Source organism: Rheinheimera baltica, assembly GCF_030731985.1.
Lineage (GTDB): Bacteria > Pseudomonadota > Gammaproteobacteria > Enterobacterales > Alteromonadaceae > Alishewanella > Alishewanella baltica.
Genome location: NZ_JAPJDY010000001.1, coordinates 173,714 through 231,384 on the forward strand (window position 1 = coordinate 173,714; position 57,671 = coordinate 231,384).

Consider the following 57,671-nt stretch of genomic DNA (forward strand, 5'->3'; position numbering starts at 1 on the left):
GATTGGCGCAGCTTGGTAGCGCACTTGGTTTGGGTCCAAGGGGTCGCAGGTTCAAATCCTGCATCACCGACCATTTTAAAAATGGTAAGTTATACACGTGGTTTGGGTACTTTTAATCCACGGGTAGCAGGCTAAAATACTGCGTATAAGACCATTAATTTTATAGCTTGGTAGGGCTTTCGATTTTGCGCCCGTAGCTCAGCTGGATAGAGCAACGCCCTTCTAAGGCGTGGGTCATAGGTTCGAATCCTATCGGGCGCGCCATAACAAGCGCAAAACAGTTTCAGTGGTGGTTGTAGCTCAGTTGGTAGAGCCCCGGATTGTGATTCCGGTTGTCGTGGGTTCGAACCCCATCATCCACCCCATCTCTTTACGTTGTACAGTCGGTGATTGGCGCAGCTTGGTAGCGCACTTGGTTTGGGTCCAAGGGGTCGCAGGTTCAAATCCTGCATCACCGACCATTTTCCCTAAATCCCTCATCTATAATCAAACTAATTTTTCCTTACGGCTTGTATTGAACTATCTGTCCAATTTGCTATAGCAAAACTATTTATACTGCTAAATAATGCAGCTAAATTCTTGTTCCCATAAACCGTTATCTTAATGTATGCTCACTGTAGCCTGTGTTTTAAGGATGATTTTATGGTTGTTGCAGAGACTCCTCGTTTACGGATCCGACACCTTACGGCGGCCGATGTGACGTTTACCTGTCGATTGTTGAACGAGCCTTCCTTCATTGAAAATATTGCTGATCGTGGTGTAAGAAACGAGTTGGATGCTATGCATTATCTCGCTGAAGGACCGATAAAGAGCTATCGCCAACATGGTTATGGTTTGTTTTTAGTTGAGGAATGTATCAGCGGAATACCGCTGGGGTTTTGTGGTCTATTACGTCGTGATGCTTTGCAGGAAACCGATATTGGTTTTGCTTTTATGCCGCAGTTTTGTGGCCAAGGCTATGCCTTTGAAGCCGCATCTGCTGTGATACATTTTGGCTATAGTACGTTGAAATTAAAACGCATTGTTGGTTTGACTCATGCAGGAAACACGGCGTCAATTAAATTGTTGAACCGGCTTGGTTTGCAGTTTGAGAAAATGGTGAAACTTACCCCATCAGAAGACTATATTCAGTTGTATGCTTAGTGCATTAAAATGTAATTAAATTACATTTTAATGCACTTTTGTTGCCCCTTTTAAATGTATATATGGTATTCACTATATTTATAATCTATTTAAAACAATAGTTTAACTTTGATTTGTAGTTTGTGTTTGTGTTGGTTTTTGTAGGTTGGGTGGTGCCGGGTTACAGATTTTGTTATTATAGCGACTGCAATAACCATTGGAGGAGTTATGATTAACCCATCCTGGCGTCGGGTCGTGCTGAAAGTTGGCAGCGCCCTAATTGCGCCAGAACATCAGGGGTGTAGTGAGCAGTTTTTGCGTCCCATCGCCGAATTTATTCGGCAGTGCCGACTACAGGGTCTTGAAGTGATCCTGGTTTCTTCTGGTAGCGTTGCTGCCGGTCGCCATCATTTTAACTTTCAACATCAACGTGTACCTATTGCGCTTAAACGTGCCATGGCAGCGGTTGGGCAAAATGAGTTAATGAATTTCTGGAGTCGTTGTTTTGATTTTCCGTGCGCACAGGTTTTGCTAACGCATGGTGATTTAAGTGACAGGGTCCGCCATGTCAATATTCAGAACACGTTACGTCGTTTACTTGATCATAACGTACTGCCAATCGTGAATGAGAATGACACCATTGCCACCGATGAGCTTAAAGTGGGTGACAATGATAATTTAGCCGCGATGGTAGCAACGGTAGCTAATGCTGATGCCTTGATCATTTGCTCTGATGTTGCTGGCCTCTATACCGCAGATCCGAATAAAGACCCCAATGCTACGTTAATCCCAGCTGTTAAGCGTATTAGCGCTGACATTTATGCTTTGGCTGGTGGTGCTTCTTCTGCTATGGGCACAGGTGGCATGCGAACCAAAATTGAAGCGGCAGAAAAAGCCGCAGCTCATGGCATTGATACCATGATCATTGATGGTCATCAGGAATTTAGTTTTCAGTGTATTTTAGCGGGTAAAAACCCAGGCACAATTTTTTATGGTCAAGCTAAGCCTTTATCGGCTAAAAAACATTGGGTGCGTCATACGTTAAGGGCTAAGGGTGAAATCTGGGTAGATGATGGCTGTATTGAGGCACTATGCCAGCATGGCGCCTCGCTATTGTGCAGCGGCATAGTTAGTATTAATGGTGAGTTTGATTCAGGTGATGCTGTTTTAGTGCGCTGTGCTGTTGGCAAACGAAAAGTTGCTAAAGGGGTTAGCCGTTTTAGTGCCAGCGAGCTGTTTTCCATTAAAGGACAACAAAGCCGGGATATAGAGTCATGTCTTGGATATTGTCCAACCGGCAGTGATGCTGTGATCCATCGTAGTGAAATGATGTTACTGGAGAGATTATGAGTACCGAAGTTGCGGCCAGTATTGCCGCCAAAGCGTCGCGTGCAGCTAAAGCAGTGGCGAATTTAACCACAGAACAGAAAAATGCAGTGCTGCAAAGCATGGCAAATCAGTTGCGCTTAGCAAGTGCAACTATTCTGACAGCGAATAAAGATGAAGTGGCTGCAGCCAGTGCAAACGGCACCAGTGCGGCCATGTTAGACCGGTTAACGCTAACCCCAGAACGTATAGAGGTCATGGCTAAAGCCATAGAGCAAATTATTGCATTGCCAGACCCTGTAGGTGCCACGCGACAGATTGAACAACGGCCTAATGGCATAAATATTCAAAAGCGTCGTATCGCGCTTGGCGTTATTTGTATGATTTATGAAGCAAGACCCAACGTTACAGCTGACGCGGGTGCTTTGTGTTTTAAATCTGGCAATGCGGTTATTCTGCGATGTGGGCGCGAAGCCATTCAAACCAGTTTAGCCATTGCAGCTGCCATGCAACAGGCGCTGCGTGAGCATAACTTGCCTGACGAAGTGGTGAGTATCGTACCGGATCCGGATCGTGATCTGATGTTGGCACTGTTAAAGCAAGACCAGTATATCGACTTGGTGATCCCACGGGGCGGGGAAGGGCTTATTCGTTTTGTGACGGAGCATAGCCGTATCCCGGTAATCCAGCATTATAAAGGGGTATGCCATTTATATGTCGATCAGTCAGCAGACTTAAACATGGCATTGGGCTTATTACTAAACGGTAAAGTGCAACGCCCAGGCGTGTGTAATGCGTTAGAAGGTTTATTGGTTAACCAGCATATCGCGGCTGATTTTCTGCCGATGGTGGCAAGCGCTTTGGCACAACACGATGTTATTGTGCATGCATGTAAACAAAGTCTTGGTTATTTCAATCAGGCACAAGCTATTGCTGATAATGAGTTTGGTCAGGAATACCTGGCTCCTGAGATTGCTATTCGGGTGGTCGATGACATGGACGGAGCAATAGCGCACATTGACCAGTTTGGTAGTCAGCATACTGAAGTTATTTGTACTGCCGATAGTACTAATGCAGATCGCTTTATTCGTGAGGTAGACTCAGCTGTGGTGATGCATAATACCTCATCACGCTTTTCTGACGGTGGCGAGCTGGGTTTAGGTGCTGAAATTGGTATATCAACCAGTAAGTTGCATGCATATGGCCCTATGGGGCTTGAAGCGTTAACAACGGAAAAGTATGTTGTTACCGGCAATGGGCAAACTCGAAGCTAATACATTTTGAGCATAATAGAACGACACGCAGCCTGAAATAATTCCTCTTCAGGCTGCGTTTTTTTATGTTGTTTGCGTCGGTTAAAAAGCGCTTTTGCTAAGGGCTCGACGTCGGACATTTACCCCGCTATAATGCCGCGTCCTATTTTATAACAGGTCTGGTTCAGTGCTGCGTTTTGATACCAGATCACACTAGTAAGGCGTTAATTACGCGCCCGTTTTTGAATTTGAGGTAACAAGATGCAAGTTTCTGTGGAAACCACTCAGGGTTTAGAGCGCCAGTTAACGATTACAGTTCCGGCCGACAAAATTGATTCGGAAGTTAAAAACCGTTTACGTGATCTGGCCAAGCGTCAGCGTATCGACGGTTTTCGTCCAGGTAAAGCACCAGTATCTATTATCCAGAAGCGTTATGGTTTAGCTGTATTGCAAGAAGTTGCAGGCGAGCAAATGCAGCGTCATTTTTACGATGCCATTATCGCTAACAAACTAACGCCAGCAGGTTCACCAACTTTTGCACCAGGCCAACTGGAGCAAGGTAAAGATCTGGAATTTAAAGCGACTTTTGAAGTTTACCCAGAAGTAGAAGTTAAAAATCTGGATAAAATAGAAGTTAATAAGCCAGTTGTTGAAATTGCTGATGCTGACTTAGACAAAATGCTGGACACTTTGCGTAAGCAACACGCCAAGTGGGAAGAGAAAAAAGGCAAAGCAGTGTCTGGTGACCGTGTGGTTGTCGACTTTGTTGGTTCAATCGACGGTGAAGAGTTTGAAGGCGGTAAAGCCACTAACTTCACACTGGAATTAGGCCAGGGCCGAATGATCCCAGGCTTTGAAGACGGTATTATCGGTAAGAAAGCCGGTGAAGAAACCACGGTTGACGTTACTTTCCCAGCAGAATACCACGCTGAAAACCTTAAAGGTAAAGCAGCTAGCTTCGCTGTAACAATCAGCAAGGTAGAAGAGCAAGTATTGCCTGAACTAAATGATGAGTTCGCAACATTGTTTGGTCTTGAAACGGCTTCTGTTGATGCGCTTAAAGTTGAAGTACGCAAAAACATGGAGCGCGAGCTTAACCAAAACATCAAAGCAAAAGTTAAAGAGCAGGTAATCAAAGGATTACTGGCAAATAACGACGTTGATGTACCTAAAGCCTTAATTGAAGGTGAAGTGGACGTTTTACGTAAACAAGCTTTACAGCGTTTTGGTAATAATGTTGATCCTAAGCAATTACCTGAACTGCCAGCATCACTGTTTGAAGAGCAAGCAAAAGACCGCGTTAAAGTAGGTTTGTTGCTGGGTGAAGTAATTAAAACAAGTGAACTGAAAGTAGATGACAAGAAAGTACAGGCGTTAATCGAATCTGTAGCTTCTGCATACGAAGATCCACAAGAAGTGGTGCAGTACTACAACAGCAATAAAGAACTGTTACAGAGCATGCGTAATGTTGCACTGGAAGAACAGGCGATAGAAGTTGTTTTGGCCAGCGCTAAAGTGACTGACCAAAAAGCGGCTTTCGATGAAATAATGAACCCACAAGCCACCAACTAAGATTGACTTATTTGGGCTTGACGGCTTTAATGGCTCGGACACTAGTTCGGGCCATTTTATTTTCTGCAACAGTAAAATCCAGCCATTTAAAGGGAACCCTATAATATGTCTATGCCGCAACATCTTAATGACATAGTAAACGCTTTGGTACCAATCGTTATTGAGCAAACCGCAAAAGGTGAGCGTTCTTTTGATATCTATTCACGCTTGCTCAAGGATCGCATCATATTTCTAACTGGTCAGGTTGAAGATCACATGGCAAACCTGATTGTGGCGCAATTATTATTCTTAGAATCAGAAAATCCTGAGAAAGACATCTATATTTATATAAACTCACCAGGCGGATCCGTCACTGCCGGCTTATCAATTTATGACACTATGCGTTATATCAAGTCGGATATATCTACCATTTGTGTCGGACAGGCTGCCAGTATGGGCGCGTTTTTATTGTCCGGTGGTACTAAAGGTAAACGCTACTGTCTACCTAATGCCCGCGTAATGATCCACCAACCCTTAGGTGGTTTTCAAGGTCAGGCAACAGATTTTGAAATTCATGCCCGTGAAATATTAGGCATAAAAGAGAAATTAAACCGTCTGATGGCAGAGCATAGCGGTAAAAGTTACGAGCAAGTCTGTAAGGATACTGAGCGTGATAATTTCTTAAGTGCACAGCAAGCCTTGGAATATGGCCTTGTAGATGCCATATTTACTAACAGAGACGCGAAGTAATCATTTTTTGGCAACCAGACACCATCTGGTTGCACCGTAGTGAAAGAGGTAGTTACATGTCTGATCACCGCACTGACGGCGATAAGAACGGTAAATTGTTGTACTGTTCTTTTTGTGGCAAATCACAGCATGAAGTGCGTAAGTTGATTGCAGGCCCACAGGTATATATTTGTGATGAATGCGTTGATTTATGCAATGACATTATCCGCGAGGAAATAAAAGATATTTCCCCTAAGCGCGATGCCGATACCTTACCGGTACCCCGTGAAATCCGCACTCATCTGGATGACTATGTTATTGGTCAGGACCATGCCAAAAAAGTATTAGCAGTTGCAGTGTACAATCATTACAAACGCTTACGTAGCGCACAGCACAAGCAAGACGTTGAGTTGAGTAAAAGTAATATCTTGTTGATTGGCCCAACCGGAAGTGGAAAAACGCTGCTGGCTGAGACCCTGGCAAGATTGCTGGACGTACCGTTTACGATGGCTGATGCGACTACGCTGACAGAAGCCGGTTATGTTGGCGAAGACGTAGAAAATATCATTCAGAAATTGCTGCAAAAGTGCGATTACGACGTTGAAAAAGCTCAGCGTGGTATTGTCTACATTGATGAAATCGACAAAATTTCTCGCAAAAGTGACAACCCTTCTATTACCCGTGATGTTTCAGGTGAAGGGGTGCAGCAGGCTTTGTTGAAACTTATTGAAGGAACCATTGCCTCTGTTCCGCCACAAGGTGGGCGTAAACATCCACAACAAGAATTCTTGCAGGTGGATACCTCCAAGATCTTGTTTATCTGTGGTGGTGCTTTTGCCGGCTTAGATAAAGTTATAGAACAGCGTTGCGCCAAAGGAGCCGGCATTGGTTTTGGTGCAACGGTGCGTAGTAAAGAAAGTAGCCGCAGTCTCAGTGAGTCTTTCCGTGATGTTGAACCAGAAGATTTGGTTAAATATGGTCTAATACCGGAATTTATTGGTAGGTTACCGGTTGTTGCAACATTAACTGAACTTGACTTAGCTGCCTTGGTGCAAATTTTAAGTGAACCGAAAAACGCTCTGGTTAAACAGTTTGCAGCTTTATTCGCCATGGAAGATGTTGAACTAGAGTTTCGTGAAGATGCGTTAAGAGCCATCGCACAGAAAGCCATGGAACGTAAAACAGGCGCGCGTGGCCTACGTTCTATTGTTGAAGGTGTGTTACTTGATACGATGTACGACTTACCTTCGATGCAGGATGTGGCAAAAGTTGTAATCGATGAGACGGTGATCCGTGGTGAAAGTGACCCGATACTTATCTATCAAAGCAGCGAGCCTGTAGCTGCAGAATCCCACTAATGTTGAAGTAAAACGAGTTTTTTTGATAAAAAGGAGCTGATTCAGCTCCTTTTTCGTATATAGAATTGAAGTTTTAAAAATGAACCCCATATACTGAAACATATTCGCGCCTGCAGTAACTAATTTCGAGAGAGTATCAATGACATCAGAAAACGCTGAACGTTTGCATATGCCCGTGCTGGCACTGCGCGACGTTGTCGTCTATCCCCATATGGTTATTCCACTATTTGTCGGGCGGGCAAAGTCCATTAAGTGCTTAGATGCAGCAATGGAAAATGATAAACAAATCTTTTTGGTCGCTCAAAAAGATGCCACGCTGGACGACCCTACTGCAGCAGACTTATATCAGGTAGGTACCGTTGCGACGATATTGCAATTGCTGAAATTACCCGATGGCACCGTAAAAGTGCTAGTCGAGGGCAGCCGTCGTGCCCGGTTAGCTGAATTTACAGAAACAGATAATGCCTTTGCTGCTTATGTAGAGCTTATTGAAACGGCTGAAGTTGAAAGTAAAGAGCAGGAAGTGTTTTTACGCTCAGCCATTAATCAGTTTGAAGGGTATATCAAGCTTAATAAAAAAATTCCACCAGAAGTGCTGACAGCATTAACCGGTATTGATGAGCCGGCTAGACTGGCTGATACCATGGCTGCACATATGCCGCTTAAGGTTGAAGATAAGCAAAAAGTACTGGAAATTTTTAACGTGACCGAGCGGCTTGAATACCTGATGGCAATGATGGAGAGTGAAATTGACATTCTTCAGGTCGAGCGCCGTATTCGTAGCCGCGTTAAAAAGCAGATGGAGAAAAGCCAGCGCGAGTATTACCTAAACGAGCAAATGAAAGCTATCCAGCGCGAGTTAGGTGAGCTGGAAGATACACCAGATGAATTTGAAGCACTGAGCAAAAAAATTGAACAGGCGCAAATGTCAGCTGAAGTGGAAGATAAAGCTAAAGCAGAATTACAAAAGCTTAAGATGATGTCTCCGATGTCAGCAGAAGCAACCGTTGTTCGCAGCTATATTGATTGGTTAGCCAATGTGCCGTGGAAAAAACGCAGTAAAGTTAAAAAGAATTTGGCAGAAGCAGAAAATATTCTGAATGCTGATCATTACGGGTTGGAAAAAGTTAAAGAACGCATCGTTGAATATTTAGCAGTACAACAACGGGTGAATAAGTTAAAAGGCCCAATACTGTGTTTAGTTGGACCACCAGGCGTGGGTAAAACCTCGTTAGGGCAATCCGTTGCTAAAGCGACGGGGCGTAAGTACGTCCGTATGGCACTGGGTGGTGTACGTGATGAAGCAGAAATTCGAGGCCACCGTCGAACCTACATTGGCTCAATGCCAGGTAAAATTATCCAGAAAATGGCAAAAGTGGGTGTACGTAACCCATTATTTCTACTTGATGAAATAGATAAAATGGCGTCAGATTTTCGTGGTGATCCTGCAGCGGCGCTTCTAGAAGTATTAGACCCTGAGCAAAATACCGCTTTCAGTGATCATTATCTTGAAGTCGATTATGACCTATCTGATGTAATGTTTTTTGCTACATCTAACAGTTTAAATATCCCGGCGGCATTGCTCGATAGAATGGAAGTTATTCGCCTGGCAGGATATACCGAAGATGAAAAACTTAATATCGCCAAACAACATCTTATTACCAAGCAAATTGGCCGAAATGGCTTAAAAGCCAGCGAGTTAGTTATAGAAGATAGTGCCATCATCGGCATTATTCGCTATTACACCCGTGAGGCTGGTGTGCGTAGTCTTGAACGGGAAATCTCAAAACTATGCCGCAAAGCAGTAAAACAAATTTTGCTGACAAAAGATTTAAAACAAGTTGTCATCAATCAGCAGAATTTAGAAGAGTTTCTGGGTGTGCAGCGCTATGACTATGGTAAAGCCGAAGACAGTAACCGGGTAGGGCAAGTGACTGGTTTAGCATGGACCGAAGTGGGTGGCGATTTACTCACAATTGAAGCCGCATCTGTAGTAGGGAAAGGTAAATTAACCTATACCGGCTCACTAGGTGATGTAATGAAAGAGTCTATTCAAGCCGCAATGACTGTCGTTCGCAGTCGTGCAGAAGGTTTGAGGATAAATGAAGACTTTTATGAGAAACGTGATATCCATGTCCACGTACCAGAAGGTGCTACACCTAAAGATGGTCCAAGCGCCGGTATAGGCATGGTAACGGCATTAGTTTCTAGCTTAACCGGTAACCCTGTGCGGGCAGACGTTGCTATGACAGGTGAAATTACCTTACGCGGAGAAGTGTTGCCTATTGGTGGCTTGAAAGAGAAGCTATTGGCGGCGCATCGTGGCGGTATCAAGCGTGTGCTAATTCCACATGATAATGTGCGTGACCTTAAAGATATTCCGGATAATGTAAAAGGCGATATTGAAATTTGCCCGGTAAAATGGATTGATGAGGTGCTTGAACTGGCACTACAAGAGCCATTAGCACGTGTATCTGTGGTAGAAACGGCAAAATAATCAGCAAATAGCGAAAAAACGGAAAAAAATTCTGTATAGGGGCTTTTCATTCCCGTTGGCTGTGCTAACTTATGGAAAGTTTTAGACCAAGCCCTTGTTATACAAGGGCTGCAGTCAAAGCAAGAATTATTAGTTTTGTCGCTTCTTTTACTTGCAAGCTCCAAAAATGCTTGTTATAACGATGAAGCGCACTGACAAAATTAGTAAAGTGTAGCTGTTGAAAATAATAACAATTGAAGGGGATGATATTGTGAACAAGTCTCAACTTATCGACAAAATTGCTGCTGGTGCAGACATTTCTAAAGCGGCAGCAGGTCGTGCTTTAGATTCGTTCATTGATGCTGTTACTGAAGCTCTTAAGGAAGGCGACTCTGTAGCATTAGTTGGTTTTGGTACATACAGCGTACGTGAGCGTGCAGCCCGTACTGGCCGTAACCCACAAACTGGTGCAACTATTCAAATCGCTTCTGCGAAAATTCCTTCTTTCAAGCCAGGTAAAGCGTTAAAAGACGCCTGTAACTAAGCTGAGGTTCTGTGTTACGGCACAGAGCACAGATGGGAGCAGCGTTTTGACAGCAAAACATTTTAATGTGCGCGAGTTAAGACAGGCAACTGAATACAGTAGCTATCGCGTCCCAAGGCTTCTCTAAAAAAAGCGCATCTGTTAAGATGCGTTTTTTTTTACGGCAACACAGCAGTTGTTTTGTTGTCTTCCAGCCGCTAGTAAGTGAATAAAGAGATTGCGCTAAGATGTTAGAGAAAATCAGAGAAGGCTCACAGGGCATTATCGCTAAGTCTATTTTAGGCTTAGTGATCCTGACATTTGCCCTGGCAGGTGTGGGGAGTTATTTGAATACACCCGCTGAAACCAATGTCGCTGAAGTCAACGGCGAAAAAATCAGCCGGGAAGCATTCGATCAGGCATTTCAGGCAGAACGTGGACGTATGCAGCAGCAGTTTGGTGAAATGTACGCCGCTATGGCCGCAGACAGCACCTATATGACAAAGTTTCGCAGCGAAGTGCTGGAGAAATTGATAGATGAAACACTGCAAAAGCAACTTGCAGAAAGTTTAGACTTGCGTTTGAGTGACGAGCAAGTGCGTGATGCTATCCGGGATATGCCGGAATTTCAGATAGACGGCCAGTTTAACAATGACCGTTATATTGCCTTATTGCGTCAGGCCGGGTATCAGCCTGAGTCATTTCGGGAAGAAGTTCGCGAGCAATTATCACGTAATCAACTATTACTGGGTTTAATTGGTAGTGAGTTTGCAACCGGTAAAGAAATGCAGTTGCTAATGACATTACAGCAGCAGCAGCGCGACATTAACTATGTCCGTTTTAATGCGGCTGACTTTGCTGATAAGGTCACCTTAACCGAGCAAATGTTGCAAGATTACTACACCATGAACTTGGCGCAGTATGAAACTGAGCAAAAAGTAGCGGTCGAGTATATTGAGTTATCTGCTGCAAACCTGGCTTCTGACGAGCAGGCAACAGATGCCGAGATTGAACAGTATTATCTTGCGAACAAAGCGCGTTATACCAAAGAAGAGCGCCGCCAGGTTGCTCACATTATGCTTGAATCGGAAGATGCGAGTAGTGATGTAGAAGCCAAAGCTGAAGCGCTTTTGGCGCAACTGCAAGCTGGAAGTGATTTTGCTGAGTTAGCAAAAACGGCGTCAGCAGATACGTTTTCTGCAGAGAATGGTGGTGTGCTTGATTGGTTAGCACCAGGTGACATGGATGCAGATTTTGAAAGTGCTGCTTTTGCATTGAATGAGGTTGGTGCATTAAGCCCTGTTGTTAAAAGTGCCTATGGTTACCACATTATTAAGCTGGTTGCATTAGAGCGCGCCCAAGAGAAGTCATTGGCTGAAGTGTCAGCTGAAATTGCACTGCAATTAACACAAGACCGTGCCAGTGCCGCATTTTATGAATTACAACAGCGTTTAGCTGAGGTGAGTTTTGAAGTGCCTGATACGCTGGAAGATGCTGCAGAGGCAACGGGATTAAAAGTGTTGTCGACGCCATTATTTAGTCGGTCTGAAGCTACTGCACCATTGTCTGAACCGTTAGTCCTTAACAAGATGTTTGATGCCGCTTTTATTCAGGAAGGCTTAAACAGCGAGCTTATCGAGCTTAGTAAAGAGCATGCTATTGTGGTTCGTGTTAAAGAGTTTCAACCGGCTCGCACTCAATCTTTAGATGAAGTGAAAGCTGACGTTGAAGCGGCTGTACGTGCAGAGCAAAGCGCGCTGCTTGCTAAGCAGCAAGCTGAGTCGGTACTGGCGACAATAGCTGATAGCACGCTTGCTGTGCAAGCGGAGCAACAATCTTTAGATTTGCAACAATCTTTAGATACGCCGCGTTTTGGCGGCACCTTAGACGCTGAAATTCGCGCAAAAGCCTTTGCTATGGCAAGGCCTGTAGACACGCCAAGTGTTGAGTTAGTGAATTTGGTGAACGGTGATAGTGCTATTGTTTCATTATTAGCGGTAAAAGATGCTGAAGTTACCGTTGCGCCTGAGCCAGCGCAGTTAGAGCGTTTAGCTGAGCAACAAGCTGATCAAGCTTACAAAGCGGTTATTGCATCGTTAAAAGCTAAAGCTGAAATAACGCGTAATTTGCGTGTAGCACAAAGCGGTGATGTGTTATAAGTTAGCGACCAGAAAAAAACCGTGGCTTGCCACGGTTTTTTTTATGCTGTTAGACTGTTGATGAGTTTTCTACTGTAATCATGTTGTGGGTGAGAAAACACCTGTGCCGTGGTGCCATAGTCCAATGTCATTCCCTGATGCAATACCAGTAGATCGTCTGCGATATGTTTTACTAATCGCAGATGGTTAGTGATCAATAGATAAGCTAATCCTGATTTTTGCTGAAGATCGAGTAACAGATTAACAATTTGCGCCCGCAAGGATGGGTCAAGTGCAGTTAACGCTTCGTCAAGAATAAGCAGTTTAGGGTCTAAAATTAACGCCCGGGCCAATGCTACACGTTGCAACTGACCGCCAGAAAACATATGCGGATAGTACTCGCTGTGTTCATCTAACAACCCCAACTGTTTTAATGTCATTCTAATTTTCTGCCGACGTTGATGGCTGTCCAATACCGTACTAAAACGTAATACGTCATCGAGCATTTGGCCAACTTTTTGATGAGGATTTAACGACTTTGCCGCGTCCTGAAAGATAAATCGGATCATGTGATTATACTGGCGGTAATGGCTTATTTTCGCGACGGTCCCTGCCAGTAATATCTCGCCACTATCGGGTTTTTCAATACCCACTAATAATTTAGCCAGGGTGCTTTTACCCGAGCCAGTTTCACCCACTATGGCCAGGGTTTTCCCTTCCGCCAGGCTAAAGCTAACATCATTGAGTGCGCAAATACTGCGTTGGCGAAACAAACCAGCTTGTTTGCGGTATGTTTTATGTAAATTGCGCACTTCCAGCAAAATACTCATTAATCGTTCTTTCCAGTTAATGGGAAATGGCAGCTAAAGTAGTGATTTTGCAGCCGTTCAAGTGAGGGCGTTTTCACACACTCTTTACGCGCATTGGGGCAGCGTGGGCCAAGCCTGCAGCCAATAGGAAGGTGCTGCAGAACAGGAATGCTGCCAGGAAGCGCATAAAGTGGTGTCTTAGGTTGTAAATTAGGTTGAAATTCGGGCACACTTTTTATTAATGCATGCGTGTAGGGATGATAGGGCTGTTTCAATATCGCTGCGGTCTCTCCGGCTTCCACCAGCTGGCCGCAATACAATACGCTGAGGCTTTGTGTGTAGCGCGCAATACTTTCCAGTTCATGACTGATTAGCAGCACGGACATGCCTTTTAGCTGATTAAAACTGGCGAGTAATCGAAATAATTGCGCTTGAGTTGTACTTTCTAATGCGGTAGTTGGTTCGTCGGCAATGAGAAGTTTGGGGTTTTTGGCGATGGCCATGGCAATCATGATTTTCTGGCAAATACCTTCAGACAGCTGGTAAGGCACGCTTTGCAGCACGGATTGATGGTCGCGAATACCCACTTTGTGCAACAAACCTATGGCTTTTCGTCGGCGCAAATAACTGCGTTTCCACCAGGGACCATCGAGCAAGTGATCTGGCACAGCTTCTTCTAGTTGTTCGAGAATGGCTGCAGTAGGGTCCAGGCTTCGGCTGGGCTCCTGATAAATCATAGCAATATCACGGCCGATAATTTTTCGTTGCTCGTCGTATGACAAATTTAACAGGTCTTGTCCACGCCAGCTAAAGCGATCTGCGGTAACCTTCCAACGTTTATTCAGCACACCAACTATGGCTTTAGCAATTAAACTTTTACCAGAGCCTGATTCGCCCACTAAGCCTCGAATTTCACCTTCGCGCAAACTTAGATTTACGCGATCTACGGCGCGCACTAACGCATCTGGTGTTTTCAGTTCTATGGTAAGATTTTTTATATCCAGTAATAGCATTAGTTTTCCCGCCGCTTCTTGGCTGCATTGCGCAAACCATCGCCAACCAGATTAACCGATAACACGGCCAAAAATATCAGCAGCCCGGGGATTGCCACGCTTACAGGTGCAATATAAATAAGGTCGAGTGAGTCTGCAATCATTGCACCCCATTCAGCTGTGGGGGCTTGTGCTCCTAACCCCAGAAAACCCAAAGCGGCAATATCCAACGTTGCGGTAGAAAGTGCCATCGTTGCCATCAGCGTGAGCTTTTCCCAAATATTTGGCAATATTATACGGCTAAATACTTGCCAATTATTGGCTCCGTCCAGGCGATAAGCAATGACATAATCTTGATTAAGCTGTTCTGCTATCGCGTTGCGGATACCATGTACAAATTGAGGTAGCAATGCCAGCATAATAGCCCAGGTGGTGTTTTGTAGCCCTGGGCCTAAAATGGCGACGATAATAATCGCGAGCAGTAATGATGGAATTGTCAGTGCCAGATCAAGTACGTGGTTTAAAATACTGGATTTAAGGCCTTTTGTCATCCCCGCAAGTGTACCTAGGAGTAATCCCATAACCAGAGCCCCCATGACCGTTATCATGGCAATACCAAAGGTATAACGGGCGCCGACGAGTAAGCGGGAGAATAAGTCACGCCCTAAGTCATCAGTTCCAAACGGATATTGCACCAAGCCCTGTTGTGACCAGGATGGCGGCAACAGTAGTAAACTGTCGTTTTGCAAATATGGGTCGTGTGGTGTCAGCACTGCTGATAACAGCACCAGTAAGAAAAACAGGCTAAATATCAGTAGCCCTGCAATGGCGCTGTGTTGTCTGGAAAATTCACGCCATAATTGTTTAAAAGGAGAGCGCGCTAGTTGCTCATCGGGTAGCAAACGAAACTTAGCCATACTAGCGTTTCCTTGCCAGTGGATTAAACAGGGTATGCAAAATCTCTGTAATCATGTTCACGGTAATCACCAGAGTGGAGATAACCAACAGGCCCGCTTGAATGGCGGGGTAGTTTCGCTGGTATATGCTGTCAATCATCCAGCGGCCAATGCCAGGCCATGAAAAGATAACTTCGGTGATCATCGCCAAAGTGATTAGCGTACTAAATTGCAGACCAATCTGGCGAATAACCGGTAACAAGGCATTACGTAGTGCGTGGCGATAAAGCACCTGTGCTCTGCTCAGACCTTTAGCTCTTGCTGTTTTAATATAGCTTTGCTCCCACACTTCAAGCATAGAGTCACGGGTAAAACGAATCATCACTGTTGTAGGGAAGGTTGCTAATACCAGCGTCGGCAGCAGCATATGCCGCAGAGCATTTAACATCGCTTCGTGTTGATGCTGAGTGTCTGATAGCAGAATATCCAACAGCATAAAGCCGGTAACATGGTTAATTTCAAATAATACGCCAATTCTACCTGCGGTAGGCAGCCACCCCAAGCCAAGCGAGAAGATCATTATCAGCAACAGAGCCCACCAGAATATTGGAATAGAATAACCGGTAACGGCGAGGGCAGAAATGATTTTACTCACTGCACCTTCGGGTTTAATTGCTGCGATAATACCAACGGGGATACCAATAAAAAATGAAATTAACAATGCATATGCTGCAAGCTCAAGGGTGGCGGGCAACAATCGTTTAATCTCTTGCAATAACCCTTGCTCGCTAGCGAATGACATTCCCCAATCGCCGCTTATCACGCGGGTTAGATAGCCAAGATATTGTTGAATGTAACCCTGGTCCATGCGGTATTCGGCGCTAAGTTGCTCCAGCTGATTTACCGGGATGTGTCGAAGTCCGGTAAAGTTTTGCAGCGGTTCACCAGGGAATAGGTATCCGAGGCTAAACGCTAAGATGGTCAAAGCGATAAAAACAAAACACAGCAAAAACAGGCGGCGTAGTAAATATAAAATCATTCAACGTCCTTTACCGCATTGGCCAGCGCTATTCCGCCATAAGGGTTAATTTTCACACCTTTAATATCGCTGCTAATGGCTTGAAAGCGTTGTGAGTGGGCAATGCTAAGCAAGGGCATCTGTTCGGCGAGGTATTGTTGTGCTGCCATATAGTAACTACGACGTTGCTTTTGATCTGGTGTCAGTAATGCCTGGCTAATAAGCAGATCAAAATTAGCATCGCACCAATTTGCTCTATTTGAGCCCGTTAAGGCTGCGCTGCAACTTAGCAGTGGCCGGAAAAAATTGTCTGGATCAGCGTTGTCAGCAGACCAACCAATTAGTACTGAGTCATGCTCATAGGCACCCAGCTTACGGCGAAAGCTGTTCCACTCGTAAGAGATAATGCTAGCTCGGACACCAATTTGCGCTAAATCTGCTTGCATTAGTTCTGCCATTTTTAATGCATTTGGATTATACAAACGTTGCACCGGCATGGCCCAGATATCCATGCTAAAGCCATTTGGGTAACCAGCTTCCGCCAGCAATTGTTTAGCCTGCAGCGGATCATACTGTTGTACTGGCAAGTTAGGATTAAACGCCCAAGAGGTAGGTGGTAAAACTGAGTTGGCAGCTGTTGCATGGCCAAAATAGACGGCTTGTAAAATTGCATCGCGGTTAATGGCATGGGCCAGAGCCTGACGTACCTTTACATTGTCAAACGGAGCTTTGGCGGTATTAAATGCCCAAAAACCTATGTTCATACTGGTACTTTCTTGCACACTTACATCTGGGCGCTGACTGATTAAGCCCAGTTCCGATACTCGCGGAAAGGCGACAACATCACATTCATGCGTAAACAGTTTGGCCATCCGGCGGGCATTATTCGGCACAATGTCAAATACTAATTGTTCCGGTTTTGCCAGCTCACGCCAGTAGTTCTTATGGCGGTAATAACGTATCAGTAAGTCTTTTTGATATTCTTTAAACCGAAATGGGCCGGTACCGATAGGTTTGCTATCAATTAGAGCAAGTTCACCTGATGTGACTAGTTGTTGGCCATACTCAGCGGACAATATTGCGGCAAAGTCTGTAGCGAGATTAGACAAAAATGAACTGTCTGGCCGACTTAACTCAAACTTTACTACATTTGGCGCTTCTGCTGTGACGCTGGTCACCAAATCTGCCCAATCAACACTTTGAAAAAAAGGGTAGTTAGCACCGCCTTGTTGGTGAAATGGATGCTGACTGTTCATTATACGGTTAAAAGTGAACACTACATCTTCTGCGTTCAGAGGCCGTGTAGGGGTAAAGTACTCTGTTTGGTGAAACTCGACGTTTGGGTGCAGAGTAAAGTGATACACCTTACCTTCGTTACTCACTTGCCATAGCTGTGCTAAACCGGGTATTAGCTCACCATTTTCTGGATTAATATCCAGCAGCCGATCGTACAACTGCTGGCTGATCGCATCTATAGTAGTACCGGAAGTAACCAGTTGTGGGTTGAATGTTTCAGGTGAGCCTTCAGAGCAATACACTAAACCGCTGCGCACAGTTTGCGGCAGTTGAGGTTGGCAGCCAACAACAGCAATAATTGTGCATAGTAGCATTGGTAATACACTATGGGTTGCTCTCATTGTAATTGTATGGCCCAGTGTAAGTTTCATGTTTGCTGGCTTTCAAGTAGTTGGTATTTTTTCATATAACCACGTAGCTGATGATAGGTCAGGTTTAGGAGTTCAGCCGTTTTTTTCTGGTTGTATTGGCTTGCTGCCAGTGCCTGTTTTATCAAACTAACTTCAAAATCCTGTGACAAGGTTTTAAAATCTTGAATGTTGCTAAAATCAAACTGGTTAAAACCAGTCGTTGGGGCTTGCACAGAGGCTACCACTGAATTGGGTGGTAAGTCAGCAACCATAGCTTGCACCGGTTGCTGTATCCTTTTAATACGTTGTTGTGGGCGATAGGGCGATTCAAACGGATCCAGTAAGATATCATGTACCGGGACATAGGCATTGTTTGTTCGATAGACGCTGCGTTCAACCACGTTTTTTAGCTCTCGTACGTTGCCTGGCCAATGATAATCCAGCAAGATATGCTTGGCTTTTTCACTAAAACCGCTGAAAAGTTCAAACCCAAGTTCGCGCGCCATATTAATCGCAAAATGTTCTGCTAATAGCATAATGTCTTCACGTCTTTCACGCATTGGCGGTAAGGTGATAACGTCAAACGCTAATCTGTCTAGTAAGTCAGCGCGGAACTCTCCCTGTTCGGCCAACAAGGGTAAATCTTCGTTAGTGGCGCAAATCAAACGCACATCGGTTTTAATCGAACGGCTACCGCCAACACGCTCAAACTCGCCATACTCAATTACCCGCAGCAATTTTTCTTGTACCAGCCCAGGGGTGTTGGCTAGTTCGTCAAGGAACAGTGTGCCACCGTGTGCGCGCTCAAAACGTCCTTCATGGCGCTTACTTGCCCCGGTAAATGCGCCAGACTCATGACCAAACAGCTCGCTCTCTAGTAAGTTCTCATTTAGCGAGGCGCAGTTTAAGGTTAAATATTGCTGATCCCAACGTTGGGACAAAAAGTGTAGACGGGCTGCGATGAGTTCTTTACCGGTACCCCGTTCACCGATAATTAACACCGGCTTGTCCAATGGCGCGATTTGTGAGACCTGATCCAGCACATTTAGAAAGCTGTTAGACTGGCCCACCAGATTATCTTGTTTGAATTTTCTGCTCATGGCGTGCTATTAGTTGGTTAAATTGGCTAATTAATAGTGTATTTCATAATAGGTGGTAGCAGAAGCATTAATGGAAAATAAATAAAAATTAATTAAAAACAAATGCTTATATTGTTTTGAAAAGTTGGCAAGGAAACTGAATAGGTTAGCTTGTACTAAATCAGTCAATAACGAGGTAAATATTATGGGTATTTTTTCACGCTTCTCAGACATAGTGAATTCAAATATCAATTCATTGTTAGATAAAGCCGAAGATCCGGAAAAAATGGTGCGCCTGATTATTCAGGAAATGGAAGACACCTTAGTCGAGGTGCGTTCTTCTTCTGCTAAAACCATTGCTGAAAAGAAAGAGCTTCAACGTTTGGTTAACCGTTTGCAGGAAGAAGTGGCTGATTGGCAGGCTAAAGCAGAACTGGCATTAAGTAAAGAGCGGGAAGATTTAGCACGCTCTGCATTGATTGAGCGGCAAAAATCGTCTGATCAGGCTGATGCCGTTGCAGCAGATATTGCTAATCTGGATGAGCATATTGGTAAGTTACAAGATGAAGTTGCTCAGTTGCAAGAGAAACTAGCCGATGCCAAGGCTCGCCAAAAGTCAATGTTGATGCGCCAGAAAACGGTATCTTCGCGGCTTGAAGTTAAAAAGACACTGGATAGCAACCGCATTAACGATGCCATGTATAAGTTTGAGCGTTACGAGCAGAAAATTGATACATTGGAAGCTCAGGTTGAAGCCTATGATTTAGGTAAGAAAACCTTGAAAGACGAGTTTGCTGAACTGGCTGCGCAAGACAAAATTGATAACGAGTTAGCTGAGTTAAAAGCTAAAGTTAATCAAAAAGATAAAAACGCCTGATTTTCAGGTGTTTAGGAGCGAACATGGAATTTTCAGAAGTTATTGGTATCCCGTTTATTTTGTTTATGATTTTTGTGGCGCCAATCTGGGTCATAATGCATTACCGTAGCAAAAATAAAATGGGACAGGGGTTGTCTGACCAAGAGCTTACTCAGTTAAATGACTTGGCGCACCGGGCAGAAAAAATGGCGGATCGTATTAAAACACTTGAAGCTATTTTAGACGCAGAAAGCCCAAAGTGGAGAAATCAACATGACTAAGCCCAAACGTGAACTACTTCGCGACGATGCAAATGGCAAGATAGCCGGCGTTTGCGCCGGTATTGCTGACTACTTTGGCTGGGAGCTTTGGTTGGTAAGAATTATTACCGTATCAGCGTTTTTTCTCGGTGCAGGTGGTTTGGTGTTAGTGCTATATATCGCCGCTTGGGTGGTGCTAGAAAAAAAGTCCAAGGCCGTTGTCAAAGCTTCCACAACGGCTGATTTAAGCCCTGCAACAGAGAAAGCTGTTGAGGTTAAAATTCGCATGTGGCAACGTGGTGAAGCTCCAAAACAAGCGCTACAGCATTTAGCCAATCAGTTTGATAATCTGGAGCTTCGGCTTAGAGGCATGGAAAGCCATGTTACATCAGCGAAATTCCAGCTGAACCGTGAATTTAATAACCTCTAGGGTGGTACACCTTAGCTTATGAAGCTACTCGATAAGATACAGCATCAAGGGCGCGAACTGACCGGACGCGCTCTTGATCGTCATTTACGCTTAGGGGTTACAGGCTTAAGCGGTTCAGGTAAAACTGCGTTTATTACCTCACTCGTGCAACAGTTAACGATGGGTGACCAAAGCGCCAACTTGCCGTTTTTTGATGTGGTGCAATCACAACGTTACCTGGGCGGACGTCTTGCCAAACCGCCGTTGGATGTGCCGCGTTTTCCGCTAGAGCAAAATTTACAGGCACTGCAACAAAGTCCGCCGCAGTGGCCAGCGTCAACCCAAGGCTGGAGCCAATTAAGTCTAACTTTGCGCTACAAAGCGTCAACCGGACTGCGGGCGCATTTGCAGTCGCACAGCGAATTGGCGCTGGATATAATCGACTATCCAGGGGAATGGCTGCTGGATTTACCTTTGCTGGACATGAATTACAAGCAGTGGTGCGAATTTAGTTGGCAGTTATTTAGCAAGCCCCATCGCGTTGATGTAGCCGCACATTTTAATCAGCAATTGGCTGCCATTAGTTTAGATAATGCCACTGAGCTGCAATTGCAAACCTTGACTGACAGTTATAAAGCACTGTTGCAGCAGTTTCATCAAACCCCAGGCGCTTATTTAAATCAACCCGGAAGATTGTTGGTACCCGGTACCTTAGCGGGGGCGCCAATGTTGCAGCTATTTCCGCTGTTGCCACATCAGGTGTCGGCGGATTCCGCGTTAGCTAAAAAGCTAACGCAACACTATGAAAGTTACTGTGCGCATGTTATTAAACCGTTTTATCAAAAGCATTTCTCTGGCTTAGATCGGCAAGTCATTCTCGTTGACTGCTTATCTGCGTTAAACGCCGGATATGCTGCTATGACCGAGTTACAGCAAGCATTGCAGCTTATATTGAAGAGCTTTCACTATGGACCAGCCAGTTTATTAGGCCGGTTATTTAGCCCAAGCATAGATAAAGTGTTATTTGCAGCCAGTAAAGCCGATCACGCAACGCCAGAACAACACAAGGCATTGACGCTGCTATTGCAGCAATTTCTACAGCAACCGTTAAAACATAGTCAGTATCAGGCAGCAAAAACTGAAGCCATGGCTATTGCGGCTATTCGGGCCAGTAGCAGTGGCTTTGTTCAGTCAGATGGGCTACCACAGCCTTGTATTAGTGGTACAAGCCTCGAGCAGAAAGCGGTAACTTTCTTCCCCGGTGATGTGCCTGCTCAGCTACCAACAGCGAAGATGTTTGCTCAGCATCAGTTTGCTTTTATACCACTGCGTCCGCTGCCATGGCAGGACTGTAAACCTTTACCTCATGTGCGAATGGACCATGTATTGCAATACCTACTCGGAGATAAATTACGATGAGTGAGCTAAAGCAAGCCCGCCATTTTGAACCACAGCAATTAACGCCTTTACCAGAGTTAAAAGCAGCGAGTCATTTTGACAATGACGCTTTTGTAGCGGCAGATAATGCGGCACCGGTGGCACTAAAACAGCCTATACGCTGGTGGTGGCGATTAGCCGGGCTGACACTCGTTGCTATTGTAGTGCTGTCTGTCTGGCAATGGTGTCAAACCCTGCTGCTAAGCTGGCAGCAAAACGTGGTGTATGGCATATTCCTAAGTTTAATTACTGCCGCAGTAGGGGTGCTGTGTGTGACGGTATTATGGCGAGAGGTCAAACTTTGGCGACGTCTAGCACGAAATAGACGTTGGCAACACAACGCAGACCGTATTCGCCATAGCGTACAATATGGCGAAGCGGGTGAGCTCTGTAAGGCAGTTGCCGATAGTTTACCAGCATCACCTGCTATTACAGCCGCCAAACAGCAATGGCAAAATGCGCTAACCGACGCACATAGTGATGAAGAGCAATTACAGTTGTTTGAGCGCTTTGTGCTTGCTGAGCTAGATAAGCAGGCGCAGCAACTCATCTATCGGGCGGCTACAGATACCAGTCTTGCCGTGGCTATCAGTCCTTTTGCTTTAGCTGATATGCTAATTGTGCTGTGGCGTAGCAGCCGCCTTGTACGTGAGTTGGCCCAGCTTTACGGTGGCGCCATTGGCCAATTGCGCAGCATGTTGCTGCTCAAACGTTTGCTGGGAGCATTATTGTGGGCAGGTGGCTCAGAGCTGGCATTGGATATGGCATCTGACGTTTTAGGCAGTGAGTTAACCTCGAAACTTTCGGCCCGTGCCGGGCAGGGTATCATCGCAGGATTACTGGTCGCCCGTTTGGGTAACCTGGCGCAACAGCAGCTAAGGCCGTTACCTGCAAGTGAATCCGCTAAAGTGAGTATTAAATCACTCAGTACCAGTTTACTGTCTCGCTTTAAAGCTGCAGTGCAAACTAAAGCTGACAATAAAGGTTAAACTTACAGGGTACCGCCAGACTGCAAGATGTCTGGCGTGCTTCCATTAATTACCAATTCTGTTATTTGTTACTGCGAAATTAACTATAAGTAGCAGTTTAACTATGCATAACAATAATAAAAATGCCGAGACGTTGTGTATTCACGCCGGTAAAGAAAAAAATCAACACGGTACTTTAGCAACACCTTTATATCAAACTTCAACCTATATTTTTGACAATGCTGAGCAGGGGGCCGCGCGCTTTGCTGGCGAAGCTGAGGGGTACATTTATACCCGGCTTGGCAACCCCACTACGCGTGAGCTGGAGTTGAAAATTGCGGCGTTAGAAGGCATGGAAGATGCCGCAGCAACGGCTACCGGAATGGGAGCTGTCGCCGCCAGCACGATGGCTTTTTTGCAACAGGGTGATCATTTAATCGCCAGTAAAGCAATCTACGGATGTAGTTTTGCCCTGTTTAATCACATGTTTGCTCGTTATGGTATTGACGTCAGTTTCGTTGATATGACCGATCACGCAGCAGTAGAGCAGGCTATCAAACCTAATACAAAAATGCTGTTTGCAGAAACGCCAATTAATCCAAATATGGTGGTGCTAGACCTCACCTTTCTGGGCGAGTTTTGCCAGCGGCATCAACTGATTTCGGTTATTGATAATACCTTTATGACCCCGCTACTGCAAAAGCCTGCTCAGTTCGGTATTGATATCGTTATTCATAGTGCAACCAAATACCTAAATGGGCATGGTGATGTGGTCGCCGGTATAATAGTGTCTGATGCCGAGCGGATAAAAACCATTAAACTGACGACGCTAAAAGACATGGGAGCGACGATAAGTCCGCATGATGCCTGGCTTATTATTCGCGGTTTAAAAACGCTGTCGGTAAGGTTAGAGCGCCACTGTAGCAATGCGCAAAAAGTTGCAGAGTTTCTTGAAGCTCATCCGGCGGTAAAGGAAGTGTATTACCCTGGTTTGCCATCTCATCCGGGCTTTAAGTTTATTGGTACACAAATGAAAGCTGCCGGCGGTGTGCTGGCGTTTGAATTAGAAGCCAGTTTGGATGACGGCAGATTTTTTATTAATCAGGTTGAACTGCTCAGTCTTGCTGTTAGTCTGGGCGATGCTGAATCACTTATTCAGCATCCTGCATCGATGACTCATAGTCCTTACACGGCTGAAGAGCGGCAAATGGCGGGCATTACTGATAGTTTAATCCGGCTATCCGTTGGCCTGGAACATGTTGATGATATTATTGCTGATTTAGCACAGGCACTGGACAAAATGCAGCAACGTCAGCGCTAACTGTTTGTGTTGTTGTAAGACATTCTTTACGCAAAACGTATCAACTTTAGACGACGGCAAGATTAACTCTTGCCGTCGTATCGCTTAGTATCCGCTCTAACTAATTATCTGCGCCCATAATTATTCCAAGCTAACAGCAGATAAACGGGACACTCCCGTATAACAGATTAATTAACAGGTTGTTTATGAGTAAGTCGAGTAAGTATATTTCCCGTCAGTCTGATGATACTGGGTTTATTGCCTGGTCAGATGAAGACAATCAGATTTGGCATGAATTAATTACACGCCAGTTAAGTGTGGTTGAAGGCAAGGCATGTGATGAGTATATGGCCGGATTGGAGAAGCTTCAGTTGCCAACCGATCGGATACCGCAATTAGAAGAAGTCAGCAAAGTGCTTCGTGCTACGACAGGCTGGGAATGTGCCGAAGTGCCGGCCCTTATTAGCTTTGACAAGTTTTTTGAGTTGTTAGCAAATAAACGTTTTCCGGTGGCGACCTTTATTCGTAGCCGAGAAGAGTTTGATTACTTGCAAGAGCCGGACATTTTTCACGAAATTTTCGGCCATTGCGCCATGTTAACTAACCCTGCATTTGCCGAGTTTACGCATATTTACGGTAAACTGGGCCTTGCTGCGAGCAATCAAGACAGGGTTTATCTCGCCCGACTGTACTGGTTTACTATTGAGTTTGGCTTGCTAAATACGCCAAATGGTTTGCGTATTTACGGTGGTGGTATTTTGTCATCCCCGGGCGAAACGCAATATGCCTTAGAGTCTGATATACCAGAACGTAAGGCGTTTGATGCCGTAGATGTTCTTAGAACACCTTATCGGATCGATATTATGCAGCCTATTTATTTTATGATAGAGCGTATTGACCAACTGTTTGATATTGCGCATCTGGATATGATGGCTTTAGTTGAACAGGCCAAAGCCTTGGGGCTGCATGCGCCAAAATTTCCACCAAAAGAAAAACAAGCAAGTTAGGAATTAAACATGTCTGAATTAAAAGCAATGCAATGTGAAGCTTGTCGAGCTGATGCGCCGAAAGTCAGTGACGCTGAGCTTCCTGAATTAATGCGTCAGATACCAGATTGGACGCCAGTGGTTCGTGACGGTATTTTACAATTAGAGCGTGAATTTAAGTTTAAAAATTTTAAACTTGCTTGGGCGTTTCACCATAAAGTCGCTGAGTTAGCGGAAGCGGAAGGTCATCACCCAGCTTTGCTGTTAGAGTGGGGAAAGCTCACCGTAACCTGGTGGTCGCACTCAATTAAAGGCCTACACAAAAACGATTTTATTTGTGCAGCTAAAACAGATTCTCTTCTGGCGAATTAACGCCTTAATATCGAGTGGTGGTGTCGCCACCACTCGATATTAGCTATCTCTCTGCTTTTTGTTCATATTTCTTTACAAAATTACTGGTCTCAGTTGTTAGTTATACCGTATTATGCTGCTCACGATTTGGTTTCGGGGTACTTTGCGGTATGCGTTTAGAAATTCAATGCCAGAACAGACTTGGCCTGGCGCAAGAAGTATTAAATGTCTTAGTAAGTTATCAGCTAGATTTGCGTGGTATTGAAGTTGTCCCAAGTTTAAGCCGGATGTATGTCTCTTTTCCGACAGTTAACTTTGAAAAGTTTCAGGAGCTGATGGCAAAAATACGTCGTATTTCAGGTGTGGAAGATGTAAAAACGACAGCTTTTATGCCATCGGAACGTGAGCATAATGAATTATCAACCTTACTGCGTACCTTGCCTGATGGTCTAATCGCCATCGATGTCAAAGCTAATGTCACAGTAATAAATGATGCAGCGCTAGAGGCGCTATCTGTAGAACGTGATGCAATAGCCGGACAATCGCTGCATGGCATGGTTAGAGGCTTCAATTTCCAACGTTGGCTGGAAGGGGATGATGTGCTGGCACAGACTCGTCGGCTGGAAGTGCAAGGCAAGCGCTTTGTTGCTGACATTTTACCCGTTATGGTGCCTGATGACACTGGCGAGGAGATCCTGGCCGGTGCTGTGATTAACCTTAAATCAGAAAGCCGTTTGGGCCAGCATATGGTGGCGTTTAAAAAGGGCGATCAAGAAAGCTTTAATACCCTGCAAGCACATAGCAATTTAATGCGTAAAGTGGTGCGCGAAGCAAAGAAAATGTCGCAGTTAGATGCACCTATTTTAATTATGGGTGAAACCGGAACTGGCAAAGAATTGCTCGCCAGAGCCTGTCATGCTGCGAGCAGTCGTTCAGCAAAACCGTTTTTAGCATTAAGTTGTGCTTCGCTGCCAGATAACGTTGCTGAGTCTGAGTTATTTGGTTACGGCGCAAATGCTTTTGCCGGGTCTGCAGAGGGTAAAAAAGGTATTTTTGAGCAAGCCAACGGTGGAACCGTCTTTCTGGATGAAGTTGGTGAAATGTCCCATCAGTTGCAAACTAAATTAATCCGGTTTTTGCAGGATGGCAGTTTTCGAAGGGTTGCCGATGAAAATGAAGTAAAAGTGGATGTTAGGGTTATCTGTACCACACAGAAAGATTTACCCGGTATGGTGCAGGAGAATAAATTCCGCGAAGACCTATTTTACCGCTTAAACGTACTGACACTGGCATTGCCGGCATTGCGTGAGCGCAAACAAGACGTTATTCCTCTGGCAGAGTTCTTTATTGCTCGTTTTTCAGTACGGTTAGGGCGAAAAGCGCCTAAGTTAACTGACAGCTGCGCCAGTTTCCTGCAAAGCTATCCATGGCCTGGCAACGTAAGGCAGCTTGAAAATGCACTATATCGTGCCATTACGTTGCTAGATGGTTATGAGTTGGACCGCGAGCATTTACAACTGCCAAGCTATAACAACGATTTTGGTTATTTAGAGCAGGATTTTGACGGAACACTTGATGAAGCCGTTAAACGGTTTGAAGCCAACTTGTTACGGAAGTTGTTTCCGGCCTATCCAAGCTCACGGCAATTAGCCAAAAAGTTAGGATTAAGCCATACCGCGGTTGCAAATAAGCTGCGTGATTATGGTATTAACCGTAAGAGTGTAAAGATTTAGCTACGCTTTGTTCTTAAAACTGTACTGTCTAAGGGCCGATAAGGTGATAAATCGGCCCTTTTTGATCGGTTTTTTAGCAATAGCTGTTTTCGTACTGCCAACTTTACAAAACTGCATATTAGCCTTCACCTGACTGTCGCGTGCTCCCCTCTTTCTTTTTTTTACGGCTAGCGCATTATTAGCGCCATCGAAGACATAGCATGGAATACACTGATGTTAGATTTAACTAATCCACTGGGCACTGATGGTTTTGAGTTTGTTGAATACACCGCCGCAGATGCCGACGGTATTCAGAAATTAAAAGACTTATTTTATTCGTTGGGCTTTACCGAAGTGGCACAGCACCGTTCTAAGCAAGCATGGTTATACAAGCAGGGTGATATTAATTTTATCATCAATGCAGAGCCAAATTCGCAAGCAGAAGAATTTGCTCGTAATCATGGTCCAAGTGTATGTGCTATGGCGTTTCGCGTAAAAGACGCAGCGTTGGCGTTAAAGCACGCTATTGCAAATGGCGCCAAAGAATATAAAAACCAGGTTGGGCCAATGGAGCTAAATATTCCAGCGGTATATGGTATTGGTAGTAGCTTGCTTTACTTTGTTGACCGTTATGGTGCCAGCTCTGTGTATGACATAGATTTTAAATACTATGACAATTGGCAAGTAGAGATGGCAAAACATGGGGTTGGTTTAGAAGTGCTGGATCACCTGACGCACAATGTCATGCGCGGCAATATGAATGTCTGGGCGGGCTTTTACGAAAGTATCGGTAATTTCCGTGAGATCCGCTATTTCGATATTGAAGGTAAGCTTACCGGATTAGTCTCTAAGGCAATGACAGCTCCGTGCGGTAAAATTCGCATTCCAATTAACGAGTCTTCAGATGATAAATCGCAAATTGAAGAATTTATTCGCGAGTACAAAGGCGAGGGTATACAGCACATCGCTTTAACCAGTGAAAATATTTATGAAACCGTGCGCACATTACGCAACCGTGGCATGGATTTTATGCCGACACCAGACACTTACTACAACAAGGTTAATGACCGTGTAGTGGGGCATGAAGAAGACTTAGATTTGTTGCGCGAGCTACGGGTTTTGATTGACGGTGCGCCAATGAAAGACGGTATTTTACTGCAAATTTTCACCAAAACGGTAATTGGTCCGGTATTCTTCGAAATTATTCAGCGTAAAGGTAACGAAGGTTTTGGTGAAGGTAATTTTAAGGCGTTGTTTGAATCTATCGAAGAAGATCAAATTCAGCGCGGAGTGTTAAGCAATGCGTAAATGGGCATCGTTTCCATTAAAGGAAGGTGATGTATCACGCCAGGCTCATGCTGATTTTCCCGAGCAGGCTATTTATGAGCGTGAAACTGGCCGTAGTGGTTTTTTTGGTCCGGCAACGCATTTTCATCACAGGCATGCACCAACCGGTTGGAGCGATTGGCAAGGACCGCTTAGGCCTCACCTGTTTAACTTCAACGAAATAGGTAAGGATAACGCGAATTCGCCCTGGGCCGTGCCAAACTTGTTGTTCAATGCGCATTGTAAAATGCGTACCTGGCGCTTAGCAGCCAATATGAGCAAGCTGGCACGTAACGCTGATGGCGATGAGTTGCTGTTTATCCATGAAGGTAGTGCCGATTTATATTGTGATTATGGCCATATGACAGTGCGGGATGGTGACTATATTGTTATTCCGCGCTCTACCATGTGGCGTTTAGAGCCAAAAGAACCGATGTTTATCCTGTTAGTTGAGGCTACGAACGACAGTTATCAACTGCCGGAGAAAGGCCTTGTGGGTAATCATGCTATTTTCGACGCAGCCATGCTGGATACGCCAAAAATAAATGATGCTTTTAAAGCACAATACAGCGAAGACAGCTGGCAGGTAGAGGTTAAGCGTCATGGCGAGGTGTCGGTTATTACTTACCCGTACAACCCACTCGACGCGATTGGCTGGCATGGCGATTTAGCTGTTATGCGTATTAACTGGCGTGATATTCGCCCGTTGATGAGCCACCGTTACCACTTGCCACCTTCGGCTCATACTACTTTTGTTGCCCAGCGTTTTGTGGTGTGCACCTTTGTGCCTCGGCCAATAGAGAGTGATCCGGGCGCGTTGAAAGTGCCTTTTTATCATAATAATGACGATTATGATGAAGTGCTGTTTTATCACGCCGGCGATTTTTTCAGCCGAGACAATATTGAAAAAGGCATGGTCACGTTTCATCCCGCCGGTTTTACGCATGGCCCACATCCTAAAGCATTCGCTGCAGGGCGTGAATACAAGAAAAAATTTACTGATGAAGTTGCGGTAATGCTAGATACTCGTGATGCACTGGAAATGGGCGAGGCAGCATTAGCAACGGAAAATCCGGATTACGTTAACAGCTGGAAAGTAAAAACCTAAGCGCGATGGGTTAAGGATAAAAAATGAAGTTAGCAAGTTTAAAAAATGACAATCGTGATGGTTTACTGGTGGTAGTAAGCCGGGATTTAACGCGCTGTGTAGCCGTGCCTGCTGTCGCTGCCACAATGCAGCAATTACTCGATAATTGGGCGCAGTTAAGTGTCAAACTTGAAGAAGTCTATCAAGCACTGAACAGTGGGAAAGTGGATGGTGAAGTGCTTTTTGATCAGGCGCAATGCGAGTCACCGTTGCCACGTGCTTATCAGTGGGCTGATGGCAGTGCATATGTTAATCACGTTGAACTCGTGCGCAAAGCGCGTAATGCTGAAATGCCGCCAAGCTTTTGGACCGATCCGTTAATGTATCAGGGTGGGTCGGACGACTTTATTGGCCCTTGTGATAATATTGACGTTGTCAGTGAAGACTACGGGATTGACTTCGAAGGCGAAGTCGCTGTGATCACTGATGATGTGAAAATGGCATCTACGGCTGATGAAGCGCGCAGTAAAATTCGTTTGTTAATGCTGGTAAACGATGTGTCACTGCGAGGCCTTATTCCAAATGAACTTGCCAAAGGCTTTGGATTTTTTCACTCAAAACCGGCATCGGCGTTTAGCCCTGTTGCAATAACCCCGGATGAGCTGGGCGATAAATGGCATAATGGTCGTGTCCATCTACCGTTACTTTCTACCTATAATGGCAAGCTATTTGGTAAACCTAACGCGGGTATTGATATGACCTTTGACTTTGGTCAGTTGGTAGCGCATGCCGCTAAAACCCGAAACTTAGGTGCAGGCGCTGTTATTGGCTCTGGTACCGTGTCTAACAAGCAGGGAACTGAGCACGGTACTTCTGTAGGCGAAGGTGGAGTAGGTTATAGCTGCATTGCTGAAATCCGCATGATCGAAACTATTCGCGACGGTAAGCCATCCACATCTTTTATGAAGTTCGGTGATACCATTCGTATGGAAATGCTTGACGAGCAGGGCAATAGCATCTTTGGTGCTATTGACCAGAAAGTGGTGCAATATAAAGCCTGACCATTAGCAAGCGAATGCGGATGTAGTTTTTCTGCGACCGTTGAAGGGCCGGATGGCCTGAGGCGATCCCCCAAGGATGGGGTTACGGCGTGTCGCTGAAAAATGTACGCAGCCGCTGCGTATTCGAAGTTTCGTACGTTAAGGACCTGCAATGAAATTTTACGGTTATTGGCGCTCTTCAGCAGCCTACCGGGTGCGCATAGCGCTGAATTTAAAACAGCTGAGCTTTGAAAATCTGCCGGTACATCTGGTAAAAAATGGCGGCGAACAACACAGCGACAGTTATAAAGCGTTGAACCCGGCAGAGCTGGTGCCAACTTTGGTAGATAGCGATATCAGCCTGAATCAATCACTAGCTATTATTGAATATCTGGACGAGATGTATCCACAGCCGGCGCTATTGCCGCAGGAACCTGCTGCCAAAGCCAAAGTACGGGCGCTGGCGCAAGATATTGCCTGTGACATTCATCCGCTTAATAACCTGCGTGTATTACAGTATTTAACGGGGACATTGGCATTATCAGAAACTCAAAAGCAAGAGTGGATTATACATTGGTTACATACTGGATTTGCGGCATTAGATAAGCGGCTTAGCCTTACTGCGGGGCAATTTTGCTTTGGCAATGACATTACATTGGCCGACTTATGTTTAGTGCCGCAGGTATATAATGCTCAGCGCTTCTCTTTAGATATGCAATCCTATGAGCATATTAATAACGTTGTACATCATTGCAATCAAGTTGCCGCCTTTGCGTTGGCTGCGCCTGAACAGCAGCCTGACGCACAATAAGTTAGCTAAAATGCTGTATTGATAGTGATCAATGACAGCATTTATCATATCCCCCTAGACGATTGCTGATAGTCGCCTATGCTTAAGCAATAATTTCTTTGTTCTGCTATAGATATCATTGCGTTGCTCGAAGCAACATGTTGTAGTGTATGTAATTAGCGATAAATTGTTCATTAGCTAAGTCAGCCCCTCAGAGGTAGTGCAATATGAGTAAATTGATGGCCTCCGTAAATCAGCGGACAAATCTGGTTGGTAATAACCGGCTTGAGTTGCTGTTGTTTCGACTGCATGGTTCTCAACCTTTTGGTATTAATGTGTTTAAAGTGCGGGAGGTGTTACAGTGCCCTGAGCTGACCGAAATGCCTGGTGCTAGCGCGCATGTACGGGGTATTGCCCACTTACGTGGCGTACCGGTAATGGTCATCGATTTAAGTCAGGCAACAGGTGGAAAGCGAATAGAAGATTTATCCACGTCTTACGTTTTAGTTACCGAGTACAACCGCCATACACAGGGCTTTTTAGTTAATAGTGTCGACAGAATAGTTAACACCAATTGGGATCAAATTCTACCTCCACCCAAAGGGGCTGGCGCTGGACATTATCTGACCGCCGTTACAGAAATTGACGGTAAGTTGGTACAAATTATTGATGTTGAAAAAGTGTTCTCCGAGATTACCCCTGTCAATGAAGACGTTAGCGATGCGGTTAAAACTAAAGCGTCTAATCGAGACTTTAAAGATGTTATCGTATTAGTAGCTGATGATTCAGCGGTTGCGCGCAACCAGGTTAAACGCGCGCTAACCTCTATTGGTATTCAGGTCGAACTGGTTAATGATGGCAAACTGGCACTTGATTGGTTAAATGCCAAGGCTGCAGAGCTCGGTGGTGACATATCAAGCAAAGTACCGTTACTTATTTCTGATATTGAAATGCCCGAGATGGATGGTTACACCCTGACGGCTGAAATAAAATCGGATCCAGATTTACGCAATATGCATGTTGTGTTGCATTCATCATTAAGTGGTGTTTTCAATGAAGCGATGGTTAAAAAAGTCGGTGCGGATCAGTTTATTGCCAAATTTCATCCGGATGAATTAGTCTCAGCTGTTCAAAAATGGATGAGCGAAGAGTAAGATATTTGCTAATCTGCAGTGTGGGCACTGCAGATTACGTTTAGTTTAGCAACGAGGGGCATAAAAGTGTTTTCTTTTCCTAAAAGGCCAATTAACAGAGCCTTAGTATATGCAGGGTTATTTGGTATTGTATTTCAATTAACCGCAGCGTGTTATGCCTTGTGGCATGGTATTAGTTTACAAGCAGGTTGGGTTATCACGCTTATTGCACCGTTGCTATGTATTGCGTCAGGCACTGTATCTGCTTTGCAACTACAAAAAGAACAAAAGCAATAAATTAGCGGCGTGGTTTAAACATACCTTTGACGTTTACATCTTTAATACCTTCCTCGGAAAACAAAAAATTGATTTGCCCAGGGCCGCTGCTAAAGTAATAGTTTTCATCGTTTAGCTGTAGCACGAAATTAGCTTTATCTGGGTTGGTTTCCGTATCCTGATACAGCCTGATGGTGTAATTTTCGATTTTTAGTTCGAAACCAACGAGTGGTTCGTTAATAAAGTCGGGAACCCAAACGTGCTTATCGTTTTGAAGTATTAATGCGAGGGCATATTTTTCCGGTACAGTTTGTACAGTTAAATTGTACCGGCCCACGATAAACCTATAGCTTCCTTCACGACGAATATAGCTAAATCCGAAGTCAAACTCTTGGCTTGCACCTTTAACCGGATACAACTTACCTTCACCAGTAATGTCAAACTGTGCTCTACTGCTGATACTTACTAGCAGTAATAAGCAATACAGCGGCAAATACTTCATCAGGCTATTTCCTCGCTTGATTTGACGTTTATACGCGTTTGACGTCAACAACCAGCTTTAATTTCTGTCCAGGCTGCAAATAACTGCTTGTATCTATATTGTTCCATTTTACGATATCCGACACGCTGACACTAAAACGCTGAGCGATACGCGCAAGGGAGTCACCCTTGCGTACTTTGTAACTGACCGTTCTGGAAATCGCAGTAGCATCGGCGATTTTGTCTTGTTGCCAAATCGCTAGTTTTTGCCCGGTTTTCAACGCTGAGCGCTGTGCTATGCCATTCCACTTAGCTAATTGGGAAACAGTTACATTATGTTCGCGGCTGATATCCCATAATGTATCACCCTTTTGGACAGTATAGTCCAGCTTCGTACCCGCGATATTTTGCTGTGCGGTTTCAACACGATTAGGAGCGCTTAGCTCGTAGTCAGCATTATCCAGTGCAGCTATGGGGATCAGTAATGGTTGCCCCAACCTAATGGTGTTGCCGCTAAACTTGTTTATACGTTGAATGGCACTGATATTAGTATTGTGTTGTTGGGCAATTTTGCCCAACGTGTCGCCTTTGCTAACGATGTAACGTTTCCAGCGGAGTCTATTATTGCTTGGTGTTTGCGCTAACTTTTGCTTAAACGACATTGTGTGTGTAGCTGGAAGTACCAGATAATGTGGGCCATCAGGATCGGTTGCCCACTGATTGAAACCAGGATTAAGTGCTTGAAGTTCTGTAACATCAAGTCCGGCCAAATTTGCCGCTATAGCGAGATCAACTTGACTCTCAATATCGACTACGTCAATTTTTACTTCATTGGCAATAAATTTCCAGACAATCTCAAATTCATCCGGTCGTTTTAATATATCGACTAAGGCTAGTAATTTAGGCACATAGGCTGTGGTTTCTGCCGGTAAATCTAATGACCAGAAGTCTGTAGGTAAGCGCTTTTTCTTATTACGTTTTATTGCCGACATGATTCGGCCTTCACCAGAGTTATATGCTGCTATGGCATTTAACCAATCCCCTTCTAGTGTGTCGTGTAGATACTGTAAATAGTCCAACGCAGCACGGGTTGACGCGATAACGTCCCTGCGCCCGTCGTACCAATAATTTTGTTTCAAGCCAAATCGTTTACCGGTAGCGGGCATGAACTGCCACATGCCGGATGCCGCAGCGTGAGAGTATGCAAATGGATCGAAAGCACTCTCGACAATGGGTAATAAAGCCAATTCAAGCGGCATATTTCGTTTTTCGATTTCTTCAACGATGTAATATAAAAATGGCTGTGCCCGACCTGCAACGCGGTCAAGATAGGCTTGATGACTGGCGTAGTAGTTACGTTGTTCTACAATAGGGCGGGTTTGTGGTACTTCAAATGTTAACTGCATCTGAATTCGCTGCCACAAGTCTTCTAATTCTGTGACATCTACCGGCGTAACGTCTTCGTTAGCGCGTGCTGCCTCAGACCATAGATGCTTAGCAATCTGCTGAGCATTTGCTGCGTTTTTATGAACGTCTGCGGGCTGCGTTTTAGGCGCAGTTTCAGGCTGTTTGGTTATCTCGTCAGATGTATCGTTGCTTACGCATCCAGCGAGTAAAACGGCCGCAGCCAGTGCAGAAATTCTTATAAACATTAGGGTGTTCCACAGTTAAAAATACGAATGTTACCTTTTCGGCATCCGATTGCAAGTTAGCCTTTAAATTGATCTTTCGCTGCCCTTAATGCTGTAAATAGCGTCTGAGCAGAGTCTTGCTGCCATTTTTTCTGTAAGGATTTGTTTTTACAGCGTAAAAATGGATTTATTGCTTTCTCCAGTTGCATCTTAGATGGCAGTGTTGGCAGGTTTTTCTCACGTAAATGCGTACAATGGCGGGTATATTCGATCAAATCCGAATTACTTGGTTCAGCGTGTAAGGCGAACTTTAAATTCGCTAAGGTGTACTCATGTGTACAATAAATTTGGGTTTCGTCGGGTAACGCCATTAGCTTTTGTAGCGATTGCCACATTTGCTCAGGGCTACCTTCGAACAACCGACCACAACCAGCGCTGAATAAGGTATCACCACAAAACAAAACCGGCGCTGAATAGAAAGCAATATGGCCTAAGGTGTGTCCTGGTAAACTTATAACCGATAATTCAAGATTAAACTGAGGCAATGCTATTGTGTCACCTTCTGTTACGCTCTGCGTCAGACCTGCTATGCGATATTGCTCAGCAGCAGGTCCAATAACCTGAATGCCTGGGAAATGCTGACGTAAAATGTTAATGCCTGCAGTATGGTCGGCGTGATGATGAGTAACGAGTATAGTATCCAGCACTAACTGGCGTTCAGATAAATACTGCAGCACACTGTTTGCGCAGCCAGGGTCAACTATCAGACATTTAGCTGTGGTAGGCTGACATAGTGCCCAAATATAGTTATCCTCAAAAGCCTGTATAGGTGTAATCTCTAGCATAGCGGTCATACTTTAAATGGATCCGGATAGTAATTTAGCATGAAACCGGCATTAAGCGAAAAAGAGCAGACATTTCCCACCCACTGGCGTCAGTTTAATCAAGGCGATGCGCTTGCGCGGGCAATTAGTGTCGAACTGCAACCTTGGTGGCAGCGGATATTTGGCTATTACTTGCTCAAAATAGGCGATTTAAGCTGTCAATTAGATACTGGTGGTTGCAAGGTACAGCACCATATCAATGTTGGTTTGTGCAGTGAAAATGTCATGTTGCAGGCAGAAGCGGATGCACTGCCTTTTAGCGATACTAGCATCGATGCGATATTGTTAAGCCACCATTTGGAGTTTAGTCACGACCCGCATCATGTTGTTCGTGAAGCGCATCGCGTTATGCGCTCTGATAGTTATTTAATCATCACCGGCGTTAACCCTTATAGTTTAGTCGGCATATTAAAATACTGGCCTTCACTGCAACATCGCTTCCCATGGCAAGGGCGTTTTTTTAGTGTGTCACGAATTAAAGATTGGTTGCATTTGGTCGGTTTTGAAGTGTTGGCTGAACAGCGTTTTTTTTGTTCGGCTATGTTAGCTAAAGATTATCATCAGAGCCGATTGCAGCAGTTTTCTGAGAGTCATCTTCACTATTTTGGTGCCAGTTATATGTTAGTTGCCCGTAAGAGAGAGCTGCCACTGACGCCCATTAGGCCTAAGTGGCAACTGAATCCCACTTTTGAACCGCAGGTTAAAGGCGTTAGCGCGCGGCATCGAACAGATAAGGTTTAACGCTGTTGGAGCAGAAGTGCAGCATTGGCTGCTGACAACATCATAAAATACAGTCTGGCGTTTTCCGGTTCAGGCGGCTTACGGATTGTAAAGCCAAAACTTTGATAACACTGTATCGCAATAACGTTGTGGCGATGCACATAAAGTGAAATATCGCGTTGTTGTTGTGAGAATGCCTGCTTAATTAAATTTACGATCAACATCTTTGCTAGCCCCTGGCCTCGATGTTCAGGGCAAATAACAAGCCTGGCTAAATGGTGGCAACTAAAGCGGTCACAAATTTGGCCAAAACCTAATAAGGGATCTTCAGCACTTTTTCTTAAGCTAAAGCTTTGCGTGCCAGGGCGATTTAGCAGTTGCAGAAACCGCGCGGCACTGCAGGGAAAATCAAAATTATCACCACCCCAGCTATGTTGCTGCTCAGCCGATTTAAACCAGCTCTGCAACTGATGCATCTCCTCGACAGTGGCTAATGCGATATGAGCTTGGCAGGTGACATTGCTGCACGTTGGTGTTACCACATTAAATCGTCCGGTATTTTGTAATCTGCGTAGGGATCATCTTCATCCAGTTGTTGCTGTTTTACATTTAATACAACGATACTGTCACTTTGGCGCTGGCTTATTTTTTCCGCAACGTTTGCAGGAACAAGAAAATACTGTTCATCTTGCTTGGCAATGGCTAACAAGCCTCTACTAAGTTCGTCGTGCTGCTTTTTGCTGACATAAAGTCGCTTTACCAGTTTGCTATCAGTAAAATTATACGCCACATCGCCAAGCGCCTTAATGGTATTAACATCAATAAGTTGTTTAACCTGTGCCGCGATGGCTTTAATTTGCAACGCGGCTTGCTTTTGCTGATTTAACAATCGATCGCGTTCAATTTGTTGTTGCCGTGTCTGTTCTGCTAATGTGCTGGCTTCGTTAACAATTGGCTGTTTCTTACCTGCCTGTACTTTTTGTTTATGTTTTTCTTTTTTAACCGCTTTTAGTTTTTTAGCATCAGCCAAACCGGCCTTTAACAGTTGCTCTTTTAATGCGTTACTCATTTAAAACCTTGTCCAGTTTGTCGGCGTAGGCCGTGTTGAATGGAGGCGCTATAGTAGCGCAATCGTATAGTGTTATTAAATCAAACTAACTCAAATTGTCAGCATCGGTTATTATATAGCGGTAATTTAAGGTTTAAGAGGTTCACTTTGCCATTTAATGATCTATCGCTTGACCCACGCTTAATGCGTTCCGTGCAGCACCTGGGGTTTGAAAAGCCTACTGAAATTCAGCATGAAGCTATTCCTGCTGTGATGATAGGACGGGATTTAATCGTCTCCTCACAAACGGGCTCTGGTAAAACGCTGGCGTATTTATTGCCCATGATGCAGAGATTATTAAAAAGTCGTCCGCTATCTAAGCGGGATGCAAGGGCACTGATATTAGCGCCGACCAGGGAGCTTGCCAAGCAGGTCTATGCGCAATTACGTTTGTTTGTGGCGAATACGCCGTTGACCTCGGCGTTGATTGTTGGCGGTGAGAATTTTAATGATCAAGAAAAAATATTAAAACGCGAACCCAATATCATCGTTGCAACACCAGGAAGATTTGTCGATCACCTGGAACACAAATCAGTATTTATTAACGGTTTAGAAATGTTAATTCTGGACGAAGCCGACCGTATGCTTGATTTGGGTTTTATGCCGCAGTTGACCGTTATTAATAAGTCGGCGGATCATCGTTTGCGTCAAACTTTATTATTTTCTGCAACGCTTGATCACGCTGAAGTAGACGAATTGTCGCTGGCGCTGTTAAAAAATCCACACCGTGTCGCGGTTGGTGCTTCGCACTTGCAGCATCAAGATATTAGTCAACGTTTTTATCTGGCAGATCATTTAACCCATAAAGAAGCGCTGCTGAAACACTTTCTGCAGCAAGATGCGTTAAAACAGCTCATTATTTTTACTGCAACACGTGAAGACGCTGATCGTTTGGCACTATTGTGTGAGCAATTGGGTAAGGGCGCTGTTGGGCTTAGTGGTAAATTGTCACAAAGTAGTCGTAATTCGGTGATGCAGGCCTTTGCTACGGGTAAGCACCAAGTATTGGTGACGACTGATTTAGCCTCACGTGGTCTGGATTTATTACAGGTATCGCATGTGATCAATTTTGATTTACCTCGGCACGCCGAAGAGTATGTGCACCGTATTGGTCGTACAGGGCGGGCGGGTGCAAAAGGCGAGGCTATTTCACTGGTTGGGCCTAAAGACATTCCTGCATTGCAGCGTATTGAAGCGTTTTTAAGGCAACCTACCAGCTTTAGTGAAGTGGAAGGCTTAGCGGCGAAATTTGACGGTAAAGTCAGCGTCGCTAAAGCAACGTCTAAACCTGTGACAAAAAAGCAAAAACGTCCGGCTAAAACCCATACTAAGACAGACGCGAAAGAGGCAGTAAAGTCAGCACCTAAATTTTTTCTCGGTGGTGATGATGGTTCTGCGCCAGTAAAGCGTAAGCAAAAATAAATAGAGTGCTGATTATTTTTTCATCAGTATTGCTGCTACACTAAATTAGTTGTTGATTAGCAGGTAAACAACAGGGTAATCAGTAATGTGGCACATGTTGCTGATACGGCTAGAAAGAAATTATTTTCTGTGCAGCAGGCAAGGTTATTGACCCCTTACTATGGCTTAAATGATAATAAGGGTGAAAATATATACTCGTCAGCTGCTATGGCCGGTAATATTTAAGTCGCCAGCGAGCTGGCAAGTTTAGTTAAAGTAAGAGAGTGTTATGTCACAGTTAATTTCCGGTTCAGTTAAGTGGTTCAACGAAGAAAAAGGTTACGGTTTCCTGGAGCGTGAAGGTGGTAAGGACGTTTTTGTTCATTTCCGCGCTATCAATGGTACCGGCCGTAAAACTTTAGTTGAAGGTCAGAAAGTTACTTTTGAAGTAACTGAAGGCCAAAAAGGCCCACAAGCTGAAAACGTAACTGTTATCGGATAATTCCGGCCAGGCTTGCATAAAACCGGCTTTCGCCGGTTTTCTGTTATTTAAAATCAGATAAATGCTGTGAAACAAGTTTAGAAAGGTAAAGCCAGTTGTTGCAGTGCGTCTGTTTTAAAACCAATCTGTAGCCCGATAAGTCTTACCCCTTGTTGTTGCCGACGTTGCCACGCTTCAGTAAGTAATGGCAGTAATTTGTCCAATTGCAGTGGTTGGCCTTGTTTTTCAACTGTAGTTTGTCGAAAGTCACTAAACTTAAGCTTTATGCCTACTTTCTGAATTGGGGTTGTCTTACCAGCAGCGGTATTAGCGTAATGCTCTAATCGACGCTGTAGCTGAGGCAATAATTGGCTTAAAGTTTCCACACAATCCGTGTAATGCAGTAAGTCATGCTCTAGTGTGCGCTCGACACCCAGCGACTTTCGTTGTTCATTATTACACACCGGTCTGTCGTCAATACCCTGGCTACGTTTTAATAAGGTGTCTGTTAATCCGCCAAAATGCTTTAGCAATACAGGCAATGGTGCATCGGTTATGTCGGCACAATAGTGCAAGCCAAGTTGATTTAAACGGGCGGCTGTTTTAACGCCAACACCGGGCAGTTTTTTCAAAGGTAGCGTTTTAACAAAATCGGTTACCTGAGCGGGTGTAATAACAAAAAAACCATCGGGTTTATTTTCATCGCTGGCAATTTTAGCCAAAAACTTGTTTGGGGCTATGCCTGCTGATGCGGTAAGCCCGGTTTCAGTGAAAATACTATGACGAATGTCATTTGCGATGCGCGTTGCGCTTCCCTGGAACAAAGTACACTCAGACACATCAAGATAGGCTTCGTCTAGCGACAACGGCTCAATATGGTCTGTGTATCGGCTAAAAATAGCGCGGATCTGTTTGCTAGCCGCTTTGTACTTTTCCATATTGCCATTGAGTAGTGTTAGCTGAGGGCACAGTTTTATTGCCTGGCCTGTTGGCATGGCTGAACGCACACCGAAAGCCCGCGCAGGGTAATTACAGGTTGAAATAACGCCACGGCTTTGTCTGGACCCACCAATCGCGATTGGAATATGCCGCAACGCAGGGTTGTCTCGCATTTCAACTGCGGCAAAAAAACAATCCATATCAATATGTATTATTTTACGCACTGCTCATCCGCCTGATAGTATGCTGTTTGTATATACAGTATATTAGGTGGCATTGATCGTGCTGTAAAGAGTTCATCACACTATGGCGGGTTAAAGTAATAGGCTAATTGCCGCTTCAGCCATTTAGATGGCTAAATTCTAAGTGCACAAAACGCAATTAAGCGGTAGAATAGTCAGCAATTTTTGTCAGCCAGTTTTGACTTACTGTAATTTAATTAAGACTAAGCGTAAAACCGCGCCAGGAGAGAGCATGTTAAAGCGTGATATGAATATTGCCGATTTTGATCCCGAATTATGGCAGGCCATAACAGATGAAACTGAACGTCAGGAAGCGCATATAGAGCTTATCGCCTCTGAAAACTATGCTAGCCCACGTGTATTACAAGCTCAAGGCTCTCAGCTGACAAACAAATATGCTGAAGGGTATCCGCACAAGCGCTATTATGGCGGCTGTGAGTATGTAGATATTGCAGAAGATTTAGCCATTGCTCGTGCTAAAGAATTATTTGGCGCAGATTACGCTAACGTGCAACCACATGCGGGTTCACAGGCAAACTCTGCGGTGTTTCTGGCGCTGTTAAACGCAGGCGATACTATTTTAGGTATGAGCCTGGCTCATGGTGGTCACTTAACGCATGGCTCGCACGTTAGTGCATCAGGTAAGCTTTATAAAGCCGTGCAATATGGCCTGCACCCTGAAACAGGTGTTATTGACTACGATCAGGCCGAAGCGTTGGCGCTGGAGCATAAACCAAAACTGATCATTGCAGGTTTTTCTGCCTACTCAGGCATTGTTGATTGGCAGCGTTTTCGCGATATCGCTGACAAAGTTGGTGCTTATTTGATGGTCGATATGGCCCATGTTGCTGGTTTAGTGGCTGCTGGTTTATACCCTAACCCGGTATCGGTTGCTGATGTAGTAACCACAACAACGCATAAAACATTAGCCGGTCCGCGTGGTGGGTTAATTTTAGCGCGTAAGAACGAAGAAATTGAGAAAAAGTTAAACTCAGCGGTATTCCCAGGCAGTCAGGGTGGCCCGTTAATGCATGTTATTGCAGCCAAGGCGGTTGCTTTTAAAGAAGCGTTGCAACCAGAATTTAAGGTGTATCAGCAACATGTGCTGCAAAACGCTGTGGCTATGTGTGATGCGATGATGGCACGTGGTTATAAAATTGTTTCTGGTGGTACAAAGAATCACCTGTTTTTGATGGATTTGATTGATAAAGACATAACAGGTAAAGAAGCTGATGCCTGGTTGGGCCAAGCGCACATTACGGTGAATAAAAACTCTGTGCCTAACGATCCCCGCTCACCTTTCGTCACGTCAGGTTTGCGCATTGGTACGCCAGCCATTACCCGTCGCGGTTTTAAAGAAGCTGAAGCGCGTACAGTAGCAAACTTGATTTGTGACGTGCTGGATAGCCGTGGGGATGCGGGTGTAATTGATAGCGTACGAGCCCAGGTATCTGAGCTGTGTGGGCGTTTCCCAGTTTATGCGTAAGCATTAATTAAGTGCTATGATGGCCGCTATTGCGGCCATTTCTTTATCTGGCTTTTCTCTTTATTCAGCTGTTGGTGGCTTAGCAGGATCTCGAATATGTACTGTCCGTTTTGTAATGCAGACGATACCAAAGTAATAGACTCGCGTCTGGTCGCTGATGGCCATCAGGTAAGGCGCCGACGTGAGTGTCTTGCCTGTCATGAACGTTTTACTACCTTTGAAGCTGCAGAACTTGTGATGCCTCGCATTATTAAACGCGATGGCTCTCGTGAACCTTTCAATGAAGATAAACTGCGCAGTGGCCTGTTGCGTTCACTGGAAAAACGACCGGTGGCGACTGAGCAAATCGAGCAGTTGATTAATAAAATTAAATCACAGCTGCGCGCTACCGGTGAGCGGGAGATTGGCAGCCAGCTACTGGGTAATCTTATTATGGACGAGCTGGTCAAGGTTGATAAGGTGGCCTATGTGCGTTTTGCTTCTGTTTACCGCTCATTTAAGGATATTCGTGAGTTTGGCGAGGAAATTGCGCGCCTGGGAGAAAAATCCTAATGTTTAGTGCTGCAGATACTGGCTTTATGGCGCTAGCCTTACAGCTCGCAGAGCTTGGCCGCTATACGACTAGCCCGAATCCGAATGTCGGTGCTTTAATAGTGAAAAACGGTCAGATCGTCGGACGTGGTTATCACAAACAAGCCGGCGGTCCTCATGCAGAGGTGTTTGCGTTACAAGAGGCCGGCAGTGATGCCCGAGGGGCAACCTGCTATGTGACATTAGAACCCTGTAGTCATCATGGTCGCACGCCACCCTGTGCTGAAGCATTAGTGGCGGCCGGTATTTCCCGGGTGGTAATTGCGATGCAAGACCCTAATCCGCAGGTTGCGGGTAAAGGTGCAGCGATACTGCGAAATGCCGGTATGCAGGTAGATATAGGCTTATTGGATACACAAGCTCGGGCATTAAACCTGGGTTTTTTAAGTCGGATGGAACGGCAAAGGCCGTATGTCCGGCTAAAGTTAGCCGCTAGCCTCGATGGCCGCACGGCTTTGGCTAATGGTGACAGTAAGTGGTTAACGGGTGAGGCCGCTCGTGCAGATGTGCAGCATTTTCGGGCGCAAAGTTGTGCCGTGTTGTCTACCGCGACTACGGTATTGGCTGACAATGCGCGTTTGAACTTGCGCGCTGAACAACTACAGCAAGATATTGGGAGGCTGGACAGTGGTGAACTGCGCCAACCTAAGCGGGTAATTTTGGACAGAAATGGTTTGTTGAAGCATGATTTGGCCATTTTTTCTGACGGTGGCGAAGTGTTATTGTGTGTCAGTAAGCTTGAAAATGACCGACAATTACCCAATATTGCCAGACAAATCCATTGTCCGCTGAATAATGATGCCCAGTTTGATATTGCCGCCTTATTACAACATCTGGCGTTGCGTGAGCAAGTCAATACATTATGGGTAGAGGCGGGTGCCACGTTAGCGGGCACTTTGTTGCAGTTAAAATTGGTAGATGAACTTATTGTTTACCTGTCACCCAAGTTGCTAGGGAACGCTGCGCAGCCGCTAGCGGTATTGCCACAATATACTGCATTGACGCAGGTTCCAGAGTTAAGCTGGAGCGATATACGTTTGGTAGGGCAGGATATCCGCCTTACTGCCAACTTACTCTAATCTCAGTGGTACAAGAGAGAAATTATGTTTACAGGTATCGTTGAAGCCACGGGTACTCTTACGGAGATCGTGCGTCAAGGTGCAGATCTTACAGTGACGATTCACAGCAATAGTTTAGATTTTACCGACGTTAAGCTCGGCGACAGTATTGCCAGCAATGGAGTATGTTTAACCGTAACCCAGCTAAGCGCAAATAGCTTTTGTGCTGACGTGTCGTCAGAAACCTTAGCCAATACCTTATTCGGCCATTATCAGCGGGGCCAGGTTATTAATCTGGAAAAAGCGATGTTGCCTACAACACGCTTGGGTGGACATATTGTCAGCGGCCACGTTGATGGGGTAACAGAGGTCGTTCGTATTGAAAGCGCTGGAAGGTCCTGGCATATCTGGTTGGCGTTGCCAAACGCATTGGCGCACTACATTGCAACTAAAGGCTCGGTTACCATTGACGGTGTTAGTTTGACGGTCAACGAAGTAAATAAAGACGCCTTGCGGCTAACAATAGTGCCTCATACCGCCACACAAACTACAATTTCACGCCTTAAAGTGGGCACTAAAGTACATCTGGAAGTCGATGTTATTGCCCGCTATTTGGAACGTTTACTTCACAAGGATACCGACAAAGCCAATGGCGGCGTTAGTATGGCGCTGTTGTCTCAGCGCGGTTTTTTATAAATAGGGTTGGTTATGCAGCTGAATACGCCTACAGAAATAATTGAAGACATTCGTCAGGGGAAAATGGTTATTCTGATGGATGATGAGGATCGTGAAAACGAAGGCGACTTGGTGATGGCCGCCGAGTATGTCACGCCCGAAGCCATAAACTTTATGGCCACACATGGGCGCGGATTAATTTGTTTAACCCTGACCAGAAAACGCTGTACGCAATTAGCATTGCCGCTGATGGTAGATGCAAACAAGTCGCCTTTTGCCACTAACTTTACCGTGTCAATTGAAGCCGCTGAAGGCGTAACAACAGGAATTTCTGCTGCCGATCGTGCCCGCACGGTGAAAGCCGCAGTTGCACGGGACGCCAGACCTTCAGACATTGTACAGCCAGGTCATATTTTCCCGTTAATGGCACAGGATGGCGGTGTGTTAGTGCGGGCTGGCCATACTGAAGCCGGTTGTGATTTAGCGCGGTTAGCGGGTCTTGAACCTGCTGCTGTTATTGTTGAGATTCTAAACGACGATGGTACGATGGCGCGTCGGCCAGATTTAGAAGTTGTTGCCAAAAAGCATGGCATAAAAATTGGCACCATAGCGGACTTAATTGAATACCGGAATTTAAACGAAACCACCATTGAACAAGTCGCCCGTTGCCAGCTTCCTACAGAAGTGGGAGATTTTCAGCTGGTAACCTTTAAAGACACTATCGATAACCAAATTCATTTTGCCTTGATAAAAGGTGACATTAGCGCGGATGAACCCACGCTCGTTAGGGTGCACTTACATGATACGTTCAGCGACTTATTAATGGCGAATCGAGCGGCTAATCGTAGCTTCCCGCTGCATACAGCGATGGAGCGGATTGCCCGTGATGGTGGCGTATTAGTGTTGTTAGGTAAACATGAAAGTACCGACGCCTTGATACGAACCGTTCAGGGTTTTGAGGCAGAGGATAACGGCGAAAAACCAAAAGCGACGCCATGGGCGGGCACCTCTCGTACAGTTGGCGTTGGGTCTCAAATACTCGCCAGTTTGGGTGTAAAGAAGATGCGCCTGCTTAGCCAGCCGAAAAAGTATCATGCATTGTCGGGTTTTGGTCTTGAAGTGGTCGATTATGTTAGCGAGTAATGGCTAGCAGGCGATTAATTAAGCCAGTACTGGCGTGATAAAGACTATGCCGGTTTTATGAGTGTTGTGCTATTATGCACGGCTAATTTTGAGCAGTCAGATTTTAAGGGCATCTTATGCAGGTAATTGAAGCGGGATTTTCTGCCAACGGTAAAAAGTTTGCGCTGGTTGTTGCGCGGTTTAATAGCTTTATCGTTGAAAGTTTATTAAGCGGTGCGGTAGACACATTGCAACGTATTGGTAATGTGGCTGAGCAGGATATTACTGTTATACGGGTACCGGGTGCCTTTGAGTTACCATTGGCAGTGCAGCGTGTGGCTGCCAGCAAAAAATATGATGGCATTATTGCACTTGGTGCGGTGATCCGTGGGGGCACACCTCACTTCGAATACGTATCGGGTGAGTGTACCAAGGGTATTTCGCAAGTCATGATGCAACATGACATCCCGGTTGCCTTTGGAGTGTTAACCGTTGATAGTATTGAGCAAGCCATAGAACGTGCCGGCACAAAAGCTGGCAACAAAGGTGGCGAGGCTGCTATGTCTACGCTGGAAATGGTTAACCTGCTAGCTAAGCTGTAACAGGAAGAGACACAGAAATGAAACCTAATGCCCGTCGTCAGTCACGGTCACTTGCAGTGCAGGGTATCTACAGTTGGCATGTCAGCCAAAACCCGATTGCAGATATTGAGCAACAATTGTTGCTGGAAACTAATGTAAAACATCTTGATGTTGGTTATTTTCAGGATGTTGTCCGCGGTGTGGTAAAAAACTACGCAACCCTGGACGAGGCGTTAAAGCCTTATTTAGATAGACCATTTGATGAAATTGATTTCGTAGAGAAAGCGATTCTTCGTGTATCTGCCTATGAACTTAAATACCGATTAGATGTCCCTTATAAGGTCATCATCAACGAAGCTATCGAGCTGGCAAAGGCATTTGCTGCAGACGATAGTCATAAGTTCGTGAACGGTATTCTAGATAAAGCCGTGCGCGTTCTGCGTCCAAGTTGAAGGAGTGCCGACATTTGTCGGCTTCTTAGTTTTATGGGTGAATTCGAACTCATTGCTCAATATTTCTCCAAATGTGGTACTGCGCGCTCCGATACTGCTGTTGGCGTCGGGGATGACGGTGCCGTGTTACAGGTTCGTGATAATTACGACCTGGTTGTAACCACGGACACCATGGTTGTAGGGACACATTTTTTTCCTGATGATGATCCGCGGGCCCTTGGTCATAAGCTTGTTGCCGTTAATGTCAGCGATTTAGCTGCCATGGGCGCTGAGCCAACTTGGTTATCGTTAGCATTAACCTTGCCCGTAGTTGATGAAGCCTGGGTTTCGGCCTTCGCGGCTGGCCTTCATGAAACAGCAGAATATTATAACTGCCAATTAATCGGCGGTGATACAACCCGCGGCCCTATGAGTCTCACGATGATTGCTAAAGGCATTGTACCTCGTGGCAAGGCTCTTACACGCAGTGGTGCTAAAGTGGGTGATTACATCTACGTTACGGGGACATTGGGAGATGCCGCGTTGGGGTTGCAGTTGTGTCAGGGGCGGCATGACGTCAGTAAGAAACATCAAACCCATATTTTACAACGTTTTCATTATCCTTCTGCCCGCGTAGCGTTGGGGCAAGCTTTGCGCAATATCGCCAGCAGTGCGATGGATTTATCTGACGGTTTATATAGCGATATTCAGCATATTTTAGCCCGCTCAGGCGTGGGAGCCAGTGTTGACGTTGCTCGAATTCCTTTGTCGCAAGCAATTAAAGATAGCTGTGACACTGCCACGGCAATGCAATTGGCATTATCAGGCGGAGAAGACTACGAGTTATTGTTTACCGTACCAGAGGCCAAGAGAGGCTCGCTGGATGTGTTGCTATCGCCTTATGGCGTTGCGGTTAGTTGTATTGGCCGTATAACCGGTGTAGCGGGTAAATTAGAACTTAAATATGGTGAGCAGGCATTCCCTTATCAACATACTGGTTTTACGCACTTCGGATGAATAAAGTGCAATTTGATTTAACAAAATGGTATCAGTTCCTAGCTCTGGGTTTTGGCAGTGGCTTGTCGCCTAAAGCACCGGGCACTATGGGGACAATTGCCGCTATTCCGTTAGTGGTGTTGTTGCTGTGGGCAGGAAACATTTATTTGCTAACCTTTGTTGTGCTTGGTAGCGCGCTCGGGGTTTACTTGTGTGGTCAGACTGCCCGTGATATAGGTGAACACGACCATGGTGCTATCGTATGGGACGAAATAATTGGTTTAGGTATCACGATGTTGTGGGCGCCACTTCATTGGCAAACCCTACTCGTTGGCTTTGTGTTGTTTCGACTGTTTGATATTGTAAAACCCTGGCCGATTAGCGTGTTGGACAGATCTGTTCATGGTGGTATTGGCATTATGCTGGATGACATCGCGGCGGGTTTGGCTGCATTGGCTTCGTTGCAACTTTTAATTCCCTTTTTACCGCTGGGTTAACCTATTAGAGAAAGAGATGGCCGCAATGAAAAAAGCCGTACTGTTGTTTTTATTGTTGTGTTCTCTAAATGTGCCTGCGTATAACCAACAATCTGTCTACGATTTTGATATCAAACATTGGGGCAGTGCAGAAGGCTTATCCAGCAATTCTGTGCGCGCGATTAGTCAAGACTCTCAAGGCTATATCTGGCTTGCAACACAATACGGTCTTAACCGGTTTGACGGAACGCAGTTTGAGCATTTCAATAAAGAATCTCAGCGGCATCTGGCAAGTAATGCCGTTACCCGATTATTGAACGATAGTCACGGCTACATGTGGGTAGGAACAAAATCCGGATTGTCTGGTTTTGATCCCGTAACCTTAAAATTTGATCGCTATCAAATATTGTCTGAAGTGACAGCAATTGTTGAGATCCGACCAGGCGAAGTATGGGTGGCAGCTGATTTACTGTACCGGGTACGGGATGGGAAAGTAAGCCGTGTAGAACAAATCCGCTCTCAGGTAAGTCAGCTGGAATTAGTTGACAATAAAGTATGGGTTGCCAGCGCCGAAAAATTATTTCGTATTGATATTGACGGAAATACCGATAACTTTCCATTACCTGCAGAGTTAATGCAAACACCAATCTACGATTTATATTGGGATGATGGCAATTTGTTTATAGCTGGTGAAGCTGGATTTTATCATCTTGATAGCGCTGGAAACGTTACAAAATGCAATTTGCCGGATAAAAATAATACGGCTGTATATAAGCTACTGCGTGACAGCCGGGGCAACCGGTGGATTTCGGCACATCGAAAATTATTTCATCGACATAATGAACAGGCTTGGCAACACATCACCGGCGACGAGCTTGGCAGCTATCCGTGGTTTAGCGATATTTTTGAAGATAAAGATAACAATATTTGGTTAGCCAGTTTTAGTGACGGTATATATCGGGCTTCGGTGGGTAATATTCGCCGTATTGTGCCAGCTGACGCCGACCCAGTGATCCGCAGTGTTGCTGTCTCGCCAGCGAATACGTTGCTTATTGCTGGACAGTCTGACATAGGCGAGCTTACCGCAGAAGGACAATACACCCGGTTGTTAGATGCTGCACAACTTGGCGCCAGCACGGTGCATGATCTGTACTGGCCGGATCCGGAGCAAATGTGGCTAGCTACTGATCACGGCGTTAAACGGTATCAGCGCGGTAGTGCAAAATTGAGCAACCAATTTGACGAGTTGACCGGTTTTGCTGTTCGGCTGTTACAACCCGATGACACTGACGGACTTTGGATAGGGACGGTAATGGGGTTATACCATTACCGTGACAATGTACTCTCGCCTTTTGTCGAGAATGATGTATTAGAATCGCGAAATATTACGGTGCTGCAACAACATCAAGGTAGGGTCGTATTTGGCACGACGCGGGGTTTATACCAGTATCAGGACAGTAATTTAAGTCGTCTTGGCGTTGGTTCAGCACTTTACAATAGTTACATAACAGCACTGCTTGTACTGCCGGACAACACTATTATCGCTGCCACACTGGATGACGGTATTTTTATCTCGCAAAATCAAGGTGGCTGGTTGCAATGGCACTCTGGAAATGGTTTACCGCATAGTCCTGTTGTTAGCCTGATATATGATATCGACTCAGCGACGGTGTGGGTAAGTAGCAACAAGGGTATTTTTCGTGTAAATGTCGCTGAACTACCTAACTTAGCCACAGACATAGTCTTAGCCGATGAGATACTTGGCCCGTATGACCGTCAGTTAGGTACCGTTCCTGGACGATGTTGTAATGGGGCTGGGCATGCAAAAGTAGTGCGCTGGCAAAATCAATATTGGTATCCGACACTCAAGGGGGTGGTTGCAGTACCGCTTAAGTTGGAGCGAAAACGAGCAGGGGATTTGTTGCCGGTTATTAAAATGGTCCAGGGCCAACGACAATATGTCATTGAAAATCAACAATCGCGCTTGGTGTTGGATCTTGATGATCGTAATTTTACGGTGAAATACTCCGCGTTGGAATTTATTAAACCTGCCGCGTTACAGTTTCGTTATCAGTTGGAAGGGTTTGATCAACAATGGCACGACGTCGCAGAGCGCCGTGAAGCCGTTTACACTAACCTGACTCCGGGACATTTTGTCTTTCGTTTACAAAGCCGGTTTGATAGTGGTGTGTGGACTGATAATCAATCCGCACAACTGCAGCTTATTATTCCAAAACGTTTTGATGAAACCCTGGTTTACCGTGGTTTATGGCTGATCCTTATTTTATTTTGCTTCTATGGTATTTTGTGGCTGCTACGGCGCAACACCGTTAATCAGCAATTGCAACTGGAACGTTTGGTAAGGCAGCGCACGCAGGAGCTGGAAAACAGCAATCTTAAACTAAACGAAGTAAATGAACAGCTAACGCTGCTAACGCACAAAGACAGTTTAACCGGACTACGTAATCGTCGGTTTATGTTTGAGCAGCTACCTAAAGATATTGAGCATTTCCAGCGTAACAGAGAGTCTATGCAGTCTCAGGGGAAATGCGTTGCCTTAATTCATCTCGATTTAGATAACTTTAAACAAATCAATGACCAATATGGAAATAGTGCCGGTGATAGCTGTATTCAGCAAGTGGCCGCATTGCTTATTCGTGAAACCCGGGGGTCAGATTATGTGGTGCGCTTTGCCGGTGAAGAATTTGTATTGGTATTGCGGGATATTCAGATAGAGCTGGTTCCGCAGTTTAGCTTTCGTTTAAATGAGCTTATTGGCAAAACCGTCTTTAGTTTGCCTGATGGACACCGTACCAGGCTCTCCTGTTCGGTGGGCTATGCAGTGTATCCACTAGAATTACTTGGCGGCCAGCTGATTAACTGGGAAATATCATTACAGCTAGCAGAGATGGCACTTTATCATGTCAAACATGCTGGTAAGAATGGGGTGGCTACTATTGTGTTTGACCAGCAGGTTGACGCCTTTGAGTTTGAAGATTCGTCACATATTGAAGCGCAAGTTGAGCGACTTTTGGCAGCAGGTTTGGCACACTTTGAACTAAAAAATTCGCTTTTCTGACACAAAAAAAGCCCGCTTTAGCTGCGGGCTTGGTGTGCTGTCTACGTTACTTTTTTATTTAAGCCGGTGTTGGATACTGGCGAGAATACCTGTGCTGTCTAAACCCAATTCGGCATAGATTTCTTGCTGGCTACCATGTTTAATAAACTGATCTGGCAAGCCAATATTCAAACAGCTAATGGCCAATGAATTGTTAGCGACAAATTCGTTTATCGCAGAGCCTGCACCACCCATAATGGCATTATCTTCAACCGTAACAAACAGCTCATGGTGTCCGGCAAGCTCCGTCAACAAAGCTGCATCCAGCGGTTTAACAAAACGCATGTCGACCAAGGTGGCGTCAAGTTGTTCAGCAACGTGCTGGCATTCGGCTAGTAAAGGCCCAAAAGCCAGTATAGCAACACGCTTGCCTTGACGAACGACTTTAGCTTTGCCTATGGGGATTAACTGCATGTTTGACTGTGGCGCAATGCCTGTACCTGAACCGCGCGGATATCGTACTGCGGCCGGACCATTAAACTGATAACCGCTATATAACATCTGCCGGCACTCATCTTCGTCAGATGGCACCATAATCACCATATTAGGGATACAGCGCATAAAGCTAATATCAAAGGCTCCCTGATGAGTAGGGCCGTCTGCACCGACAATGCCAGCTCGATCAATGGCAAATAATACGTCAAGGTTTTGCAAAGCAACATCATGAATAAGCTGATCATAGCCACGTTGTAAAAAGCTGGAATAGATGGCTACGACCGGTTTTAGCCCTTCAATGGCAAGCCCTGCCGCCAGTGTTATCGCATGTTGCTCGGCAATAGCAACGTCAAAATAGCGTTTGGGATAGGTTTTAGAGAAACGGACTAGGTCTGAGCCTTCACGCATGGCCGGTGTAATAGCTTGTAAGCGTTCATCTTGAGCTGCCATGTCACAAATCCAGCTACCAAAAATATTAGAAAATGTTGGCAAGCTGGCTTTTTTTGCCGGCTGTTTTTCATCGGCCGGGTTAAATTTAGACACTGCATGATAGCCAATAGGGTCGGCTTCTGCCGGCGCATAGCCTTTGCCTTTTTTGGTCACAATATGAAGCAGTTGAGGGCCTTTAAGATTACGCATGTTGCGAATGGTATCAACCAGTCCCAGTACATCGTGACCATCAATTGGGCCAATGTAATTGAAGCCTAATTCTTCAAAAAACGTGCCTGGCGTAACCATGCCTTTGAAGTGTTCTTCTGCCCGGCTGGCCAGCTCATGCAGCGGTGGCACACCACGAAGTATTTTTTTACCGCCCTCACGTAAACTGGTGTAAAAGCTACCGGATAAAATTCTGGCAAAGTACCGGTTTAACGCGCCGACATTTTCGGATATCGACATTTCGTTATCATTTAAAATAACCAGCATATCCGGGCGCACTTCACCGGCATGATTTAATGCTTCAAATGCCATACCTGCTGTGATAGCGCCATCGCCAATAACGGCAACGACTTTGCGGTTATTGCGTGCTTGTTGCGCGGCAATCGCCATACCCAACGCCGCACTTATTGATGTACTCGAGTGACCAACAGACAGCACGTCATATTCGCTTTCTTCGCGATAAGGAAACGGGTGCAAGCCATCTTTTTGCCGAATGCTATGCATACGTTCTGCACGTCCGGTCAGAATTTTATGTGGATACGCCTGATGACCAACATCCCAAATCACGCGATCGAACGGCGTGTTATAGACATAGTGCAAAGCCACTGTCAGTTCAACAGTACCTAATCCCGAGGCGAAATGTCCGCTGCTTTGGCTAACGCTTTGCAGTAAATAGCCGCGAAGTTCCGCACTTAACGCCGGAAGTTTTTCCTGTGGTAACTGCCGTAATTGCTCGGGTAAATTAGCCTGAGCCAATAACGGGTAATCGTTAATATCTAACGCCATAATCCATGCCTGTGTTAAAACTTGCGTTCGATAATATACTGCGCAAAAGCGCGTAATTCATCAGTGTTATACGGTAAGCTAGCCAGAGCGTTCAGTGCTTCTTGATATAATTGCTGAGCTTTGGCTTTGGCATTCTCCAACCCCAACAATGCCGGGTACGTTGATTTGTTTGCCTTGCTGTCTGAGCCTTGTGGTTTGCCCAGCGTGGCCGTGTCACTTTCAATATCGAGAATATCATCCTGCACTTGAAATGCCAGCCCTAACGCACGGGCAAAGCGCAGTAATGTATCTAATTCTGTTGTTTGTTGATTGGGGCTGCATAACCATGCCAACTGCACCGCGCACTCTATCAGGGCACCTGTTTTCAGCCTGTGCATCTGTTCAAGCTGCACTAAGTTTGTGCTTTGGTTTGTCTGGGCTAAATCAATGGCCTGACCACCACACATGCCACTGTAGCCAGACGCTTTTGCAAAACATTGCACCATATGCAATATCGCTTTAGGTGTGCAGTTTTGATAGTCGTGACTACTTAAAACCTCAAAAGCCAGGGTTTGCAAAGCATCACCCGCCAGCACAGCAGTGGCTTCATCAAACGCCTTATGGCAAGTGGGCTTTCCGCGACGTAAATCATCGTTGTCCATTGCTGGTAAGTCATCATGTATCAATGAATAACTGTGCAGGGCTTCCAATGCGGCGGCAGGGCCGTCTAAGTCGTGCAGACTTGCACCTAACATGGTGCCGCAACTGTATACCAAAAAAGGCCGGATACGCTTGCCGCCCAGCAATAAACTATATGACATAGCCTCAAGCAGCCGCGGTGAGGTTTGCTGACGTGCAGTTAGCAGTTGTTGCAGATGCTGTTCTACCCGTTGCTGATACATCGGTAAATTGGCTGGTAACACCTTAATCCCCTTGATCAGGTTCAAACGGTAGCAGTGATTCCTGTTGCTGTTGTTGCATCAGGATCTGTACTTTTTGCTCAGCCGTTTGCAGTAACTGCTGACTTTGGCGCGCAAGGGTAATACCACGCTCAAATTGGGCTAAAGATTGATCTAAAGAAAGTTCTCCTTGTTCCAGTTGTTGTACTATCTGTTCAAGTTCAGACAAGGTTTGTTCAAACTGGCTCAAATCAGCTTTTTTTTTGCTCATACTACCCCCGGAAAAAGTGTGCGCAAAGGTACCTTAGCAGGCTATTATGGTCAATCGGAAAGCACAAGTGAAAGGCTAAATAGATAATTTCACGTAAATTATACTCAAACATTGTGCTGTATTGTCGATAAACAGTTATTGTCTAGAATAAACCTATAATGACAATGCCCCGGTTGATGTAGATTTTAAGGAGATAAGAGTGGATATAGCTACCCTCGTTGGTATGTTAGGCGCAATTGGCTTTGTTGTGATGGCCATGGTTTTAGGTAGCAGCGGTAATGTCGGTATGTTTATGGACACCGTATCTGTTCTTATTGTTTTTGGTGGCTCAATTTTTGTTGTTATTTCCAAATTTACTTTGTCGCAGTTTTTCGGTTCCGGCAAGGCGGCAGCAAAAGCCTTTATGTTTAAGATTGAAGCGCCGGAAGAACTGATTGAGAAAGCGGTTCAATTAGCTGACTCTGCTCGCAAAGGTGGTTTTTTAGCGCTTGAAGAAGCTGAAATACCCAATGCTTTTATGCAAAAAGGTGTCAACATGCTGGTAGATGGGCACGACGCCGATGTAGTGCGGGCTACCTTGTTAAAAGATATTAGCCTGACCGAAAAGCGGCATGAGACGGCGATAGCTATTTTTAAAAGCTTGGGCGATGTGGCTCCGGCGATGGGCATGATAGGTACTCTGGTTGGCCTCGTTGCCATGCTGTCTAACATGGATGACCCTAAAGCCATTGGACCTGCAATGGCGGTGGCTTTGCTTACAACCCTTTATGGCGCTTTTGTTGCAAACGTTATTGCCATTCCACTGGCCGATAAACTAGCTATTCGAAATGTGCAGGAAAAACAGAATAATCAATTAATTCTGGATGCGATTTTAGGCATCCAGGATGGGCAAAATCCTAAAGTAATTGAAGGCATATTGCGTAATTATTTGGCGCAGGGTAAACGTGAACCGGCTGCGGCGGAGTAAGATATGAGTGATGAAGCCGAAGAGTGTAAATGCCCACCGCCGGGGTTGCCAGCCTATATGGGCACCTTTGCAGATTTAATGGCATTGTTAATGTGTTTCTTTGTACTGCTGCTCGCGTTTTCCGAGATGGATGTGCTGAAATTTAAGCAAATTGCTGGCTCCATGAAATTTGCTTTTGGTGTCCAGAATAAAATTGAAGTAGAAGATATTCCCAAAGGCACCAGCGTCATTGCGATGGAGTTTCGGCCAGGGCGGCCTGATCCTACGCCTATTGAAACCCTGCAGCAGCAAACAATAGAAATTACGCAGCAGATGATTGAATTTCAAGCCGGTGAAGAAGACTCTGCTGGCGGTCGCCAGGAGCAACGTGAAGATTTAAGTGGGGGCCAATCAGTTAGTAACGCCGAAGAAATCATGGACGGCGAACAAGCCAGTGCCGATGCGCAGTCTGAAGCGCAACAAGAACAAACCAATGAAATGGTTAAAAAGCTGGCCGAACAACTGCAGAAGCAAATTGTTGATGGTGCTATTGAGCTTGAATCACTAGGGCAGCAAATTATTATCCGTATTCGCGAGAATGGTGCTTTCCCCTCTGGGTCATCGTTTCTCCAGCCCCGGTTTAAGCCCATTATTCAGCGTATTGGTAGTCTGTTGAACGATGTGCCGGGTGAGATTACGGTAACCGGTCACACCGATGATATTCAGGTTTCTGACGAGTTGCACAGTAACAATTGGGATTTATCTGCAAAACGAGCCGTTTCTGTTGGCTCTGAGATGATTAAAGCAGACGGATTCGACCGCACCCGTTTAGTTGTTGTTGGCCATGCTGATACTAAACCTTTGGTACCTAACGATTCTGAACTCAACCGACGTCGCAACCGGCGAGTCGAAATATCCATTATGCAGGGTAAGGCAAAAGAGTCGGATCCTATCAGTTTGGAAGCGCCAGCTCAGTAAACGAAGTGACTAACGTAATCGCGCAGATTAGGTCTTTAACCAGAGATCCGCTATAATCTTCGCCACTTTTTTTCTGCTGATATTGTGCCGCTAAGCGATGATTGAATTTATTATTAAATTGCACCCGGAAATTGCCATCAAAAGCAAATCGGTGCGTAAACGCCAGACATTATTACTTGAACGCAATATCAAAACGATTGTGCTTCGGGTAGACAGTAATATTGACGTTAAAAATAGTTACGACCACCTCACTATACGTTATCCCGGAGACGAGCTGGCAATAAAGCAGCAGCTTGTTGAGCGGTTAAGTTGCATCCCGGGCATTATGCAATTCTCTGAAATGCAATCGAGTAGCTTTACCTCTTTGCATGACATTTACGAACAGGTTGCTTTGGTTTATGCCGATCAGTTAGAAAATAAATCTTTCTGTGTGCGGGTAAGGCGTGAAGGCAAGCACACTTTTTCATCAATTGAAGCAGAACGCTATATTGGTGGTGGGCTAAATCAGCTTGTTTCTTCTGCGCGGGTACAGCTTAAAAAACCTGATGTTGTAGTAGCGCTCGAAGTCAGAAAAGATGTGTTGATCATGGTGCGTCGGCAGTATCAGGGCATGGGCGGTTTTCCGTTGCCTTCCCAATCCGACGCCTTATCGCTTATTTCTGGCGGGTATGACTCCGCAGTTGCCAGTTACTTAATGATCCGTAAAGGGGTTAGAACCCATTATCTGTTTTTCAACCTGGGTGGCGCAGCACATGAAGCGGGTGTGCGGGAAATGTCTCATCTTATTTGGCAAAAATACAGCCTGTCGCACAAAGTGAAGTTTGTTAGTGTTAACTTCGCCCCAGTGGTAGAGCAGATACTGGAAAATATAGACAGCGGTTTAATGGGCGTTGTGCTAAAGCGCATGATGATGCGCGCTGCGGCCAGCGTCGCCGAGAATCTGGGTATTAAGGCCCTTGTTACCGGCGAAAGTATTGGCCAGGTTGCCAGCCAAACTATTGCCAACTTAAATGTCATTGATCGGGTAACCGACATGTTGGTGCTACGGCCACTTATCTACCAGGATAAGCAAGAGATTGTCGATATAGCGCGCAAGATTGGTGCAGAAGATATCGCCAAGAGCATGCCTGAATATTGTGGTGTTATCTCAAACAAGCCGACAGTTAATGCAGTGCTTGCCGATGTAGAGCTAAACGAGCAAAAGTTTAATTTCGCCGTGCTGGATCAGGCAGTACAAGAGGCGAAGGTGCTTGATATTCGTACCGTTGATTATCAGGCTGACCAACAAGCACATGTTGTAACAGAACTGTCCGAGCTGCCAGCTGATGCCATCGTACTGGATATTCGCAGCCCGGAAGAGACAGAACTTAAACCGCTAACCGTGGCCAATCATGCGGTGGTAGAGTTGCCCTTTTTTCGTTTGGCATCACAATTTAGTCATTTAGATCAGACT

55 protein-coding genes and 3 tRNA genes (1 of these 58 cut by a window edge) are annotated in these 57,671 nt (G+C 45.2%); 43 read left to right on the forward strand and 15 right to left on the reverse strand.

What is annotated here, in order from left to right; all coding sequences use genetic code 11:
* The first annotated feature begins 187 nt into the window (after window positions 1-187).
* The 12 genes from ORJ00_RS00845 (at window position 188) to ORJ00_RS00900 (ending at window position 12,497) form a co-directional block, all read left to right on the forward strand.
* Window positions 188-264 (forward strand) — tRNA-Arg (locus ORJ00_RS00845).
* A 25-nt stretch (window positions 265-289) separates the two neighbouring features.
* Window positions 290-365, forward strand: a tRNA-His gene (locus ORJ00_RS00850).
* 19 nt (window positions 366-384) lie between these two features.
* Window positions 385-461: transfer RNA gene (locus ORJ00_RS00855), tRNA-Pro, on the forward strand.
* 181 nt (window positions 462-642) lie between these two features.
* Window positions 643-1,143 carry a GNAT family N-acetyltransferase gene (locus ORJ00_RS00860; RefSeq protein ID WP_027669694.1) on the forward strand — a complete coding sequence of 167 codons (501 nt, stop codon included), beginning with the start codon at window positions 643-645 and terminating at the stop codon, window positions 1,141-1,143.
* A gap of 207 nt (window positions 1,144-1,350) precedes the next feature.
* Window positions 1,351-2,472: a glutamate 5-kinase gene (gene proB, locus ORJ00_RS00865; protein ID WP_305973098.1), complete on the forward strand. Its 1,122-nt coding sequence runs from the start codon at window positions 1,351-1,353 to the stop codon at window positions 2,470-2,472.
* Complete coding sequence (locus tag ORJ00_RS00870) at window positions 2,469-3,722, forward strand: glutamate-5-semialdehyde dehydrogenase (RefSeq protein ID WP_306138721.1); 1,254 nt, start codon at window positions 2,469-2,471, stop codon at window positions 3,720-3,722. The genes proB and ORJ00_RS00870 overlap by 4 nt, the downstream gene beginning before the upstream one ends.
* Before the next feature lie 240 nt (window positions 3,723-3,962).
* Window positions 3,963-5,273, forward strand: coding sequence for a trigger factor (gene tig / locus ORJ00_RS00875; protein WP_027669691.1), 1,311 nt, complete (start codon window positions 3,963-3,965; stop codon window positions 5,271-5,273).
* Between the two features lie 105 nt (window positions 5,274-5,378).
* Window positions 5,379-6,002: an ATP-dependent Clp endopeptidase proteolytic subunit ClpP gene (gene clpP / locus ORJ00_RS00880; RefSeq protein WP_205623152.1), complete on the forward strand. Its 624-nt coding sequence runs from the start codon at window positions 5,379-5,381 to the stop codon at window positions 6,000-6,002.
* A 56-nt stretch (window positions 6,003-6,058) separates the two neighbouring features.
* A complete protein-coding gene (gene clpX, locus ORJ00_RS00885) occupies window positions 6,059-7,339 on the forward strand; it encodes an ATP-dependent protease ATP-binding subunit ClpX (protein ID WP_027669689.1) in 1,281 nt (426 codons plus the stop codon).
* Window positions 7,340-7,478: 139 nt separating this feature from the next.
* Window positions 7,479-9,836 carry an endopeptidase La gene (gene lon, locus ORJ00_RS00890; protein ID WP_027669688.1) on the forward strand — a complete coding sequence of 786 codons (2,358 nt, stop codon included), beginning with the start codon at window positions 7,479-7,481 and terminating at the stop codon, window positions 9,834-9,836.
* Window positions 9,837-10,086: 250 nt separating this feature from the next.
* Window positions 10,087-10,359, forward strand: coding sequence for a nucleoid-associated protein HU-beta (hupB, locus tag ORJ00_RS00895; RefSeq protein ID WP_008220336.1), 273 nt, complete (start codon window positions 10,087-10,089; stop codon window positions 10,357-10,359).
* Window positions 10,360-10,586: 227 nt separating this feature from the next.
* A complete protein-coding gene (locus tag ORJ00_RS00900; protein ID WP_306125208.1) occupies window positions 10,587-12,497 on the forward strand; it encodes a SurA N-terminal domain-containing protein in 1,911 nt (636 codons plus the stop codon).
* Window positions 12,498-12,538: 41 nt separating this feature from the next.
* Here ORJ00_RS00900 and ORJ00_RS00905 read toward each other — a convergent pair whose 3' ends face one another.
* Genes ORJ00_RS00905 through pspF form a run of 6 tightly spaced genes read right to left on the reverse strand, consistent with a single transcriptional unit; the run spans window position 12,539 to window position 18,937 of the window.
* Window positions 12,539-13,306, reverse strand: a complete 768-nt coding sequence (locus ORJ00_RS00905) for an ATP-binding cassette domain-containing protein (RefSeq protein WP_027669686.1) — start codon at window positions 13,304-13,306, stop codon at window positions 12,539-12,541.
* Window positions 13,306-14,298, reverse strand: a complete 993-nt coding sequence (locus ORJ00_RS00910; protein ID WP_306138722.1) for a peptide ABC transporter ATP-binding protein — start codon at window positions 14,296-14,298, stop codon at window positions 13,306-13,308. The genes ORJ00_RS00905 and ORJ00_RS00910 overlap by 1 nt, the downstream gene beginning before the upstream one ends.
* Window positions 14,298-15,194, reverse strand: a complete 897-nt coding sequence (locus tag ORJ00_RS00915) for an ABC transporter permease subunit (RefSeq protein ID WP_306138723.1) — start codon at window positions 15,192-15,194, stop codon at window positions 14,298-14,300. Before ORJ00_RS00915 ends, ORJ00_RS00910 begins: the two co-directional genes overlap by 1 nt.
* Before the next feature lies 1 nt (window position 15,195).
* Window positions 15,196-16,212, reverse strand: coding sequence for an ABC transporter permease (locus ORJ00_RS00920; protein ID WP_027669683.1), 1,017 nt, complete (start codon window positions 16,210-16,212; stop codon window positions 15,196-15,198).
* Complete coding sequence (locus ORJ00_RS00925) at window positions 16,209-17,801, reverse strand: ABC transporter substrate-binding protein (protein WP_084153431.1); 1,593 nt, start codon at window positions 17,799-17,801, stop codon at window positions 16,209-16,211. The genes ORJ00_RS00920 and ORJ00_RS00925 overlap by 4 nt, the downstream gene beginning before the upstream one ends.
* Window positions 17,802-17,854: 53 nt before the next feature.
* Window positions 17,855-18,937: a phage shock protein operon transcriptional activator gene (pspF, locus tag ORJ00_RS00930; protein WP_027669681.1), complete on the reverse strand. Its 1,083-nt coding sequence runs from the start codon at window positions 18,935-18,937 to the stop codon at window positions 17,855-17,857.
* A 184-nt stretch (window positions 18,938-19,121) separates the two neighbouring features.
* Here pspF and pspA point away from each other — a divergent pair, with 184 nt between their 5' ends.
* The 15 genes from pspA to ORJ00_RS01005 all read left to right on the forward strand — a co-directional run bounded on the left by pspA (window position 19,122) and on the right by ORJ00_RS01005 (window position 32,868).
* Complete coding sequence (gene pspA, locus ORJ00_RS00935) at window positions 19,122-19,793, forward strand: phage shock protein PspA (protein WP_027669680.1); 672 nt, start codon at window positions 19,122-19,124, stop codon at window positions 19,791-19,793.
* Window positions 19,794-19,816: 23 nt separating this feature from the next.
* Entirely contained in the window at window positions 19,817-20,053 is a 237-nt protein-coding gene (gene pspB, locus ORJ00_RS00940) for an envelope stress response membrane protein PspB (RefSeq protein WP_027669679.1), read from the forward strand.
* Window positions 20,046-20,462, forward strand: coding sequence for an envelope stress response membrane protein PspC (gene pspC, locus ORJ00_RS00945; protein ID WP_027669678.1), 417 nt, complete (start codon window positions 20,046-20,048; stop codon window positions 20,460-20,462). The genes pspB and pspC overlap by 8 nt, the downstream gene beginning before the upstream one ends.
* Window positions 20,463-20,480: 18 nt before the next feature.
* The gene (locus ORJ00_RS00950; protein WP_306138724.1) at window positions 20,481-21,860 is read left to right on the forward strand and encodes a YcjX family GTP-binding protein; all 1,380 of its coding nucleotides are present in this window, start codon (window positions 20,481-20,483) and stop codon (window positions 21,858-21,860) included.
* Window positions 21,857-22,867, forward strand: coding sequence for a TIGR01620 family protein (locus ORJ00_RS00955; RefSeq protein ID WP_306138725.1), 1,011 nt, complete (start codon window positions 21,857-21,859; stop codon window positions 22,865-22,867). The genes ORJ00_RS00950 and ORJ00_RS00955 overlap by 4 nt, the downstream gene beginning before the upstream one ends.
* A 103-nt stretch (window positions 22,868-22,970) precedes the next feature.
* Window positions 22,971-24,167 (forward strand): trans-sulfuration enzyme family protein, encoded by a 1,197-nt coding sequence (locus ORJ00_RS00960; protein WP_306138726.1) that lies wholly within the window; start codon window positions 22,971-22,973, stop codon window positions 24,165-24,167.
* Window positions 24,168-24,352: 185 nt separating this feature from the next.
* Window positions 24,353-25,153 carry a phenylalanine 4-monooxygenase gene (phhA, locus tag ORJ00_RS00965; RefSeq protein WP_306138727.1) on the forward strand — a complete coding sequence of 267 codons (801 nt, stop codon included), beginning with the start codon at window positions 24,353-24,355 and terminating at the stop codon, window positions 25,151-25,153.
* 9 nt (window positions 25,154-25,162) lie between these two features.
* Complete coding sequence (locus tag ORJ00_RS00970; RefSeq protein ID WP_027669673.1) at window positions 25,163-25,504, forward strand: 4a-hydroxytetrahydrobiopterin dehydratase; 342 nt, start codon at window positions 25,163-25,165, stop codon at window positions 25,502-25,504.
* 149 nt (window positions 25,505-25,653) lie between these two features.
* Complete coding sequence (gene tyrR, locus ORJ00_RS00975) at window positions 25,654-27,216, forward strand: transcriptional regulator TyrR (protein WP_027669672.1); 1,563 nt, start codon at window positions 25,654-25,656, stop codon at window positions 27,214-27,216.
* A gap of 213 nt (window positions 27,217-27,429) precedes the next feature.
* On the forward strand, window positions 27,430-28,503 hold the full coding sequence (hppD, locus tag ORJ00_RS00980) for a 4-hydroxyphenylpyruvate dioxygenase (protein WP_027669671.1): 1,074 nt from the start codon (window positions 27,430-27,432) through the stop codon (window positions 28,501-28,503).
* Window positions 28,496-29,629 (forward strand): homogentisate 1,2-dioxygenase, encoded by a 1,134-nt coding sequence (locus ORJ00_RS00985; RefSeq protein ID WP_027669670.1) that lies wholly within the window; start codon window positions 28,496-28,498, stop codon window positions 29,627-29,629. Before hppD ends, ORJ00_RS00985 begins: the two co-directional genes overlap by 8 nt.
* A gap of 23 nt (window positions 29,630-29,652) precedes the next feature.
* Window positions 29,653-30,669 carry a fumarylacetoacetate hydrolase family protein gene (locus tag ORJ00_RS00990; RefSeq protein WP_306138728.1) on the forward strand — a complete coding sequence of 339 codons (1,017 nt, stop codon included), beginning with the start codon at window positions 29,653-29,655 and terminating at the stop codon, window positions 30,667-30,669.
* A 151-nt stretch (window positions 30,670-30,820) separates the two neighbouring features.
* Complete coding sequence (gene maiA, locus ORJ00_RS00995; RefSeq protein ID WP_027669668.1) at window positions 30,821-31,459, forward strand: maleylacetoacetate isomerase; 639 nt, start codon at window positions 30,821-30,823, stop codon at window positions 31,457-31,459.
* 206 nt (window positions 31,460-31,665) lie between these two features.
* Entirely contained in the window at window positions 31,666-32,592 is a 927-nt protein-coding gene (locus tag ORJ00_RS01000; RefSeq protein WP_027669667.1) for a chemotaxis protein, read from the forward strand.
* A 66-nt stretch (window positions 32,593-32,658) separates the two neighbouring features.
* Complete coding sequence (locus ORJ00_RS01005; protein WP_037053457.1) at window positions 32,659-32,868, forward strand: hypothetical protein; 210 nt, start codon at window positions 32,659-32,661, stop codon at window positions 32,866-32,868.
* Window position 32,869: 1 nt separating this feature from the next.
* Here the strand turns inward: ORJ00_RS01005 and ORJ00_RS01010 are convergent, their stop codons facing one another.
* From ORJ00_RS01010 to gloB, 3 genes are read right to left on the reverse strand one after another with little or no spacing between them, the layout of a single operon-like run.
* Window positions 32,870-33,349, reverse strand: a complete 480-nt coding sequence (locus ORJ00_RS01010) for a hypothetical protein (protein ID WP_027669665.1) — start codon at window positions 33,347-33,349, stop codon at window positions 32,870-32,872.
* Window positions 33,350-33,377: 28 nt separating this feature from the next.
* The gene (locus tag ORJ00_RS01015; RefSeq protein ID WP_305973123.1) at window positions 33,378-34,979 is read right to left on the reverse strand and encodes a LysM peptidoglycan-binding domain-containing protein; all 1,602 of its coding nucleotides are present in this window, start codon (window positions 34,977-34,979) and stop codon (window positions 33,378-33,380) included.
* A gap of 56 nt (window positions 34,980-35,035) precedes the next feature.
* Entirely contained in the window at window positions 35,036-35,812 is a 777-nt protein-coding gene (gene gloB, locus ORJ00_RS01020) for a hydroxyacylglutathione hydrolase (RefSeq protein ID WP_240474809.1), read from the reverse strand.
* A gap of 30 nt (window positions 35,813-35,842) precedes the next feature.
* On the opposite strand from gloB, the gene ORJ00_RS01025 reads away from it, so the two are divergent.
* Window positions 35,843-36,583 (forward strand): methyltransferase domain-containing protein, encoded by a 741-nt coding sequence (locus ORJ00_RS01025; protein ID WP_027669662.1) that lies wholly within the window; start codon window positions 35,843-35,845, stop codon window positions 36,581-36,583.
* Here the strand turns inward: ORJ00_RS01025 and ORJ00_RS01030 are convergent.
* Both ORJ00_RS01030 and ORJ00_RS01035 read right to left on the reverse strand, forming a co-directional pair.
* Window positions 36,580-37,029 (reverse strand): GNAT family N-acetyltransferase, encoded by a 450-nt coding sequence (locus ORJ00_RS01030; protein WP_306125215.1) that lies wholly within the window; start codon window positions 37,027-37,029, stop codon window positions 36,580-36,582. The genes ORJ00_RS01025 and ORJ00_RS01030 overlap by 4 nt on opposite strands.
* A 68-nt stretch (window positions 37,030-37,097) precedes the next feature.
* Window positions 37,098-37,631, reverse strand: coding sequence for a DUF2058 domain-containing protein (locus ORJ00_RS01035; RefSeq protein WP_027669661.1), 534 nt, complete (start codon window positions 37,629-37,631; stop codon window positions 37,098-37,100).
* A 147-nt stretch (window positions 37,632-37,778) separates the two neighbouring features.
* Between ORJ00_RS01035 and ORJ00_RS01040 the strand changes: the two genes are divergently transcribed.
* Window positions 37,779-39,092 carry a DEAD/DEAH box helicase gene (locus ORJ00_RS01040; RefSeq protein ID WP_306138729.1) on the forward strand — a complete coding sequence of 438 codons (1,314 nt, stop codon included), beginning with the start codon at window positions 37,779-37,781 and terminating at the stop codon, window positions 39,090-39,092.
* A 268-nt stretch (window positions 39,093-39,360) separates the two neighbouring features.
* Window positions 39,361-39,573 (forward strand): cold-shock protein, encoded by a 213-nt coding sequence (locus ORJ00_RS01045; RefSeq protein ID WP_027669659.1) that lies wholly within the window; start codon window positions 39,361-39,363, stop codon window positions 39,571-39,573.
* 77 nt (window positions 39,574-39,650) lie between these two features.
* Here the strand turns inward: ORJ00_RS01045 and dinB are convergent, their stop codons facing one another.
* Window positions 39,651-40,715: a DNA polymerase IV gene (dinB, locus tag ORJ00_RS01050; RefSeq protein WP_306138731.1), complete on the reverse strand. Its 1,065-nt coding sequence runs from the start codon at window positions 40,713-40,715 to the stop codon at window positions 39,651-39,653.
* 250 nt (window positions 40,716-40,965) lie between these two features.
* On the opposite strand from dinB, the gene glyA reads away from it, so the two are divergent.
* The 10 genes from glyA to ORJ00_RS01100 all read left to right on the forward strand — a co-directional run bounded on the left by glyA (window position 40,966) and on the right by ORJ00_RS01100 (window position 51,228).
* A complete protein-coding gene (gene glyA / locus ORJ00_RS01055; RefSeq protein ID WP_305973129.1) occupies window positions 40,966-42,219 on the forward strand; it encodes a serine hydroxymethyltransferase in 1,254 nt (417 codons plus the stop codon).
* 96 nt (window positions 42,220-42,315) lie between these two features.
* Window positions 42,316-42,771, forward strand: a complete 456-nt coding sequence (nrdR, locus tag ORJ00_RS01060; RefSeq protein WP_027669656.1) for a transcriptional regulator NrdR — start codon at window positions 42,316-42,318, stop codon at window positions 42,769-42,771.
* The gene (ribD, locus tag ORJ00_RS01065; protein WP_306125216.1) at window positions 42,771-43,889 is read left to right on the forward strand and encodes a bifunctional diaminohydroxyphosphoribosylaminopyrimidine deaminase/5-amino-6-(5-phosphoribosylamino)uracil reductase RibD; all 1,119 of its coding nucleotides are present in this window, start codon (window positions 42,771-42,773) and stop codon (window positions 43,887-43,889) included. The genes nrdR and ribD overlap by 1 nt, the downstream gene beginning before the upstream one ends.
* A gap of 24 nt (window positions 43,890-43,913) precedes the next feature.
* A complete protein-coding gene (locus ORJ00_RS01070) occupies window positions 43,914-44,564 on the forward strand; it encodes a riboflavin synthase (protein ID WP_306125217.1) in 651 nt (216 codons plus the stop codon).
* A gap of 12 nt (window positions 44,565-44,576) precedes the next feature.
* Window positions 44,577-45,686, forward strand: coding sequence for a bifunctional 3,4-dihydroxy-2-butanone-4-phosphate synthase/GTP cyclohydrolase II (ribBA, locus tag ORJ00_RS01075; protein ID WP_027669653.1), 1,110 nt, complete (start codon window positions 44,577-44,579; stop codon window positions 45,684-45,686).
* Between the two features lie 116 nt (window positions 45,687-45,802).
* Window positions 45,803-46,267 (forward strand): 6,7-dimethyl-8-ribityllumazine synthase, encoded by a 465-nt coding sequence (gene ribH, locus ORJ00_RS01080; protein ID WP_027669652.1) that lies wholly within the window; start codon window positions 45,803-45,805, stop codon window positions 46,265-46,267.
* 17 nt (window positions 46,268-46,284) lie between these two features.
* Window positions 46,285-46,698: a transcription antitermination factor NusB gene (gene nusB / locus ORJ00_RS01085; protein ID WP_027669651.1), complete on the forward strand. Its 414-nt coding sequence runs from the start codon at window positions 46,285-46,287 to the stop codon at window positions 46,696-46,698.
* A gap of 33 nt (window positions 46,699-46,731) precedes the next feature.
* A complete protein-coding gene (thiL, locus tag ORJ00_RS01090; protein ID WP_027669650.1) occupies window positions 46,732-47,694 on the forward strand; it encodes a thiamine-phosphate kinase in 963 nt (320 codons plus the stop codon).
* Window positions 47,691-48,170: a phosphatidylglycerophosphatase A family protein gene (locus ORJ00_RS01095; RefSeq protein ID WP_027669649.1), complete on the forward strand. Its 480-nt coding sequence runs from the start codon at window positions 47,691-47,693 to the stop codon at window positions 48,168-48,170. The genes thiL and ORJ00_RS01095 overlap by 4 nt, the downstream gene beginning before the upstream one ends.
* 25 nt (window positions 48,171-48,195) lie before the next feature.
* Complete coding sequence (locus tag ORJ00_RS01100; RefSeq protein WP_305973135.1) at window positions 48,196-51,228, forward strand: ligand-binding sensor domain-containing protein; 3,033 nt, start codon at window positions 48,196-48,198, stop codon at window positions 51,226-51,228.
* A 54-nt stretch (window positions 51,229-51,282) separates the two neighbouring features.
* On the opposite strand, the gene dxs is transcribed toward ORJ00_RS01100, so the two are convergent.
* From dxs to xseB, 3 genes are read right to left on the reverse strand one after another with little or no spacing between them, the layout of a single operon-like run.
* A complete protein-coding gene (gene dxs / locus ORJ00_RS01105) occupies window positions 51,283-53,145 on the reverse strand; it encodes a 1-deoxy-D-xylulose-5-phosphate synthase (RefSeq protein ID WP_306125218.1) in 1,863 nt (620 codons plus the stop codon).
* A 14-nt stretch (window positions 53,146-53,159) separates the two neighbouring features.
* Window positions 53,160-54,047: a (2E,6E)-farnesyl diphosphate synthase gene (ispA, locus tag ORJ00_RS01110; RefSeq protein ID WP_306125219.1), complete on the reverse strand. Its 888-nt coding sequence runs from the start codon at window positions 54,045-54,047 to the stop codon at window positions 53,160-53,162.
* A gap of 1 nt (window position 54,048) precedes the next feature.
* Window positions 54,049-54,294 carry an exodeoxyribonuclease VII small subunit gene (gene xseB / locus ORJ00_RS01115; protein ID WP_027669645.1) on the reverse strand — a complete coding sequence of 82 codons (246 nt, stop codon included), beginning with the start codon at window positions 54,292-54,294 and terminating at the stop codon, window positions 54,049-54,051.
* Window positions 54,295-54,493: 199 nt separating this feature from the next.
* On the opposite strand from xseB, the gene pomA reads away from it, so the two are divergent.
* From pomA to thiI, 3 genes are all read left to right on the forward strand, one after another.
* Window positions 54,494-55,261: a flagellar motor protein PomA gene (gene pomA / locus ORJ00_RS01120; RefSeq protein ID WP_027669644.1), complete on the forward strand. Its 768-nt coding sequence runs from the start codon at window positions 54,494-54,496 to the stop codon at window positions 55,259-55,261.
* Between the two features lie 3 nt (window positions 55,262-55,264).
* The gene (locus ORJ00_RS01125) at window positions 55,265-56,218 is read left to right on the forward strand and encodes a flagellar motor protein MotB (protein ID WP_027669643.1); all 954 of its coding nucleotides are present in this window, start codon (window positions 55,265-55,267) and stop codon (window positions 56,216-56,218) included.
* 97 nt (window positions 56,219-56,315) lie between these two features.
* A protein-coding gene (gene thiI, locus ORJ00_RS01130) for a tRNA uracil 4-sulfurtransferase ThiI (protein ID WP_306125220.1) crosses the window boundary here: on the forward strand, window positions 56,316-57,671 show its 5' portion. It continues 102 nt past the right edge of the window; only the first 1,356 of its 1,458 coding nucleotides appear in the window; its start codon is at window positions 56,316-56,318; its stop codon lies beyond the right edge, outside the window.

Bases quoted from the DNA above. Each gene is read 5' to 3' on its own strand.
- ORJ00_RS00860 (WP_027669694.1), top strand. From the start codon at position 643: ATGGTTGTTGCAGAGACTCCTCGTTTACGGATCCGACACCTTACGGCG.
- proB (WP_305973098.1), top strand. From the start codon at position 1,351: ATGATTAACCCATCCTGGCGTCGGGTCGTGCTGAAAGTTGGCAGCGCC.
- ORJ00_RS00870 (WP_306138721.1), top strand. From the start codon at position 2,469: ATGAGTACCGAAGTTGCGGCCAGTATTGCCGCCAAAGCGTCGCGTGCA.
- tig (WP_027669691.1), top strand. From the start codon at position 3,963: ATGCAAGTTTCTGTGGAAACCACTCAGGGTTTAGAGCGCCAGTTAACG.
- clpP (WP_205623152.1), top strand. From the start codon at position 5,379: ATGTCTATGCCGCAACATCTTAATGACATAGTAAACGCTTTGGTACCA.
- clpX (WP_027669689.1), top strand. From the start codon at position 6,059: ATGTCTGATCACCGCACTGACGGCGATAAGAACGGTAAATTGTTGTAC.
- lon (WP_027669688.1), top strand. From the start codon at position 7,479: ATGACATCAGAAAACGCTGAACGTTTGCATATGCCCGTGCTGGCACTG.
- ORJ00_RS00900 (WP_306125208.1), top strand. From the start codon at position 10,587: ATGTTAGAGAAAATCAGAGAAGGCTCACAGGGCATTATCGCTAAGTCT.
- ORJ00_RS00905 (WP_027669686.1), bottom strand. From the start codon at position 13,306: ATGAGTATTTTGCTGGAAGTGCGCAATTTACATAAAACATACCGCAAA.
- ORJ00_RS00910 (WP_306138722.1), bottom strand. From the start codon at position 14,298: ATGCTATTACTGGATATAAAAAATCTTACCATAGAACTGAAAACACCA.
- ORJ00_RS00915 (WP_306138723.1), bottom strand. From the start codon at position 15,194: ATGGCTAAGTTTCGTTTGCTACCCGATGAGCAACTAGCGCGCTCTCCT.
- ORJ00_RS00920 (WP_027669683.1), bottom strand. From the start codon at position 16,212: ATGATTTTATATTTACTACGCCGCCTGTTTTTGCTGTGTTTTGTTTTT.
- ORJ00_RS00925 (WP_084153431.1), bottom strand. From the start codon at position 17,801: ATGCTACTATGCACAATTATTGCTGTTGTTGGCTGCCAACCTCAACTG.
- pspF (WP_027669681.1), bottom strand. From the start codon at position 18,937: ATGAGCAGAAAATTCAAACAAGATAATCTGGTGGGCCAGTCTAACAGC.
- pspA (WP_027669680.1), top strand. From the start codon at position 19,122: ATGGGTATTTTTTCACGCTTCTCAGACATAGTGAATTCAAATATCAAT.
- pspB (WP_027669679.1), top strand. From the start codon at position 19,817: ATGGAATTTTCAGAAGTTATTGGTATCCCGTTTATTTTGTTTATGATT.
- pspC (WP_027669678.1), top strand. From the start codon at position 20,046: ATGACTAAGCCCAAACGTGAACTACTTCGCGACGATGCAAATGGCAAG.
- ORJ00_RS00950 (WP_306138724.1), top strand. From the start codon at position 20,481: ATGAAGCTACTCGATAAGATACAGCATCAAGGGCGCGAACTGACCGGA.
- ORJ00_RS00955 (WP_306138725.1), top strand. From the start codon at position 21,857: ATGAGTGAGCTAAAGCAAGCCCGCCATTTTGAACCACAGCAATTAACG.
- ORJ00_RS00960 (WP_306138726.1), top strand. From the start codon at position 22,971: ATGCATAACAATAATAAAAATGCCGAGACGTTGTGTATTCACGCCGGT.
- phhA (WP_306138727.1), top strand. From the start codon at position 24,353: ATGAGTAAGTCGAGTAAGTATATTTCCCGTCAGTCTGATGATACTGGG.
- ORJ00_RS00970 (WP_027669673.1), top strand. From the start codon at position 25,163: ATGTCTGAATTAAAAGCAATGCAATGTGAAGCTTGTCGAGCTGATGCG.
- tyrR (WP_027669672.1), top strand. From the start codon at position 25,654: ATGCGTTTAGAAATTCAATGCCAGAACAGACTTGGCCTGGCGCAAGAA.
- hppD (WP_027669671.1), top strand. From the start codon at position 27,430: ATGTTAGATTTAACTAATCCACTGGGCACTGATGGTTTTGAGTTTGTT.
- ORJ00_RS00985 (WP_027669670.1), top strand. From the start codon at position 28,496: ATGCGTAAATGGGCATCGTTTCCATTAAAGGAAGGTGATGTATCACGC.
- ORJ00_RS00990 (WP_306138728.1), top strand. From the start codon at position 29,653: ATGAAGTTAGCAAGTTTAAAAAATGACAATCGTGATGGTTTACTGGTG.
- maiA (WP_027669668.1), top strand. From the start codon at position 30,821: ATGAAATTTTACGGTTATTGGCGCTCTTCAGCAGCCTACCGGGTGCGC.
- ORJ00_RS01000 (WP_027669667.1), top strand. From the start codon at position 31,666: ATGAGTAAATTGATGGCCTCCGTAAATCAGCGGACAAATCTGGTTGGT.
- ORJ00_RS01010 (WP_027669665.1), bottom strand. From the start codon at position 33,349: ATGAAGTATTTGCCGCTGTATTGCTTATTACTGCTAGTAAGTATCAGC.
- ORJ00_RS01015 (WP_305973123.1), bottom strand. From the start codon at position 34,979: ATGTTTATAAGAATTTCTGCACTGGCTGCGGCCGTTTTACTCGCTGGA.
- gloB (WP_240474809.1), bottom strand. From the start codon at position 35,812: ATGACCGCTATGCTAGAGATTACACCTATACAGGCTTTTGAGGATAAC.
- ORJ00_RS01025 (WP_027669662.1), top strand. From the start codon at position 35,843: ATGAAACCGGCATTAAGCGAAAAAGAGCAGACATTTCCCACCCACTGG.
- ORJ00_RS01035 (WP_027669661.1), bottom strand. From the start codon at position 37,631: ATGAGTAACGCATTAAAAGAGCAACTGTTAAAGGCCGGTTTGGCTGAT.
- ORJ00_RS01045 (WP_027669659.1), top strand. From the start codon at position 39,361: ATGTCACAGTTAATTTCCGGTTCAGTTAAGTGGTTCAACGAAGAAAAA.
- glyA (WP_305973129.1), top strand. From the start codon at position 40,966: ATGTTAAAGCGTGATATGAATATTGCCGATTTTGATCCCGAATTATGG.
- nrdR (WP_027669656.1), top strand. From the start codon at position 42,316: ATGTACTGTCCGTTTTGTAATGCAGACGATACCAAAGTAATAGACTCG.
- ribD (WP_306125216.1), top strand. From the start codon at position 42,771: ATGTTTAGTGCTGCAGATACTGGCTTTATGGCGCTAGCCTTACAGCTC.
- ORJ00_RS01070 (WP_306125217.1), top strand. From the start codon at position 43,914: ATGTTTACAGGTATCGTTGAAGCCACGGGTACTCTTACGGAGATCGTG.
- ribBA (WP_027669653.1), top strand. From the start codon at position 44,577: ATGCAGCTGAATACGCCTACAGAAATAATTGAAGACATTCGTCAGGGG.
- ribH (WP_027669652.1), top strand. From the start codon at position 45,803: ATGCAGGTAATTGAAGCGGGATTTTCTGCCAACGGTAAAAAGTTTGCG.
- nusB (WP_027669651.1), top strand. From the start codon at position 46,285: ATGAAACCTAATGCCCGTCGTCAGTCACGGTCACTTGCAGTGCAGGGT.
- thiL (WP_027669650.1), top strand. From the start codon at position 46,732: ATGGGTGAATTCGAACTCATTGCTCAATATTTCTCCAAATGTGGTACT.
- ORJ00_RS01095 (WP_027669649.1), top strand. From the start codon at position 47,691: ATGAATAAAGTGCAATTTGATTTAACAAAATGGTATCAGTTCCTAGCT.
- ORJ00_RS01100 (WP_305973135.1), top strand. From the start codon at position 48,196: ATGAAAAAAGCCGTACTGTTGTTTTTATTGTTGTGTTCTCTAAATGTG.
- dxs (WP_306125218.1), bottom strand. From the start codon at position 53,145: ATGGCGTTAGATATTAACGATTACCCGTTATTGGCTCAGGCTAATTTA.
- xseB (WP_027669645.1), bottom strand. From the start codon at position 54,294: ATGAGCAAAAAAAAAGCTGATTTGAGCCAGTTTGAACAAACCTTGTCT.
- ORJ00_RS01125 (WP_027669643.1), top strand. From the start codon at position 55,265: ATGAGTGATGAAGCCGAAGAGTGTAAATGCCCACCGCCGGGGTTGCCA.